Genomic DNA, 57,671 nt, shown 5'->3' with positions numbered 1-57,671 from the left:
CAAATGACCACGAATTTAGGTAGTTAAAGTTAAGATTAATGCCTAGCGATTTACGATCCTCAATGAATAAGAACATAGGATCCGGGGTGATACCGTTAACATCATGTGAGAACACTACGCGTGGAGAAAAATTCACACCACTGAATAGGTTGTTATACTCACCCTTTGCAATAAGGCGATAGCCCCATGCAGAAGCCGATGGGAATGGGTTGGTTTCTGGACCATTTGAAACCGCTTGGTGGATAAGATTGTAATCTCGGCCAGAAAGCCCCTCAATCGTGCCACTTCGGCCAGTACCTGAAACATTCAAACGAAGCTCATCGTACTCTGGCATATCTTTAATAGTAACTGCGCCTACTTCACCAACCACAGCCCAACTATCTGCACCGAGCGATGGGCCGAACAAATGTGTTGCTGTAAACTGTGCTTGAATAGTGTCTCGCAAGATATAACCTTGCGCCACTTCACCAGGACCCACAAAAGCGATATCGTCCCCTTGACTAAGCTGAGATAAACCAGCCAAATCATCACGCAGACCCGCAGCGGCTAACTGCTCAACCATACCTGCGTAAAGTAGTTCAACGTCATCTATCTGTAGTGGCTCATCTTGTCTATATGCCACTTCACCAGCAAATGCGGTTTCACCGATCGCGGTATTAAAACTTAAACCATACAGTTTGATGTCTTCTGGGTAGGTAATTTGCGCTTGAGTAAAGGCATTTAAGTTAGTGACATTGTCTGCGGTAATTTGATTTTGTGCGATGTAAGCTAAATCAGCCATGATCGCTTGCTCTGTAAAGTTAGAAGCTTTACCAGAAATCAGAGGTCTACGGCTGTGGTAATTAATGTAATACAAACCAAATTCAGTGTCGTTTAGCTCTGGAGAGAAAATACCTAAGCGTAAACCGTACTGACCACCATCATCAGGTTCGCTCTTACCGTTATTCCCTTTTCCTTTAAGCGCCACTTTAGTCGGATAAGCCATATACATGGACGCTGCAGCGCTGCCAACTGCTTGTGCTGTTGGTACTACACCTTGAGCAACCAATGCGGCCGTTGCATCAGCATATAAGCTGTTTAATGCATCCGTTAGGTGATACAGATCAATATCAGGGTTTGAGGTAAAACCAAGCTGAACGTTTTGCATATAACCGTTTTCAGATGCAAAATCATTGGTTGAGAAGTAACTACCTGTTGCTGGCAATCTGGTTTCATGCCATTGATACTGATAAAAGCCTTCAAGGTTAACGTTTTCAGACAAACCAATCGACGCCCAAAGCATACCGACAGGGATAAAGGCTTCTTTTACTTCAGAGCCAGGCGCTTTCAAACGGTCAATATCCACTGGGTTGACGTTAATGCCGTGGGAAATAAGCGTACTTTCACCCCAGTTAACGACTTGCTGACCTAAACGCACGGAGAGCGGGTTTTTGCCATCATTGAGGTCAAAATCCGCCCAAACAAATGCATCTAGCAAGCGTAAATCCGAACAGACTTGTTTTCTGGTATCGTCGTCTTCACACGGGTCAACTTTTTTGCCTGAAACAGGGTTGCTATACGCAAAATCCCCATCTTCCATCGCAAAGTCGTAGAAATACATGAAACGAGTGAACAAACCATAGTTATCTTTGGTAATTGCTAAATCATGGGTACCTTTTAACAACTGAGAGAAAGTATCTCCAGAGTCAAAATTTAGGTTACCAGCATCACCATTATTTGAATAGGCACCCTGTTGTGACCAGATCTGTGACGAAGAATAGATGGTATTGCCAGTGGTTGCTTTATAACCATCCCAGTTAAACTGTGGATGATTACTTTTACCGATGAAATCAAAGTTACGATCTTCAACGCGAATGCTTTGACCATAAGAAAAAGTCGAGTCGAAGGTAATTTCGAAATCACCAACCTCAAAACTGGCCGCGTGTACTGACGTGGCGGCAGCTCCCATTACTGCCGCACTAAGACCGAGCATGATTTTGTTTTTCACAAAGAGCGATCTTTTTATCATTATTTCTCCCCCTTTTGGCGGGTCATGTCTAGAGCTTAAGCTCTTAGAGTTATTGTTTTTTGTTGTCTAAACGATAGAAGCGAAACCGCGAAAATACAAATACTGCTCCACTAAATCAACGCTTTTTCGCCTCTAGGGGCGTATTTTACTCTTGGTAAGACGTCCTACCAGATAATTTATAACACGTATTTCAAGCTTATAACAAACTCATTTAACAAAAATAAAATATGTTTTGCAGTTCTACTTCGATTAAGTGACTTTTTCTAACGATAGAAACTTATTGCTATCATCCAAGATGAGACGGAATCTCCCCCTGATCCCAATTGATGAAATAAAGGGGCGAATACGCTCTGCGGGGAAGCGAATACTCTTGCCCCCATCTTCAATCACTTGCACTGAAGTATAGTGCCCGTAGTAGTAACCGAGGCACTTGTCATAACTCAAATCCATGTAAAAGAAGTACTCTTTCATCTACTGCGCTAGCGCCTTCTCTACCTTCTCATATAAGTCGTCGCTTAAGCCTTCTAAGTTAGCCAAACGACTCAACTGTGCCCGCATCAGCTGTTGCCGCGTTTCATCATAACGCTTCCATGACATGAACGGCGTAATCATACGAGACGCATTTTGTGGATTGATACTGTTTAGCTCCACTAATAAGTCTCCCAATAACGCATAGCCCTTACCATCTGTACGATGGAATTGCGCAGGGTTAGTTCTTGCGAAGCTTCCTATCAATGCGCGAACACGGTTAGGATTGCCTTTGTCAAAACAAGGATGCGCATAAAGCGTATTTATATTCGATATCACCTCGTCGTTGGATAAGCTTGCACTTAATGCAAACCATTTGTCCATGACTAGACTATCGTGACGCCATTGACTATCAAATTGACTGAACAAGCTTTCCATCTTTGTGTGCTGCGCGGCGACGGCTGCTTTTAATGATGCCAACTTAGTGGTCATATTGCTTGAAGAAAATTGATTATCTAGCGCGCTGTCAACACTATCGGAATCTGTTTTCGCTAAGTAATAAAGCGCTTTATTTTTAAAGGCTCTGATCGCGACATCCTTTGCTTCTAATGAGCCTGAGTCTTGCAAAGATAAATAAGCGTGTTCAAACACCGATTGCAGTGATTGCGCAATTTGCATTTCAAATGCATCAGAAATTGAAACGAGTTTGTCTACTGGGATAATTTCAAATTGACTGGCTAACGTATCAAACGTTGGTAAAGTCAATAACTCAGCCAGTAGCGCAAGGTCTCCATCTAACGCTTCCACCAATGAGGACAATGCACCGAGGACTTTTGAATCCAGTGCGAAGTCGTCTGACGTAACCGCTCGTTTAACTTCAATCATAAAGATTTGCTGCACTGCTTCCCAACGAGCGTAATCACTACGTGCAAAACGCAATATGTGTAGTAACTCATCAATAGTATAGCTGTACTCCATAAGCACAGGTGCTGAGAAATCTTCTAGTAATACAGGAACTGGTTTACTTACAACTTGCTCAAACTCAAACCGCTGTTCAAATTCAGTAATATCTAACGCTCGTTGTATTTCTCCGTGCTTTGTTAGCAACGGAATGCTTTCACCTTGCTCATCCAAAAGCTCTAGCTTAAAAGGAATATGCAGTGGCGCTTTTACGGGGTCGCAATCAGCATGGCTTTGGCTCACCGTAATCGCATATGTTTGTGCCTGTTTGTCATACTCGGTAGCCACTTTTACTCTTGGCGTGCCGAATTGCTCGTACCATAGTTTAAATTGCGTTAAATCAACACCAGAAGCATCCATCATTGCATTAACGAAATCATCGCACGTCACAGCTTGTCCGTCATGACGCTCAAAGTAGAGCTTCATCCCTTTTTGGAAGTTTGCTTCCCCCAATAAGGTGTGCATCATACGGATCACTTCAGCACCTTTGTTATAAACAGTTACGGTATAGAAGTTATTCATTTCAATAACTTGCTGTGGCCTTATCGGATGTGCCATAGGCCCCGCGTCTTCTGCAAACTGATGCGTACGCATCGCCATTACCGCGTCAATACGGTTTAGGCCTCGAGAACCTAGATCGCTGCTAAACTCCTGATCTCTAAATACGGTTAAGCCTTCTTTTAAACTAAGCTGAAACCAATCACGGCAAGTAACCCGGTTCCCAGTCCAGTTATGGAAGTATTCATGTCCAACTATCGATTCAATGGTGTGAAAGTCTCGGTCTGTCGCAGTCTCTTGGCTTGCCAACACACAGGCACTGTTAAAAACATTCAGACCTTTATTTTCCATTGCCCCCATATTGAAAAAATCAACCGCGACAATCATGTATATATCGAGATCGTATTCCAAATCGAACCTTGACTCATCCCATTCCATGGCCTTTTTTAGTGACGTCATAGCATGGGGAGCTTTATGTAAATTGCCTTTATCGACAAATAACGCCAACTTCACCTCTCTACCCGACTTTGTGCTGTAATTGTCTTCTAATACGTCAAAATCGCCGGCAACCAAGGCAAACAAGTAGCTTGGTTTTTTGTGCGGATCGTGCCATTTTGCAAAATGTCTGCCGTCACTTAAGCTCCCTTCTTCAACTTTATTGCCATTTGATAATAAGTAACGATACTTTGATTCACCGATGATCGTCACCGTATAAGTTGTTAGTACATCAGGTCTATCCATAAAGTAGGTGATTTTTCTAAAACCTTCCGCTTCACATTGCGTACAGTAAGCACCATCAGAGAGATATAAACCTTCAAGTGAGGTGTTTGTTTGCGGCGAAATTTTAGTGACAATTTTGAGCTCAAAGGCCTTTGGCAAGTTAGAAAGAATCAATTCAGAGTCAGATTTTTCAAGACTTTGCCACTCTTCACCATTTACCTGACAAGATGCTAGCTCTAAGTCGACACCATCCAATATTAATTGTGTCGCATTGCCCACCGCAACAAACTGACTTACGGCAGTCACAAATGTATTTCTTGGGCTTAACTCAAAGGTCAAGCAAAGCGTATCAACAGTATGGCTTGGTGCAAGGTAATCTTTAAGAAATTTGGCTTGTGGTTTTTGAGTCATATATAGTCCTTACAAAAACGCCCCAAAAAGGGGCGAGTGATAAAACAAATTTGATATCGCCAATTCTAAGGATAGGCGTTTAATTTCTATTTGACCTGTTGGAAAGGGCCTGTTCAAGATTGCAAATGCGCTATTTTACGCTTGCCCTGCTTTCTCATTTGGCTCTTCAGCGTTTACCGTTGGTGGCGTAATCTTAAGGATCTTGATACCAAGATACGCGTAGATGACCGCCAGCACAGGATTGATCAAGTTAAAAAATGCGTACATGGCATAATCAAACGGATTGATCAGTAGTACACTCTGCATATATGCGCCGCAGGTGTTCCAAGGGATCAGTGGACTGGTGATTGTGCCACCATCTTCCAGCGTACGTGAGAGGTTTACACTCTTCAAACCGCGCTTTTTGTATTCTTCTTTGAACATACGACCGGGGACAACAATCGCGATGTACTGATCCGCGGCAACTAGATTTGTACCAATACAAGTTGCAATAGTCGAGGCAATTAGTGAGCCCGTGCTTTTTGCAATTTTAAGAATGCTGCGTACGAAGACATCAAGTAAGCCAGTTTTTTCCATAATGGCACCAAACATCAATGCCGTCATCACCAGCCAAGTTGTCGTAAGCATTGATGACATGCCACCGCCACTTAGCAAATCGTCCATTTTTGCATCGCCTGTTTGCAACGCAAAACCGTCAAAGAAAGTTGCCCACACCAATTTCACATAGCCCACTAACTCACCTTGGCTAGCGTCAATTTGACTTGCAATAAGGTCTCCTTGGAACAGCACTGCCCATATCGCTCCCATCACCGCGCCGATTGAAATCGCCGGAAAAGCTGGCATCTTCTTGATAGCAAGCCCAAGCAGCACCAGCAAAGGAACTAGCATTAGCAGGTTAATGTTGAAGTTAGTTTGTAGTATCGACACAATTTCATCTATTCGCCCCGCTTCACTTGACGCTTCAGCATTAAAGCCCATGACAATAAATATAATAAGTGCGATTACAAAGCTAGGTACTGTGGTCCAAAGCATATGCTGAATATGATCAAATAAATCACTACCGGCAACTGCAGGCGCTAAGTTTGTGGTTTCAGATAATGGGCTTAACTTATCGCCAAAATAAGCACCTGAAATGACTGCACCCGCGGTTACGACCTGATCTAAGCCAAGCCCAGTCGCTACACCTAGTAGCGCTACACCTATGGTTGCGGCCGTCGTCCATGAGCTGCCTATACTCATCGCCACAATTCCACAAATCAAACAACTCGCGGCATAAAACCAACTTGGATTGATAATTTGTAGTCCGTAATATATCAGTGTTGGGACTGTTCCAGACAGCAACCAAGTACCTATTAGGGCACCTACCATCAATAAAATGATAATAGCACCAAGAGAGATAGTTATCCCCTTTATCATCGCTTCTTCAAGCGTCTTCCACGTAAAACCGTTTTTTAGACCGACAAGCGCCGCAGTGAATGTTGCAAAAAGTAGGGCTATTTGATTTGGACCTGATGATGAACTGTCACCATAGAGGTACACCGCAGCACCGAGCAAAGCGACCAACAAAGTGATCGGAATAAGGGCGTCAATAAATGACGGCTGTTTTTGTTGTTTCAAAAGGAATACTCCTACGCACGACGACTCATGCTTATAATTATTTTATTTGCAGTATACCGTTTTGAGCCGTTTTGAGTAGCTAGGTTGCCAGTGGTCGAGCCACGCACCACTCTCAAAAAGCCTCAAAAGAGTATCAGCTTAGAAAATCTGGCAGATGATAACAAAATTAGTTAAGTAAAAGTAAGTGTAAAAGGCATAATAAAAGGCGCTTGAAGCGCCTTTTATTTATTTTTTAACTTCGTTTTTGGCTACCCGCCCGTATGAAATTAGGTCCTGCGTGATAAGCGCAGCCTCTTCAAGGTAAGGGTCTAATTCTGAAATAACCTCTGGTGCATCGTCCAAATCTTTAACTAGCTCTAAACCGAGACGTTTCAGCCTTTCATTCGTGCGTTTTAATACCAGATCATCGCGGTCTTCACGCTCTTTGATACGCTCAGCTTCAACTAATGAAATCGCCTTATCGTCTTTGCGCGCTTTGTATTCTTCAATATCTTTATAAATATATTCGAATTCTGGCTCTGCTTTTACTCGCTCATCATGCCGCTTACTCAAGTATTGGATAGTTGGCGACAAATTATCGAGGCTCGCATATTTTGCACGAACGATACTATCCCAAGGCAACGCATTATCCTCTTGGCTCTCTCCCCACTCTTCTGGGTTGATTGCCGATGGTAGCAAGATATCAGGGATCACGCCTTTATGCTGTGTACTGCCACCGTCGATACGATAAAACTTCGCAATAGTGTAGGTTACACTTCCCAAAGGATTTTCGAATAAATCGTAATTTTTACCGAGGCCACGATGTTGTTGCACGGTGCCTTTACCAAAGGTTTGCTCACCAATCACTACTGCTCGGCCATAGTCTTGCATCGCAGCAGCAAAAATCTCGGATGCCGATGCACTGTAGCGATCAACTAAAACAGTCAAAGGTCCATCGTAGAAGGTAATGCCATCCCTATCTTGTTGACTTTCGACACGATTGTAAGCGGTATGGATCTGAACAACTGGGCCTTGGTCAAAGAATAAACCGGATAGCTGGGTCGCTTCGTAAAGCGAGCCACCACCATTTTGACGAAGGTCAATGATAACCCCATCTACTTTGGCTTCTTTAAGTTTAGCGATTTCAGTTTTTACATCTTGAGAAAGATTATTGTAGAAACTTGGGATTTCTATCACGCCTATTTTGCTTTGTAGCTCAGAATACTTGGCTTCAAAGACTGAAGACTTAACTGCGCGGTCTTCTAATTTTACTTTGTCACGAACAATTTCAACGACTTTTGGCGTACCGTGACTATCAGTACCTTTAAGGTATTGAAGTCTAACCTTGGTCCCCTTAGGGCCTTTGATGAGATCGACCACATCATCTAAACGCCAGCCGATAACATCTACAAATTCTTTATTATCTTGTGCTACACCGATGATTTTGTCGTCTGGCTTAAGCTTTTCGGTTTTGTCCGCAGGGCCTCCTGGGACTAAACTACGGATCACGGTATAATCTTCATCGTAACTTAATACCGCACCAATACCTTCCAGCTCTAAGTCCATATCCATTTTGAACTGTTCGGCACGGCGTGGCGAAAGATAAGATGTGTGCGCTTCAATGCTGCGTGCAAACGCATTCATGATTACTTGAAATGCATCTTCACTATTCGTTTGGACTAGACGTTTTTGCGCATTTTTGTAGCGCTTGGTAAGGACTTCTTTGATCTCTTCCCAATTTTTCCCAGTCAATTTTAAGCGCAGCGCATCAGATTTAACGCGCTGGCGCCAATATTCGTCAAGTTCGCTTGTCGCGGTTGCGTAATTTTGCTCTTCTCTATCAAAAATAAACTCATCTTTTTTGTCAAAGTTCATTTCTTTGTCGAGTAAGCCAATGGCAAAATCATAGCGCTCAAAGCGACGCTTCATGCTTAGGTTAAACATATCATAAGCAAAACCCAGTTTTCCTGAGATCAATGCATCATCAAATTGCTTACGATACTGTTGAAAACTATCGATATCCGACTGCAAAAGCAAAGACTTGTTAAAGTCGATGGCTTCTACGTAACGATCGAAAATTTTATCCGATAAGCTGTCATCAAAGCTGAAGCGTTTGTAGTGTTGCCGAGTAAATAGGTTAGTCACTCGTTTACTAGCCGTGGTGTGTTGCGCTTCAGGTTTAAGAACTGGCAAGTCCTTAATAGTGACTGTGCTTGTTGAGGCTAAAGTAACACTCGATACGAACGCGGCGACTAGGGAAATGAGTGGTAACTTTTTACTCATATACAACTCCTTACTGAATATATAGGCTATCTGCTTTAGTTTTAACTTGCATTCCTGTTACAAGCTCTACGTGCACTTCATCATTTTTGACTTCAGTGATAGTAGCGTTAACAAGCGCTTGACCAAGTTTAACTTTAACTTTGTTATTAACCTTGACCTGTTCAGCCGGTAAAGGTTCAACTTTACCACTGCGCTTAGGTTTAACTTCAGCAGGTTTATTACTCATTTTAGGGCGTTTTTGGTCTTGACGATCCCTTGAGTGAGGTTTCTTTTTGTAAGATTTTGTTTCGCCATCGCGATTGTTTGGACGCTGCGGCTTTTTACGCTTAGCCATTTTGGCACGGCTCTCGGCCAATGCTTTTTCTGCGTGTTCAACGTGCTCTTGTTCAACCTTTTCAGCCTGATTGCCGTCTAGGTCTACACGAAACTCGTTCTTAGTGACTGCTTCGAGATAACGCCAGTTTGAAGTGTATTTACGAAGCGCTTGACGTACTTGGGTTTTACTGACTTTGTCAGAACCCTCAATACGCTCAGCGATATCTTTGAAAATACCAACCTTTAATGGCTTAATCCCTTCCTTTTGCTTGAAGCAGTTAGGAAATTCTGAAAATAAGAAGTCTAATACTTCATTTGTGTCTTTTAGCTTGTTTGTGGTTTCCATTTTTAAACCTATTAATTACATCTGCTCATCGAGCGACGAGTTTATATAGTTTGTAACCCAGTCAATTAGCTCTTCTATCTCTGCTTCAAGAAGCGCTAAATCACCGCGAAGATGTTCCCAAATACCTTCTATGAGCCTATCTATTGTGTCACAGTCTAAATCTTCGGGAAGTAAATCCCATGCGTGATGAATAAGTTCATTTAAGCGTTCTGCAACAACTTCTTCTTCGCCTTCCCAATCACCAACATCGGCGTAAGAAAACAAATAATCTTGTACCTGAAGCATATCTTTCATTAAAGCGTTTCCTCAAACACTTTAACTAACGCTTCTAATCCGATCTTATCCTGCTCGTCAAATCTTGCCAGACTAGGACTGTCAATGTCTAGCACGGCAATCACTTTATTATCTTTAAAAACAGGGATCACGATTTCTGAATTTGATGCTGCGTCGCAAGCAATATGGCCTGCAAACGCATGAACATCCTCAACCAATTGCGTTTCACAAGTTGCAGCTGCTGTGCCACATACCCCTTTACCAACAGGAATTCGGATGCAGGCTGGGTTGCCTTGGAATGGCCCAAGAACCAACTCTTCAGCGCTATCCATAAGATAAAAGCCTGCCCAGTTGATATCTTCAAGAGTTGTAAATAAAAGCGCACTCAAGTTTGCCATATTGGCAATCACATTGTGTTCACCACTGATTAGCCCTTGAGCTTGTTTAACTAAAGTCTGATAAAAGTCTTGCTTTTGCATTACCATCAAATTCACGAATTGAACGACAAAAGCTAAAGGTACTCTTTCGGAGAAATAATTAAAACCTTTTCGACTGAAAAAGTATTAATTATCTGTAAAACTGAGACTGCTCGGTTAATTATCACTCAGTTTTACGATGACCTGCCCGCAAACCAAACAAGAATAGCCCCGCTGCGAGCATTGACATTAAGGCGTTAACAATAAAACCGACACCCGATTGTGCAGCGAAAAGATAGCTAAATACCGCACCACCAAGTAAGCCCAGTGTTAACAGACCACCATATTGCACCTTGTTGTACCTAAACATAAGGATATATCCGGGAACAACGAATAGGCACATTGCAAGACCAACGATGTATGCGTTAGAAATTGCGCTGAGTACTAAGTTAAAGAACATCTCACTGCGACCGAGTGTAAAGCTGTAGTAAATCCCAAGCACACCACCCACGATTAACGGTGATAATAAAGAGAACCCTACTCCTTTGCCAACTTGTTTCATATTCAACACTCTCTACACTAATTATTCATTCAACACTACTGAGTATTGTGCAAGCAGTGCCTCTGCACTAGCCGACTTTGGTCTAATAAGTATTTGTATCGAGAGTATACTGGTGACCGGAGATTTCTGTTATCAGAAACAAAAAAGCCCTCAAATATGAGGGCTTTAAATGTGGCGGAGAGATAGGGATTTGAACCCTAGATACGCTATTAACGTATGCCGGTTTTCAAGACCGGTGCTTTCAACCACTCAGCCATCTCTCCAAAACCTATGATCCACGCTTAATAGCACGAATCTAAAATAAGTGGCGGAGAGATAGGGATTTGAACCCTAGATACGCTATTAACGTATGCCGGTTTTCAAGACCGGTGCTTTCAACCACTCAGCCATCTCTCCGCAGCGGGGCGAATAATAGAGAATCCCTATGCGCTTGTGAAGCTTTTTTTTCAATTATTTGATCATTTGCGTAAAATTTGGCTCAATCGTCTAAGAACCAGTCAAAATTATGCGTATTTTAGATATTTCAGCGAACTTTTGAAAATATTCAAAGTCTTACGTATTGAGTAAATATTACTGTAGAGACCCAATTAACGACAGATATTGATCCAGAAATCATTGCCCCAACATATAACAATTGATACTCTTATCTTAGTTATTTTTGGGATCAGCATGTTTTATTAAGGAGCTTGAATCATGGCATTCAATCATTCATACAACACTGCAAAACCTGTCATGTCGACAATGGAAACAAACAAAGTGTTGAAAAACACTTACTTCCTGTTGGCAATGACATTAGCGTTTAGTGCAGTAACAGCCGCAATTTCAATGACAATGGCATTACCAGCATTTACCGGTATTGTTTGTTCATTAGTTGCATTTGGTTTGCTTTTTGTTATCGGTAAAAAAGCAAACTCATCTTCTGCTATCGGTCTTGTATTCTTATTTACTGGTATTTTAGGTTTCGGCCTTGGGCCTATGCTTAATCACTATGCTGCACTACCAAATGGTGGCATGTTGATAGCACAAGCACTTGGCACAACAGCGTTAATTTTCTTCGGTTTATCAGCTTATGCACTAACTACGAAAAAAGACTTCTCATTTATGGGTGGCTTTTTAACGGTTGGTTTAATCGTGGTTATTATCTCAAGCCTAGTAAACTTGTTCATTGGATCTAGCATCGCGTTTATGGCAATTAACGCGGCAGTCGTGTTATTAATGTCTGGCTTTATCCTTTATGATACAAGCCGAATTATCAATGGCGGCGAGACAAACTACGTGCTTGCAACTGTGAGCTTGTATTTAAGTATTTATAACTTATTTACCAGTATCCTTGCCCTTTTAGGCGCGTCGGATGACTAACTCAGAATTTCTGATAAAATAAGCCCCATTACGGGGCTTTTTTTATGAGTAAAATTTGAGTCAAATAGCCATATCAGTTCACTTTGGCGTAGCTGCACAGTCAAAGTTAACTTTACTAGAACGGTATGTCGATGCCGCTATTAAAAGTGACCATCAAATCGCGTGTATCTTTCTATACCAAGATGGTGTTTATCACGCCAGTCAAAATATCGTACACGCTTCCGACGAATTGCAAGTCAACGCACTTTGGCAACGCATCAAAGATAAAGGGATCCCCCTGTTGCTGTGTGTCACAGCTGCGGAAAAACGCGGCGTTAGCATCGAAGACGTTAGCCCTTTCACCGTTGCTGGCCTTGCGGAGTTTGCCATGATCTCGAGTAAGTCTGATAAGTGGATGCAGTTTAAATGAGTAAAAACGTGTTAATCATTTCTCAAACCAGTCCATTTGACCAAAATAGTCTGAAAGAAGCGCTGGATGTCGCACTAATCTATGCAGCGATTGATCAACAAGTAAGTTGGCTTTTTACCGGTCCTGCAGTGCTATCGCTCCAGAAAACCCTCAATGCGCCCACACTGGGTTTAAAAGACATGTTTAAGCAATTAAAAACTCTGGAAATTTATGATGTCGAGCGAGTTTATGCCTGCCAGTCAGCTATGGAGGAGTTTAACGTATCGGCACACTCCCTTGCTGTTGATACTGAAATCAAAAGTCAACATGAAATCCTTGCGTTAATCAAACAACATGACTTTGTGGTGACACTATGAGTACGCTACATATTATTTCTAGTATCGAAGCATGCGATCAGCTGCAGTTTGTATCCCATCACGACACTATTTTATTATGTAATGATGGCTGCTTTGGTCAAACGCGTATCTCAGCTGGAGATGCAAATGTGGTGATGCTGCAAACTTGCGCCAGTGCCAGAGGTATTGTCCCAGAAGCCGGAGTAAAGCTTATTTCTGACAAAGATTGGGTTGAGCTGACCATTACGATGAACAATTCAATTACTTGGTAATCATCATGCTAGAATTTAACAACCAAACTATCGAGACAGATAAACAAGGCTATTTGCTAGACCATACTCAATGGACTAAAGATTTAGCACCACTTCTAGCCGCAGAAGAAAATATTGAGCTTTCAGATGCACATTGGGAAGTCATTGAGTTTGTGAGAAATTTTTATCTCGAATACAATACCAGCCCCGCGATCCGCATGCTGGTAAAGGCAATGGCTAAAGCACTAGGCGAGGATAAAGGCAATAGCATCTATTTGTATAAGTTATTTCCAAAAGGCCCAGCCAAACAAGCAACAAAAATAGCGGGGTTGCCAAAACCCGCCAAATGTATTTAACCTGAACTTCGGATAATTAATGCCTTTCTAGCAGCCAGTTTTAGCGCTAACTGCGTTGAATTCACTTCCAATAGCCTGCTATTGGTGCGTAAATTCGCCTTGCCTACAAGGATGTAGGTACCTAGGCGGTAGCAGGACGCGAGAGCGGAGTTATCCCTAAAACTCACTGGCTAGATAAGGAAATAATTTAATTATTTTTAAGAACAATTAGTTAGCTCATTCCTTACCCAAATCTCAGGTTATTTAGGACGGGACAAATCGAACTAAAAAAGGCCTCAAATGAGGCCCTGTATAAAAATATTACTTCGTATACGCTCTTGGCATATCAGAATCTGTCGTATATCTGTCTCTTAGTTTATCGTGGCGTGACTCAGTAGACACTTCCTCACCATTGATCCAGATTTTATCGATTGTGGTGCTGAATTCGAAAGGATCCGCACTCCAAATTACGATGTCTGCACGTTTACCTGCTTCAATCACACCGCCATCAATGCCCAGTGCTCTCGCAGGGTTAGCGGTAACCGCCTTAAGTGCGCCTTCATGACTCATGCCATTTGCTACAGCAATACCTGCATCAAAACGTAGCTGGTAGACGTTATGACTACCGTCACCACCAATTGACAGGATGACATTGACACCTGCTTTCTCAAGCTTACCTGCGTTATCTAGACTTGCATGCATTGAGTCAAAGCTAGCTGGTAGGTTTGATACCGCACTCAAAATAACTGGTACTTTCGCCTCAGCTAATTGCTCAGCGACCACTACCGCATCATCAGCACCCTGAATAATCAGATCTAAACCAAACTTTTCTTTTAGCTTAATCGCTTCAAGAATATCCGACGCTCTTGAAAGCGTCGCAATCACAGGCATATCACCCGCAAGCACTTGAGTTAACACTTGTTCTTCTGAACTCGGTTTTCCCTCGTCTTTTTTGTCTTTCTTAGCAAGCTTTTCTTGCTGTGCTTCAAACTTTTTAACAACGTTATCTAACGCTTTTGCACGAGACCCTTTGCTTTTGGCACCCAGATGAATAATTAACGCTGTTTGCTTGTCGGTCACACTGTTAAATTCACCAGATAAGTCAACAACAAAACCAAGCCCTGCAAACTCACTTTTACCACCCCAAGGTGCAACAAAATTTTGCGTTACACCGCCTTTTCTTGCATAGGCAATTAAGCTACTACGTGGATTAAATGCGGTGCTTGCATCAAAATCTACTCCGGCATCGTCATCGCCTGCATCACGAGAAGCAGCAACAGCACCAACTTCAACTAAACCAAGTTGGTTCATTGAGCCGATAAAACCTGGAGTCACAACCTTACCGCTGGCATCAATCGTTACATCAGCAGTCACGTTATCTGGGTTAATCGCTTTTATTTTACCGTTTTCGATAACTAAGGTCGCACCTTCAAGTACGCCAGCATCTGTCGCGGTATGGATCGTTGCATTAGTAATTGCGGTAACATTGGCAAAAGCAACAGAGTGAGCTAACAGTGCGCTAGTGATCATGGTTAGTTTCATGGTTTTCATCTCATCAACTCCTTACTTTTGACCTAACATAAAATCACTAACCGCTTGATATTTTTCATCGTGACGATCATAGACTTTACCACCATCCACAAAGACCTGCTCTGCACGAGAGTACACGCTAAACGGGTTGGTGTTCCAAATTACTACATCGGCTTGTTTGCCTTGCTCAAGCGATCCTGTTTTATCCTGAATGCCTAACGATTTAGCAGCGTTCGAGGTGATCCATTTAATTGCATGCTGTTCGTTGATGTTAAAGCCAGACTGGTTAGCCGTGTTCATCACTTTTGCGGCTTCATGATTCAAGCGTTGAATTGTGGTATCTGAATCCGAATGAACAATTGCACATGAGTTTTTCACTGCATCGACAATTGCAACGTTTTCCTGAACCATATCATAGGCTTCCATCTTAAAGCCCCACCAATCTGGCCACAGCGCAGCACAGTTACCGTTTTCACCTAACAGATCTGCAATCTTGTATGCTTCAATACCGTGGTGGAAGGTCCCTGCGTGATAACCAAACTCTTTAGACAAGTCGATCATCATTGCCATTTCTTCGGCTTTGTAACAATGGTTATGAATCAAGATTTCACCATCTAGCACACCGCGAAGCGTATCGAACTTGATATCACGTTTTGGTGCATCCGGATTCAAGCCAGCAGCATATTCGGCTTCGTACTGTTCCCAAGCGCGCTTATATTCACCAGCTTCAATCCAAGCTTCACGGTATCCTGCCATGTTACCCATGCGAGTATAAGGGGCAACACCTTTGGAGCCATATACACGCTTTGGATTCTCACCACATGCCATCTTTAATCCATATGGCGCATCTGGGAATTTCATTGCTTGCATTGTTGGTGCTGGCACATTCTTTAAGGTAACACCACGACCACCAAATAGGTTTGCAGAGCCAGGTAAGATTTGTAGCGTGGTGATCCCCCTTCTCTAGCTCGGTTAAAGCCAGGATCTTGCGGCCATACAGAATGCTCAACCCATACTTGTGAAGTATTAGGATTAATCATTTCATTACCATCACTGTGCGATTCTACGCTTGGGCTGGGGTAAGCCCCTAAATGAGAGTGTACATCGATGATGCCAGGTGTTACCCATTTACCTTCAGCATCAATGGTAATATCTGCCGTGACAGATAGGTCTTTACCAACTTGCTTGATTTTACCGTCAACAATAAATACATCACCTTGTTCTATCTTTTCACCGGTTCCGGTCAGAACGGTTGCATTAGTGATTAGGGTTGATTGAGAAGGTACAGGCTTGTAAGTACTTGGGTATGGGTTTTTCTCTATGGTAACTTTTTCTTTTTGTGGGCCATTATCCTGACAGCCCATCAAAGCTGCGGCAATGCCAGCTACGACTATGGAGGGAGCAAATTTATACATTTTTTGTCATCTCTATTGTTTTTTTGTGACTTTAACTCATGCCATCGCACTTTACGCATTTATGAGCTTCAGTCACAAGTAATTACGACGAACGTCCAGATATTATAACGCATGTTGTCATCAGTGAGTAATTTGAAAAGGCTTAGCTGCCATTACAAAATGTAAATTAGCATCTATATTGACACGTTTTGACACACAAGTAGCAGATAAGAGGTAAATGTAAGAATGAGGTGTTAAATTATCGATAATAGTATTTTATAGCAAAAAAAGTTTCAACTATCTGTATCTTCAGAAATAAAATAATCCAATATTTTACATGCAGTTAGAATTCTGGTACACATTTGACATACTCTATTACATTCAGAATTACTTGGTTTACAGCATTACATGAAAACTTTCGCAATACTAATAACGTGTCCTAGAGATAGCCAAGGAGCTAATCATGAAACTGTTAAATTTAGTATGTGCAACCTCGCTTTTAGTAGTAGGAACAGCTTCTGCAGCAGATTTTGTTGCTGCGGATGATAGCAGAGCCACCAAAGTTTGTATGTCGGTTGTCAAAGACAATAGAATCCACCTGTTCCACACCATTAAAGATAATCACCTCAAAAAACGAGTTGTCGAGGAAAAACTACACTGTAATGATATGCCAATCGGTAAATTTGCAGCCACCTATGGATTCAACAAAGCCGCTGATTTCCTCGGTGTAGACAGCAGTACACGGACCAGCATCAAAGACATCGCTCAAGTAGACCAAAAGACTATTTTTGTCTCAGGTTCAAAGTAGTCATGTCGACATGTTTGTAAACAGAAAGCAAGGCGTAGCAATCCCTGACTACGCCTTTTTCTCTGTTCAACTATACGATTGCAGCCAACAACCCAAATAGACCACCGAAAACCCCACCCCACACAACTAACCAACCTAAGTGAGTCTTAATCATGGTTTGTACAATTTCTTTTACCATTTGCGGCGTTAGCTCATTAAGTCGCTCATCTACCGCTTTTTCAATGGTTTGATGTAAATCATCGCCAAGTAGGCCACTACTGAGTGACTCACCAATTGCAGCATCAAACTCTGGCTGTTCACCAAGCTCAACTATTGCTAATCGCATTTTCTCTATAAATGGTTCTCGCAACGGTTGTACAGCTTCAGTCCCACCAAACATCTGTAACATCGCGCCAAATTGAGACGCCTCAATCACACTTAACAAACGGTCGAACGCAGGATTTAAATCGACTTTATTAGCGATAGGTGCCAAGTCAAACTTTGGGTGCTCCTTGCCGAGAAACTTTTCTAGTTTTTCTTTACTAAAGAACTCGCTCAAGATGAGCTCTCGAATCGACGTTTTAAACGACTCGAATTTGAGCGTAATAACCCCTGAACCGTAGAGGAAAGGCACTTTCTCAAATAACATATGTACCGCTAACCAATTCGTCATTGCACCAGATAGTGCAAACAATCCAACCGAAAACAACACATCGTTTTCCAGTGCGAAGCCAGTACCGGTTAGCAGTATCGCCAGTAGATTGGTGATGATATTTTTATTCAATGTACTTCCCTTGGATAAAATGACAGACATGATATTTTATTTTTTTTAGAAAAAGGCCTCAAGTATTTGTGATCTTGAGAATTTCAACCATATTTTAGAGTAAGTGAATATGTTGGATCTAACTTATGTGGAACAAAGTCAACCAACAAATCTCTGAATCTCTCCATGACGCTTTTGAGTTTTCTTCGAAAAAAACCTTAAAAAGTTATGGGTCTAAAAAACTTTATAAGATTGCAGACGATACCCATCAATTTTTGGTCAAAGTAGCTCCTATTCAAGCTTTAGAGCGATTTGAGTGTGAAGCATCTAATCGTGAAAAGCTTATTCGCGACTCTGATTTCCTCGTTGCCGATACAATAACACTGGGTACGAGTGTTGAATTTTGTTTTATTGTACTGGAATGGTTAGAACTAGATCATCGCAATGAAAACTGGCTTGAGTGCGGTCAAAGCCTTGCTAAAATGCACCAACGTCATGAACAGGAAATGTACGGCCTAGAAGAAGACAATTACATTCATGAGCTGCCGCAACCAAATCAATGGCACAAAAAATGGGAAGTTTTTTTTGCTGAGGAAAGAATTGGTTGGCAACTACAACTGCTCGCTGAAAAAGGGATTATCCTCACTGATATCGACACATTTGTGGAGCAACTTAAGCCACTTCTTCCGCACCAAGTTCAACCGTCTCTGGTTCACGGTAATTTTTGGCATGGTAACATTGGCTTTAGCCATCAAAAACCCGTGCTATTTTCCCCTGCTTGCTATTATGGTGATAGAGAAGTTGATATTGCGATGGCTTCGTTATTCGCTCCACTACCAGATGACTTCTATCGTGGTTACGAGTCTATCTATCCACTCGCAGAAAATTCACCTGAGCGTTTAGACATTTATCGCTTATATCCTCTTCTGGTGCAGGCAAACTTGTTTGCTGGCAAGTACATACGGGATGCGGCAGAACAAGTGCAAGCCCTGCTCAAATAACTGCCATATTTTCGTCACAATGCGCTATAGTTAAAAGGTATTTAGTTTGGCCAATTCAGGTGGAGGGCCAATGAAAAACCTATATCAACAACGTATTGAATGTCCGCATTGTGGACATCATATTTTTGTCAATCTTGATACAAGTGAAGGCGATCAGGACTACTACGAAGACTGTGCTGCTTGTTGCAATCCAATACACCTAAATATGCACTTAGACCAACTGCACAATAAGCTTGAGCTTAGGGTTGATAGCGACGACGAACAAGTGTTTTAATCAAAGTAGAAGTATATAGATAACGGGCAGCTCATTTGCGAGCTGCTTATCGAGTTGACACAACCTTAGCTAATGCTTTTGGTACCTGCAGATAGAGGTAAAGGGCGTTACTCGGGCAAGGTACTAGTTGTGCTTCAGTAGAGTTTGCTTCTTCATGTAATTTTCAACGGTATTAATAATCGTATAGGTTTGTTGGTCAACCTCTATATTCACAGTATCTCCCACACGCATCGTACCCAAATTGGTAAGCGCCAGCGTTTCAGGTATTAGGTGTAACCAAAAGCCGGTGTGATCAAGCTCCCCCACTGTCAAACTCGCACCATTTACCGCAATAAAGCCTTTGTACATAACATACTTATGCCACGTTTCTGACAATGCTACATGCATCCTACAGTTGCCTTCGTTGCGATGTATTTCGCTGATATTCGCGCTTGTTTGAATATGCCCTGAAATTATATGACCGCCGAGTTCTGTACCAAATGTCATCGAGCGCTCAAAATTTACCTGTGACCCTCTTTGTACTTCACCTAGATTAGTGAGTCTCAATGTTTCATCAATCACATCAAAGCAAACTTGCCCTACCACATCATTTTCTGGCTGTTCGAAGTGCACCACCGTTAGGCAGCATCCGTTAATTGCTATGCTCGCACCCAAGGTCAGCTTATCGAGGTATTCAGCACCAACAGAAATAACTAATTTTAAAATATTATCGACCTGCTTCGCCGACACCACCGTCGCTTTTGTTTGAACAATTCCTGTAAACATATCTACCCTCTTAATTTATCCTTGAGATTGTAGCGAAATCGCACTAAGAGATGTACTTAATTTGTATTGAATATCCGACTAGATAAAAATAGTTGCGACTGCTAGCCGCAAAATTTTGCTAAAAACAAAGCACTAAAATAAACTAACGTTTTTACGCCTTAAGTAGTATCTCACCATGAATTTTTCAACTTGGGAAGCCAGGCGCTTGCTTCAACTTGCGATCCCCGTTTTTCTCGCTCAAGTTACTTTAGTCTTAATGACCGTCGTTGATACGATGATGGCAGGTCAAGTCAGTGCTGAAGACTTAGCTGCTCTTTCTATTGCTACGGGTGTTTGGAACCCTTTGATTTTTAGTTTACAAGGGATCTTACTTGCACTTACGAGTATTGTTGCGCATTGCCATGGTGCTAATGACCCCGCAGGGATCAAACGATTTTTCCAGCAAAGCTTGTATCTCGCTTTAGCGCTTTTTACCGTCGGTTTGGTTTTAGCGAACTTTACTTCTATTGTTTTTTCAAATATTGGGGCAAGTGAGAATGTTCAGGCCCTCGCTCAAGGCTATATTGATTTTGTGAAATGGGGTCTCTTGGGCTTTTTGATCTTTACGGTATACCGCAATGTCACCGAAGGGGTTGGCCAAACAAAGCCTGCTTTTTACATCAGTATTGTTGGTCTTTGTATCAATGTCGTTGCTAACTATATTTTCATCTATGGTAAATTTGGCGCGCCAGCGCTTGGTAGTGCGGGCTGTGGCCTCGCTACATCCATCGTGCTTTGGTCAATGGCAATTGCACAGTGGGTGTATAGCTTGAACAGTAAACACATAGATGGAAAGGCCCTCATTAGCGGCTTTACCAAACCGAGTTTAACTATGATGAAATATGTTGCAGCACTTGGTTTCCCAATTGCACTGGCTACCTTCTTTGAGGTCACGCTATTTGCGTGCATTCCATTATTTATTGCAGATCTAGGTCCTATTTCCGTATCCGGTCACCAAATTGCAGCCAGCGTCACTACAATGCTGTTTATGATGCCATTAAGTTTGTCGATGGCTATTGCCATCCGGATCGGCAATCTAACTGGACAAGGTGCCTTAGACCAACTTAAGCTTTCGGTGAATACCGCGTTTCTTTTGGCCACCTTAATTGCTCTATTTGTCGCACTCATTACGTATATAGGAAGAGATCAGATTGTTTGGCTCTATACCAACAATACTGAAGTAGCCGCTCTTGCAACCAGCATTATGGTGCTGGCTTGTTTGTATCAATTGCCCGATGCATTACAAGTCTCGGCAAATGGTGTGTTAAGGGGGCTAAAATATACTAAGCCAATATCTTGGGTTACCTTTGTATCATATTGGCTAATTGGGTTTTCATTAGGCTATGTATTAGCAAAGACCGATTTAATAACGCCTGCGATGGGTCCTCAAGGCTTCTGGATTGGTATTATTATTGGCTTGAGTACGGCGGCTGTATTATTGGTGACATGCGTAAACAAACGGGTGAAATTTGAGATTAGTCAAGCGAATAGCTAGTACGCTATTACTTTTTACTTTGGCCGGTTGCAGCAAGCAGCCGACCGATATTGCCGTTGAATATCAACAACGTTTGGCGAGCGCAACAGACATAGAGGTGGTACTCCCAGCGCCACTTTACAATCCGGAGGTACAAAAAGTACCATTGCCGACAAGTGAGCTAACTATTTCTATGTTAGACATCGCGACCGCTGGACACTGCAAAGTCACAAATCTCATCGCTGCGCACAATAATCAATTAGGGAAAGTAAGTTACCCAAGCGAACGCTTGAAATACAACATCTTATTTATTCAACAAGCGCCTCACTGCATTCAGCATCCAAACACGAGCGACGAGCTGAAACAAACATTAACTCAAGCAGTACAGGAAAAGAATCAACAGCTTCCACGCTATTTTCTTCATATGATGACATTTGAAAGAGAGTTGGCAAGTTTGAGTTTGTTAATCGCTGAAGAAGTGCCACTAGAGCTGCCAGCAGCCCACAGCAACATGCTAGAGGCCGTTAACGAGCTTGCAGAGCTGGCAATAAACATGGATACGCCAGAAAATCTCAACCCAACCACACTCACACCCGCTATAAAAGTGCTTTCTCAGCGATTTGTCTCATCTTTGGTGACGAGCGTTCGTAAACAGACTCAGCTGAATAATGCGACTACACGCCAATTACAACAACTTAGGCTAAAAGATGGCATTTGCAAAAGCAGCGGAAATAAAAAGCAGGCACAGATCATAAACAATATCTTCAACAAGTATTATTTATCCATTCTTCAGCCGTATCAGGCAATGCTATCTCTTTCTACGGAAGAGTTGATCGCTGCCTGGCAGCCTATTCACCTATTGTATCAAAATAATAACCTTGCCGATCCGCTCACGCTTCAACAACACTTGGATAACCTTAAAGATTCTGCGAAAGCACATGTAAAATGGTGGCAAAAATTTTACGAGCTGTGTGAAATCCCTCCAGTATGAACAAAAAAAAGGCAAACAATCAAAAAATTACTGAAAGCCGCTTGATCCGTTAGCTGAGTCACTATATATTACAACGCGTTGACAGGCACAGACCTGAAAACAATTAATAAACGAATGTTATTGTACGACCGTAGCTCAGTTGGTTAGAGCACTACCTTGACATGGTAGGGGTCGGTGGTTCGAATCCACTCGGTCGTACCAAATCTTATAATACAACCGTAGCTCAGTTGGTTAGAGCACTACCTTGACATGGTAGGGGTCGGTGGTTCGAATCCACTCGGTTGTACCACTCCTAAATATTCAGTCTTATCTAATAAGAATCCATTCGATTGTACCAACCTTAGATCTAATTCAAATAAAGAAAAGCACTACCTACTCTCTATAACCCGTGCCAAGGGTCGATAATTCGGATCCACTCGGTTGTACCAACCTTAGATCTAATTAAAATAAAGAAAAAGCACTACCTACTCTCTATAACCCGTGCCAAAGCTCGGTAATTCGGATCCACTCGGTTGTACCACTCCTAAATATTCAGTCTTATCTAATAAGAATCCATTCGATTGTACCAACCTTAGATCTAATTCAAATAAAGAAAAGCACTACCTACTCTCTATAACCCGTGCCAAGGGTCGATAATTCGGATCCACTCGGTTGCAACCCTTCAAAAGTTATCTATATCTATCGCTATTTCTTAATCTACCAAGAAAAAAGTTGAGAATTCAAACTTTAGAGCTTTTAATGGAGCCTACTGTGAACTTCTTTGTCATTCCTTGACTCGCTGGAGCTACTAAGCGATAACCCAGTTTCTCGTAAAAGGCTGGCTCGTCTGCAATCATTGAAACATACGAGCCCGGCAAAACATTTGATGCTAAGTAACCATCAATATATTCCATTACTGTACGCCCTAATCCCTGCCCTTGATAAAGCGGATTGACGGCAACATCGACAATTTCAAAATTGCAACCTCCGTCTCCAACCACCCGGCCCATTGCCACAAGTTGTTCGTTATGTCGAATTGCAACCCCATATAATGAGTTAGGTAGTCCCCTTGTGGCTGCTTCTAGAGATTTTGCAGATAATCCAGCGGCTATTCGCAAATCACAATATTCCTCTGGGCAAGGTACTTTCTCTTCAATTTTGAACGTCAAAATAATCACTCCTCTAATCACTAAGAGTGATAGCATAACAACTGTATAAATAAACAGTCAACTAACTCTAACTATCACCTTACCGAGGTTCTGGTTGTGTTCGAGAATATCGTGGGCTTGCTCAATTTCATCCCAATATAACTCCTTATATATTGGTATCTTCATTGTCTGATCCGGCAGGTCCGAGCCAAACTCATTCAGAAAATCTTTCACTAATTCCGTTTTATAGTCCAATGAGCGGTTTCTCAACGTACTTCCGTGCAAGTTAAACCTTTTCGCGAGTAACTTGGCAAAGTCTAGTTCTGTATATCTTCCGCCTAGCATAGCGAGCATCACACAGTGACAATCCATTGCTGCAACTCTTAGGTTCGCTCTGAGGTATTCACCACCGACTGGATCAAGAATGACATTTGCTTTCAAACCAAGCTTTTTCATTTCTTCAGCAAAATCACAGTCTAAATAATTAATAGTGTAATCCGCCCCCAGAGCCTTTGCGTACTTGGCCTTTTCCTTGCTACTTTGGGTCGTAATGACCGTTGCACCTAGCCTTTTTGCAATCCTTATGGCAGCACTGCCAACACCCGAAGCTCCGCCATGGCACAGTAAAATCCCATTGGAATTTAGCTGCCCAGTTCGCACAATCGCATCATAGGCCGTAAGATATACTTCTGCTAAGCCTGCCGCATAACTCAATGACAAGCCTTTGGTTAACGGCATGAGTAATTCACTTTGTGCAACCACGTACTCAGCATAGCCGCCTCCAGAGGTTAAACAGAACACTTGATCACCAAGTAAATATTCAAACTCAGGAGACGCCACTTGAACTATCGTTCCAGACACTTCCAGACCCAATATCTCACTATCGCCTTCAGGCGCAGGGTATTTCCCTTGCTTTTGCAAAATGTCTGCTCTATTAACCCCAAACGCATGCACTTTGATTAGCACTTGCTTTGCACTCAATGTTGGTGTTTCGGTGTACTGGATTTGAAGCTGAGAAGATGCGTGACTGATATAACGCATCTTCTTTGGGATCACTGAACTTTTTTCCATACTTCCTTCTCGACGAACTTACCATCTTCATACAGTTCATGATGCCATAAATTACCATCAATCTTGTAGCTGAATGACATCGTTCGACCAAGTAAGGAAGTAACATTTCCATATTCATAGGTTTCGATAAATCTATCTCCCTCTATTTTGTAACTCCCTCCACCAGCGTATTTAAACTTTCCTTCACTTTGCGTAATGTAGCTGTGGTGAGCCTCCGTAATTAACTTTATCGACGTCAAGCTAGGCGCTTGCGCTGATACAATGCCATCTGTGGTGGCATATTTTCCCTCAACAAATTCCCAAGTACCTAAAAGTGGGTTTGCCAAAGCAATTGGACTCAATAACAATAAACTAAGTGCGGTGACTTTCATCTTATTTCCCTTTAACGTTGTTTTATTCAGTTTTACACAATCACCCAACCAGGTCAGTTGAGATAATCTCAACATCAAGAATGAAATAATGCGTTCTCAGGTCTATTTACAAAGTAACCATTGTAGAGAAAATAATGAAATTATTAATGTTTATACTGTTGTTTGGCTTAATTGCATCCACTCAGGCAACCGAAATTGAAATCGAATATAAGAGCTGGATCAGTGGCAGTGATAGACAACATGTGGAAACTTGGCTAAAACACGGTGTTAAAGCAACAGAGCGTTCCTTGGGAATATTACAACAAGATACACTTCCATTTATCATTGAACCGAGCTTATTCGCATCTGAGCCTGTGCCATGGGCCACGGTTCAACGTGGCAAACCCGACGCTGTTCTACTCCAAATCAAACGATTTACCTCAAGCCGAGTGTTGATTAAAGATTGGACCTTGTACCATGAAATTGCTCACCTTTATCACCCGTTGCTTGACCACTCAGATTTCTGGCTTGCAGAGGGGCTTGCTACCTATTTACAAAATGTCATTATGCTAGAGAACGATATTTTTAATGTTGCAGAGTTTCGTACAAGATTAATCTCAGGGCTCAGCCGAGGCGCAAAAAATACGCGAATGAATAAAGGAGCACTTAAAACAGTGAGCGAACAAATGTGGTCATTAAACGCACAACAAAGAGTCTATTGGAGTGGGGTTGCATTCTTTATAGAAGCAGAAATTGCACTGCAGGATACGGGCAATAAGAACACAATCAGAGAGCTTATCTCCTCATTTCAGCAGTGTTGTAAAGGCAGTGTAATATCGGGAGACCGTAACAGTGGACGTTTATTTATTGCGAGTCTAGATAAACTATCCAAAACCACCATATTTTCCAATCTATATGCCAACTATAAACAGCGGAAGGACTTCCCTGACCTAAGTAAGGCTCAAATCTACAGTCTGCAGCCATTAAGATAAGGTGTTGTATAAAATCCTTTCATTATCATGCCTATCCGCTATAAATATTAACAAGGCGTAGAATCCTAAGCTTGTTTGGTTTGCTGCTTTTCTGACTCAATAGCGGTTGTCATCGCACCAAGTAACTCAGTTAGCTGCACTTCAACACACTCTAGTTGTTTATTCTTCAGCTTAACATCCAACTCGTTTGCAATTTTATGAATATCAATACAATCAAACATCGCAGCAGTACCTTTAATCGCATGAACTGTTCTTGCTAACGCATCGTAGTCCTGATACTTAGCTTGATTCTTTATCTGAATGATTTGCTCATGCAGCCCAGAAATATACTGTTGTTTTAACTGATAAAATTCGGCTTCAGGAAGATCAACTTCCTCGTCGACTTGGATATCCAAATAATAGGCTACCTTTTGACTGAACACGACTCTATCAATAGGTTTTGCAAGATGATCACTAAATCCAAGTTTTAAGTAACGCTCAATTTCATGCTGCATGGTGTTGGCAGTTAATGCAATCACAGGCGTGCTACACCCTGTTGCCTGAATAAAGCTAAACGCCTGCTCACCATCCATTACAGGCATTTGGATATCCATTAATATCAAATCGAAATCACCATCTAGTACCGCCTGTACCGCTAGCTGACCATTTTCAACCGCCGTCACAGATAAACCCATACGCTCTAAAATACGCTTAATAAGCTTACTATTGTCTGTGTTATCTTCAGCTAATAACACCTCACCTTTAAGCTCTTGATTTATTTCATCAGGTATTGTGCCTTGTTCACGAACATCACCAATTTGAGCGAGACTTTGCACCCACTTTGTTTTCTCGGTGGTATATAGGCCAACAGTAAGAGTAAAGGCAGTACCTGAGCCTACCTCACTTTCTACCGAAATATCACCATCTAACTTTCTCGCTAAGCTTTTGGAGATATTTAGTCCAAGCCCTGTCCCACCATATTTCCTTGATGTGGAAGAGTCAGCTTGATAAAACGCGCTAAATAATTCTTTTTGCTCGTCCGCTGTCATTCCTATCCCGGTATCTCGCACTGTAATCATGAGACGCTCGTTTTGACACGCCACATCAATCGAGATTTTACCAACCGTCGTGAACTTCATTGCGTTAGATGTGAGATTTAGTAATATCTGTCGCAAACGAGTGGGATCAATAACCACAAAATCAGGCAGCGGAAAATGATAATTCAGCGCAAACTCCAGTCCTTTATCTCTAATTTGCTTACCCAATAATGAATCGACATGCGCAATCGCTTGAAAAAGGTTTGACTCCACCAACTCAACTTCTAGTTTATTGGCCTCAATTTTAGACATATCCAGAATATCATTAATTAGCCCAAGTACATGACGCGAGTTTTGCAAAATAACGGAGATAGCGTGATTACGCTCATGTGGCTTAATATCTCCGAGCATAATGCCATCGGCATAGCCAATAATTGACGTCATTGGTGTTCTTATTTCATGACTCATGTTTGCCAAAAATCGACTTTTTGCCTCACTAGCATCTCTAAGTTCTGAGGCCACCTGCTCTAACTCATAGGTCCGCTTTAACACCTTTGCTTCAAGGTTTTTATTGAGTTCTATATTTTCTTCACTGGTAATTCTAAACTTGTCCGCAACTGCGAAGGCCAGCAGTAATGCATCAAGCGCAGTACCTATTAGACCGTAAAGATATAAGTTACTCGACGATTCAGGCAGCAAACTTAAGTTCGTTAAATTACCCACCATATTGGGGATCGCCATTGCAATATATGCCATTACAAAATAGCGAGCGGGCTTAAATCCTTCAGTCCAACGCGTAATACCAACAAATAGTCCGAAGCAAAGCGCTAACCCCGTTACTAAAGTCGCCCAAATAAAACCAAAGCCAGGGAAAAGAATACAAAACGGTAGTCCAAGCGCAGCTATCACACCAAGCCAAATAGAAATCGACACATAGTTTGGATGAACGTCCTTGAGTTTTAGAAGATGGATATAAAATAACGCGTTAGTTAATGGCGCAAGCGCAAAACCTAACCAATGTAAGTTTGCAGAGTAAAACCCAAATAACTCGTCGGGAATATGAAAAAAATGGCTCCACGCAAATACCCACACACAAGTGAATAATGCGTAATAAAAATGAGTGATATCTTTAGAGCCGATGTAGATTAATAAGTTATACAGCCCCAAAACAATGCCGACACCAAAACAAAGCGTCATAATAAGATTTTCATAGACCACTTCCTGCTGAAAGTCTCTAAGAGGCTCAATGGTCAACTTTACCGGGGTGTAAAAGAAATCACTCTCGAAGAGAGTAACGATATAATAATCTTGACTAGGCTCTAACGTGACTTGATTGCCATAATGAAATGCAAATTCATTTTCGACCTTACCCCCAGAGAAAACTCGCAAGACTGTTTCCGGTGTATATATCCTCGACTCAACTTTGCTTAATACCGTATTGTATGGATAAAGCACAAATTCATTTAAGGGTGTTTCATTTCTGACTTTAGTAACCAAGAAATAACGACCAGAAAACAGCGCTCTGTTTTTTAGTGGTTCATGAATAGATTCCCACGTACTCAATTCAGCCCAGTTTTGAGGAAATCTTGTACTAGAATTTGCCTCATAAGCCTTTCCAACATGGTGTAAATTTTGATATTGCCAAGGCTGCGTCAATTTCAACACAGCCTGATCTGCATAGGCAAAACTAGAAACCAGAATTATGCTGAAAATGATCAGGAGTAAACGCATTCTAGCCTGTTACCTCAGTAAAGTTACCTGTGATTCGGTATTGTATCTGCAAGTTTTCAACCCCAAGTCAGGTGACTTATGCGTATAGTGATTAAGCAAAATCAAAATCGATATGTTACATCCATGCCTACTCTTCTTCCCTCACCTTTAAAGTCTTCTAACATTCCCAAAAAACTACTCAGGTCAAATTTAAGGTGGCTATACTCTTTATCTAGAAGATTTTTACCCCAAATACCTAACTGCCAGTCTCTATACTCCAGCTGTAGATTAGCATTCCAAAGCATATAACTGGGTTGCTTAGCATACGGAGATTCGTTTTGGTCAAAGTAATATTCGCTTTGATAATCAAATGCTATTCTACTTTTTATACTAACTTCATCCCAATTAAATGCATAATTTATTTGCCCAGAGATATTCCATTCGGATGTAAACGGTAAACGATTGTCGGTCAATACAACGCCTACTGGATCGATAAACTCCTCAAAGTTAGCTTCAGGTATATACCCTACATCTAAGCCTATCTGAGTTTGCTCCGATAGATACCAAGTATTTTCTATCTCAGCACCATAGATTTTGGACTTACCTACGTTTTCAAGTAACTGATAAGGCGGCGCTCCAGGTACTTCTGAAGCCTGATTCATAAATACCTGTTGATCTTTATAATCATAGTAAAAAGCAGCCAAGTTTGTACGAAGTTTAAGGTCATTAAATAACAGCTTAGCGCCTACTTCATGAGCGATTAGTTCTTCAGGGCCATAACTTGCCTGTATCGCGGCATCCTTCGAAATAAGGAAGCCACCGTTATAGCCGCTGCTTTTTACACCATTAGATAAACTATAATAAACACTTTTATCCGATTTAACTTTATGGATAACCGACAATTTTCCAGACAAATTACTATCGGACTCTTTTCCCTCAATGTCGTAGGCAGGAACTAAAATGCCAGCGAGATTACCTCCAAAAGGCACGTTTAAATAGGAAAAAGAGTCATACTTCACATCTTCATCGCTATATCTTACTCCTACGAGTACATCTGTATGCTCACTAACTTCATATTCATATTGACCAAATAAGGCCATTGATTTTACTTTAATATCATTATCATAGAAAAAGGTCGCCGCACTTGCACCATTAGGGGTTCCCCTAAAATCACGTAATAAGTCATTAAAATTATTTTGATAAATACGCTCTTCTAGTTGAAATAAACCTACCGTTAGAAAGCCGGTCTCCATACTTTGCTCAAACCTAAGCTCATTCACCAGCTTTTCATTTTTAAGCCCTAACTCACCTTCACATAATGAAAATGGACTTCCATCACAATTAAATCCATGTATCCTATCTAAGCGATTGAAAGCCCCAAGATAAATAAGTTGAGACCGGTCATCCAGTGCATACGCGACCTCTGTTGTAACGCCTTTGCTTATACTGTGATGTTTTTGATAATTATTGACCCGTACAGCCCAAAAATCGTCACTGCCAATATTAAAGCCAAGCGCATCAACGCAGTTGCTAGTGCCCGCTTGGGCTGGAGAACATAATGAACCATCCAAAGGGTTTGAGAATAATCCGATATTCCCGACCGGCTGAACCAGTCCATTCCAATGACCATAATCTAATTTCACAAAAATACTGAACTTATCAAACTCGCCAAAATAACTTAGTCGAACATCATTTTGCTCCATATACGCCTCAGGAGCGTCAGGCTGTAAGTTATACGTTGTGTACTCATAGTTATTGTGGCTAGCTGCAAGTCGCACCGCGCTATTTTGATCTAGGCTATAATTGAGCGTTGCACGAGCTCTTGATAAAGAGTCAGAACCGACCCCTACACTGACAGAAGCAAAATCACCATCTGTTGGGCGCGCCGTGCGCACTAAAATTGCCCCCCCAGTGGTATTTCTACCAAAAAGTGTACCTTGTGGACCTTTCAACACTTCAACTTGTTCAACATCAAACAAGTTAATGATTTGATTATTCGCAGACCCAACAGATATACCATCTAAATACACCCCAACCGGAGAAGTGTTAGCCGTGTTATAATCGACAAGTCCGACACCTCGAATGCTGACCGCTGGGGGCGTACCCTCAGCTGCATTTTGACTGATTTTTACATTCGCAACTAAACTACCTAGTTCGGTCGTATCTTTCAGCGCGGCGTCAGTGATGACTTGTCCGGATATGGGTTTAACAGCGATAGCAACATCATTGATAGATTGCTTTCTTTTTTGGGCGTATACCTCAATGACTTCGATTTCTTCTTCGACTTGTGCTGATGCTTCCATCGAGACTGCTAAGAGTAATGTTAGTGTTATCGTATTTAACAGCACATTTGGATGTGGCATAGTTTGAATCCCGAGCTATATCATGCAATTGCACTATCAGTATAGCTGAATTAAAAAGACCCCCAAACAAATGAACCCGATTACCTTTTTAAGGTTCAAGTTATCGTTCATAATACATACAAATTATACCAAGGTGGGATCTGAGCCCTGCAAATTGCAGGGCGTAGAATATAGGTTAAGCTAATACAGTTGTACAACTAACGGTTCAAAAATCAAGCGTTCGTTTAGCGCCTAAAGTGTAATAACTCGGTTATTTAAACGGCTCAAACCCTGATTCTCCACTAATGTTTTGAGGATATCCGGTGATGGCTCTACTCGTTTGCATGCCAGCCATCACAGCAGCTTCAACACAACCTGCATTGACACCGGTTTTAATCCAATCTCCAGTAATGTAGAGGTTATTGAATATGCAGCCGTCCGTAGGCAGTCGAAATTGACTGCTATCAACAACACTTAAGACATAACGCTCACTGGGGTCGACATTCACCCTCCAATACTGAGTGTTGAACCTAACTTCACCTTCGTTATTATCAACATCAAACAATACGTTCCAGTCGAAGTCGTTACCATGATAAGCCTCTGGCCACAGTGGCTGCATCTGTAATCTAAGTTTTTGCAATGCGTTTTCTTTTACCTGAGCTTTCATGCGCTCAGGAAACTCATGATCGCTCGGAGGTGGATAATCTGCGCAGGTAAAAGCACTACAAAAGTAGGCAATGTTATTTGGCTGTGTATTTGGCCAATCTTCAACCTCAATTAAATTAGACATCGCGGCCCAAGTGTCAAAAGGTTGAGAAAATGCGCTTAATATTGGTGGCTCATTACTACCAGAAGGATCGTGAAAACCCAGTTCACTGTCAGTTTTAGTAAGCCACAACTGTAATGCTTGAGTCGCAACAGTTTTGACCTTTTCAGCTTGCAACTTTAAGCCGTTATCTTTAGCCAATAATTGCTGACAAAGTGGCTCAAGACTTGCCACTGAGATCCCAAAAATCACTAAATCGAAATCAGTACCTTTATTTAGTGTTTTTCTCGGTAACCTCTGTCCAAATGCTTGTTGGTAAACCGCCTCCCAATTAGACCAGTAAGACTCTAGGTTAATCTCATGTTCTTTAAGTAGTGCCACTTGCTGCGGGTCAATTTGTTGCCACAGTGGCGAGCTTGGCCAACATGGCAAGTCTTTGACTAATTCCAGAGGCTCGTAACTTTGCGTCTCTTTTAGTTTAACCTGTTGAATTAATTGAATGCTATCAACATAATGACCATCATCATCCTGTGTACAGTGTAACGATTCAACCTGATGAAAAAACGCAAACTGAACGCCTCGATGTTTGAGCAGCTCATAAATAGGAGAGAAAATAATATCTCCCATTCCCGCTTGCATTTTCCACATCACACCACCGCGATAACACAGCATAATCCTAAGCATGGCCAAAGCCGCAACTCCAGCTTCAACATTCGGCTTTTTAAAATCACCGTTCTCATAGCCAAAAACGAGATCATAAAAGCCGCGGACTGGTGCAGACTCCACAGACAGCAATTCATTTGCGCCATTGCGCTTGAGCCACTGTTTAAAATCGTATTGATCAAGATAACCAAACCCTCGTGAATAGACTTTGTCTCGGAGCATGCCAATGGTCATCGCAACACCTAAATCTATGCATATATATAGACGTCTAATGACAGGGTTGTCATCAATTAAGTCATTTACTTCAGACTGCAACCAGCGCCTAATTTTTCGAACCATATACCAAACAACTAAGTGATCTTTCTTATTTTCTAAACGATGATCAGCTTCACGTACCGTTAGAAAATTACTAAGTTGCGTTATTAACAGCTTTGGTGTGGATACGACCTCTTGGGCTTGATTTTCTGCGTCATCAAATAGAGCTCTAGCTTTTTCTTCTACACTATCAAAAAAGCTTTTAACTTCCTGTCCCAAGTGAGCAAGCAGCGTTTTGTCTCTTTCTTTTTTAGTTTTGAGTTGTGTGGATTTGTGGGTTTTCTCAACTTCGCATTCCAAATCATCAACCCACTTGTGTAGCCAAGCCGCAAGTAATTTTAAAATCTGCCAAAAATGTAAATCGAGTGTGCCATCTGCTGGATTACCTGGGATCTCAGGGAAATCTACTGACCAAGTTTGCCATTGCTGATCAATATATTCTTGCAACACCACCAAACTATGTGGTTTTAGCGCTTGTTGCCAAGTGTGAATGGGGATATCACTTGAGCGCTCAAGCTTATTATAAACGGTCTCTATTGCCCTAAAAGAATTGACATAGGCACCAAACCAAACGTGAAGACCGTGCTCCTCAATACGTTCGCCGTATTCAGCATTACGACCACTCGCCCCTTTGCCTCCCAAGCGCCAACCTTGCTGATAAACGGTAATATCATAGCGCTCTTGCCAATCGTCTTGTTCAGTCATGTATACCGCAGCAGTCATTGCCGAAACACCGCCGCCAAGTATTGCTACTTTTTGTTTACTCATAAACCTTCCTTTTTCTAACGTGTTGACGAGCAACACCTAAAGCCACATAGGAAGACAACTAAACATGCAAATATCGCTTTAGTAAAAAATCGTGTTTTTTATGCCACCAGTACACTAACGATGGAGGTTAGCCATACTCTGAGCACTGGAAACAATTTCTTCCACTCCTGCCTGATCGAAGTCCATTTTCACAAAGTAAGGTAGTTTGACCTCGCTTTTGCCTAATGGAATGCCAAACATTTTATCGAGTGGAAACGCATCCATTCGTTGTAGATTCAAGCTTAAATCATCTTTGATAAAGCCTATTTTGTGGATTTTCTTCACCTCTGAAGGGGAATGTACTACCGCCGAGTATACAGACTTCTCGGCATGACCATCTGGGAACTGCTTAAATAATACTTGATCCATTTGCGGGTGGGTAAACCCCGATAAGAACTGCTTAAGAAATCGGCTATCGACGTTTAAATCAGACACTGAATCTTTGAAAAGCTCAGCAATTTCTTCACCCACTTCCAACACTTCTTTTAACCACGACTCCCCGTCATCCTCAGGTTCAATGGATAACAATTCATGCCATGCCATTTTGACGTTGGGATCAAATTCCTTAAAGGTCTCCAGAGAGAGGGAAAAGTTCAGTGGGTCGCCAAAGTTACCAGGCATTTCGTAGCGACATAAATATTTGTTGTAGCCCCATATTTCTCGACCATTTATCAGCGCGTTAATGTTATTGACCGAGATAAATGCTGGATACCAATATAGATGTTCTGCCTTTAACGTTTCGAGATTGACTTGCAGAATTGGCAACCAGATGATGACATCGGTTTCTTGCATATATCCATAGTTACTAAATGGCGGCACTTTTGACGCGATATTTTCAATATCTGTAAATGTCAATAAGCACCAATCGGTTAGGGCCCTGAATACAAATTCACTACTAGAAACCGAATTAAGCGTTTTATCAACATAGGTTTGGATTGTTGATTTTTTTCCTTTGACAAAAAAGCCATACATTTGTGCATTTAGCATTCTGCATGGAGGTTTGGCGATCGGATTACTATAAAAATGTTGATAATCAGGCAACTCGGGATACATCTTTCACTCCTTAAAGTATGATAAGTTAGTGTTTAGTGTAGTTCGCTCAAGCCGCTTTTGCGTATGTTGTTACGAAAACTCCGCTTCTTGTTGCACAACCTCAAAATAGTTACGCGCTTCTCGCTGGCAAAAATACTGATAATGCGAGTATGCGTACTCGTCATAGTTACCCGAAAGCTTGTTCATAAAACCGTGTAAATACCGCGTTCGGATACAATTCAACCCTTTTTTATCTTTTAACTGCTCAATGACGGGCTCAACGTCAAAATGAGATTCAACTTGAGCAAAGAAGATAGACACATCGCAGCTGGGCTTAATATTTAGATGGTTACGTATTTGGCTGGGATAAAATGCAATAAGTTGCTCGACAGAGTGAGATGCACCTTGTTCAGACAATGCAACCCACGCAGCAGCTCCGCCTGCACTAAAGCCAATAATAAGTTTTGGTTTGTATTCAGAAATCGCTGCTGATATTTTATCAGCATATAAACGATGACCACACTGAGCCAAAAACAGCTCATAACAATCCGACTCTGAGACACTATTTGGTTCTTCTATAAATGGTGAAAGCACCTGCACGTCACTTCCAAGCGATTTAGCAAAACGATCAATATGATCCGTATGACCGAAAATATCGGTAACTATTAATATAGCCATAGGTTTTCCTTATTAATAATTTATCGTTATTGGCTTTTATGACTTTCCTTGCCATGTGGCCTTATCTACTTATATTTGGATTAACGCACTGCAATCAAACTCTATATTCAATCGCTTAACTGAGCTTTGCTAGCATGCTTTTACCCAAAACTAAAACTTCTTTTAAAGCTAGCATACCGCCAACCTCTGTAAACATTAAATACAAATTAAATAAACATTAATTTAATCATCAACATCGCAAACAATGCTAAGCTTATTGTAAGTTCAGCAAGAGTGACCCAATTTGATCAAAATCATCTTACTCCTCTTCATTGCCTTTCAATCCAGTTTTGTATTTGCAAAACAAATAACTTGGATTGCGATAGATTTCGCGCCTTATTATATCCTTGCTGACGATTTGGAAGGGCAAGGACGAGACGAGTTATTGATAAAACTCATTCAACAACAGATGCCCGATTACACTTTTAATTATAAAGTATTCCCCGCATCTAGGGCCATACATGAGCTCTCTAATTTCAACAACCAATATTGTATGATCTCCCTCTATAAAACAGTCGAGCGGCAAAGACATATCGCTTTTAGTGAAGAGTATTCCACTATCGGATTATCAACCTCTGCCGCACTAAGGAAAGATGTTGCACAGTCACTTGGCATTACCAACAGCGCAATTGATTTGGAAAAACTCGTAACTGAGCACGGACTAACTGTAGGTGTCGCGGCAAATCGATCGTTTGGCCATGAAATTGATGCGTTATTGGCGAGTTTGCCTTCCAAGCAAGTGCTCATAAGACCAGGAAGAGATACGTTAGAGAGTTTGACTATCATGCTACTTAAAAAAAGAGTCGATGTGATACTTGGATACCCAAGCGAACACCACTACCACAAATTGCATGTTGATAAGCAAGATGAATTGACACAAGTTAGATTGAGTATTGCCTCGCAGATAACAGCTGGATATGCGGGCTGTAATAACAATGCGATTGGTAAGGAACAGATAGCTGCAATTAGCGAAGCGTTAAAACAAGCCCATAAAAACGAACAGTTTAGACTGGCTATGTCTCGTTGGTTACCAGAGCAGTTTCAGCCACAGCTAGCTAGTATCTTTAAAAACTAACTTTCTAAAACTAATATTGCATTTGAAAAGTGGACTTCTCCTAGAGTGTAAAGCGCAGCACCACGTATGTAGTAACACGTGGTGCTAGTAGAGATTACTTACGAATACCTTCTAAGTGCAAACCAATGGTAACGTGTGTTGATGCCGGGCCTAGATCATAGTCGATGTCATAATCAGCAAGTTTTAACTGAGTTTCACCTTCAAAGCCAACTCGGTATCCACCCCATGGATCTTTACCTTCACCCACTTTTTTAACATCAAACTCGATATGCTTTGTTACCCCATTGAGTGTGAAGCTTCCTTTCACCTTCGCATTTGTATCATCGCTAAAAGTAATCGAGTTACTCTTAAAAGTCGCCTTTGGGTTTGCTTTTACGTTTAAAAAATCATTACCGCGCAAATGCTTATCACGCTCTGCATGGTTCGAATCAACAGAAGCAGTATCGATCACTACATTGATTTTTGACGCACTTGGGTTTTTTGCATCATAGCTGAAGTCGCCTTCGAAGCTATTAAATCGACCATGCAACCAGCTGTATCCTAAATGTTTAATTTTAAAGTTTACAAAGGCATGTGCACCTTTAGTATCAATTACATAATCCGCGGCATTTACTCCGGCCGATAAGGTCATAGCTGCCATGCTTAATGCAATGATTGTTTTTTTCATGTTTTAATCCTCAACTTTTGTAGCGTTTGGTACCTTGAGCATTCGAACTAAGGTACGATCTTTATTAATAAAGTGGTGTTTTAGCGCTCCCACAATGTGCAGCGCCACTAATCCAATGAGCCCCCAAGCAATATATAAATGCACAGTGCCTGCAATATCACTTTGTTCATCAAACAGCTCCCCAATACCTGGAACAGAAAACCAGTTGAACACCTCTATTGCTCTACCATCTGAGGTAGAAATTAAGTAACCTGTGACAAACAGCCCAAACAAACCTAAATACAAAACGACGTGAACGACATGTGCTATTGTGTTTTGCAATTTGTCCATGGGAGTGGCTTCGCTTTCGGGTTTCACGCTAGGGTTGGCAACCTTCCAAATCAGTCTAAGTACTATCAAAGCTGCTAGCAGTATTCCTATGCTTTTGTGAATATGTAAGCCATCACGGTAGAAAGGATCGTAATAACTGAGTTCGACCATGTACAATCCAAGGCCAAACATGCCAAATACCACAAGCGCACTGAGCCAGTGAAAGATGATGGCTAACAAACCATAGTGTTGTGATGTATTTTTAAACATAATATTCAGCTAATAAAACTCATTCTCAATAAGAGTAAGCTTATACGCTAAAAGTTCAGAGAGAAAGCCATAAATTTAGCGTCAGATTGTGCATATATGCACACAAAAAAGGCGCTTCATAATACAAGCGCCTTGAGTCGGGGGGAGTGTAAACTAATTTTTATAGAAGTAGCTGTCCTTCGTTATGCTAATATTGGCATCTTGTTGCGACTCTATAGTGAATTGGATTGGAGTGCGCTTACCTTTAAGCTCATAGCCATCAGCGGTCACTGTTACTGGGATTAACGCCATGTCGCCGCCAGCGATATGCGTTGTGATTGGAGCTGTAAGTTTCGCATCTGGCAGTCCCTTTAAGCTCACGGTGTAAGTTAAATCGTGCTGTGTTTTGTTTATTACACTTAAGGTGTATGGGTTCTCGACTAACCCCTCATAATTAACACGATAAAGCGCATTACGGTCGCGAATGACAGAAGCTTCTATTGGTGTTCGATTGAATGCCCAAATCACCATAGTGACTACTATCAATACGGTAATAGCACCATAGCCTACTATTTTTAACCTAAACGGATTGGATTTTTTACCCGCTTGCTGATGCTCACTTTGATACTTAATCAAATCTGGCTGATAGCCGAATTTATTCATCGTTTCGTTGCACGCATCAATACATAAACCACAGTTAATGCATTCGTATTGCAAGCCATTACGAATATCAATACCAGCGGGGCACACTTCAACACATAAATTACAGTCTACACAGTCGCCGAGCCCCAGCTGTTTTGGGTCTTCTTTGCGTTTACGACGACCCCTATTTTCACCACGTTCGCTATCATAAGTGACGACTAACGTATCTTTGTCAAACATCACCGATTGGAAACGAGAATATGGACATGCCACAGTACACATTTTCTCTCGTAGAAAGCCCGCGTTTCCATAGGTACAAAGTGCGAACAAAAATACCCAGAAGGAAGTAAGGCCAGTCCACTCAAGCGTAAACATGTCTAGATACAGCTCTTTTGCAGGTATAAAATAGGCCATAAATGAAGTGGCAGTAAACACCGAAATTATCAACCAAATAGCGTGTTTGGCCGTTTTCTTCGCGACTTTTTTGCTATCCCAGTTTGATTTGTCCAACTTTATTCTTTGGTTGCGAGTCCCCTCCACTCGGTGCTCAACCCAAGTGAACATCAGCATCCAAATTGTTTGTGGGCAAGTATAACCACACCACACGCGACCCAGCCAAGTCGTGACAAAGAATAAAGCAAAGGCACCCACCATGAAAATCCAGGCTAAAATCATAAAGTCTTGAGGGAGAAAGGTGGCACCAAATATCCTAAATTGCTGCTTACCAAAATCAAGCAAGATGGCCTGCTGCTCGTTGTACGGGATCCAAGGAATGAGAACGAAAGTTAACATTAAAAACCAGCCAAGGTTTCTTCTTATTTTTTGGAAAAAACCTTTTTGCTCTCTGACGTAAATAGGCCCTTCTTGTTTATAGGGCTTAATGATCATGTCTTCTTCTTTGATATCAAACTTCATGTTATTTGCTACATTGGTAATACACGAGTTTGATATTGCAACTTTCAGACCAATCTGAAAGTTTATAACATTTTGATTTTTATTGTATTTATTTTTATTATATTTTAAACATCGCGAAATATCACGAGTGGGCGCGAAATATCACGAAAGCTTAGCAATTTTTAGTTTTTTCATTTTCGACCTTAGCGTACTTTCGGGTAGCCCTAACTTATCAGCCGCCCCGTTGCTGCCAGCGATCTTCCAGTTACTTATTTCTAGCACTCTTAATATGTGCTCAGCTTCCGCCTGCGCTAAAGTCAGTTCACCGTTTTCAGATTTATGCTGCTCAGTAACGTTAAGTGCTTGAGATAAATCAATTAAACGACCTTTAGATAATATCGCTTCGCGCTCCAACACGTTTTGGAGTTCTCGAATATTGCCTGGCCAATCATAACGCTGTAACGCATGAATAGCCTTTTTAGAGATTCCGCGTAGTTGCTTGCCCAGCTTTTTGTTGAGCTGCACGATGAGATTGTTGGCCAATGCGGGTATATCCTCTATACGCTCCCTTAGTGCAGGCACTCGAATAGGAAAAACGTTTAAACGATAATATAAATCCATTCTAAACTCCCCACCCTCGACCATTTGCCATAAATCTCTGTTGGTCGCTGCGACTATACGTATATCTACTTGAATCGACTTACTTCCCCTACACGCTCAAACTCTCGCTCTTGTAATACACGTAATAACTTGCTTTGCGCTTCTAGCGGTAACTCACCAATTTCATCTAAAAATATGGTCCCTTTATCCGCCAACTCAAAACGTCCTTTACGTCTTTCATTCGCTCCAGTAAATGCACCTTTTTCATGTCCAAACAATTCAGATTCAATCAAGGTTGGTGAAAAAGCAGCGCAATTTACTTTAACGAAAGGTTGCGATGAGCGCTCACTAAGGCGGTGCAGATTTCTGGCAACAAGCTCTTTACCCGTGCCATTTTCCCCTAAAACCAATACCGTACTGTCGGTCTGACTAACCAGCTCTAGCTGCGCCAACATGGCCTGAAATATTGCGCTACTACCCACCAAACCCGAGTCTTGCCAATTTTCATTTAATGTCTCTAGCAGATAGGCATTTTCATCTTTAAGTTGCTCAGTCAGTACTTGAACTTTATTCAGCGCCTCTCTTAGTGCATTTTCAGTTTTGTGCTGTTGCGACACATCGCGAAATATCGCGACTGCACCAATAATTTGCTGATCTTTAAAGATTGGGGTTGAGGTATATTCCACAGGAAAGCAACTTCCATCTTTACGCCAGAACACCTCATTGGTTACCTGTCGTGTTTTACCATCAAACATCGTTTTGTAGATGTTACATTCATCAGCAGGATAATCACTCCCATCTGCATGACTATGATGATGGTACTGATGTATTTTTTCCCCCAAAAGCTCATCACTTTGCCACCCAGTCATACGCTCTGCGGCCGGGTTTACAAAAACAGCGTTACCAGAAAGGTCAAAACCATAGATCCCCTCTCCAACCGCATTCAATAATAATTTAGGGTCCGCCAAAAAGTGTTTGATAATAGACATAGCAATCCTCGCGATATTTCGCGAGGATTATATAACCATAGTCTTTTATTGTCAGCCATGAGTTTTGCTTAATAATCACCATCGTCACAACAAATATGCATTTTTCACTCATGAAAGTGTAAAATGAGAGAAAGCTTATAACTTGAGTAACTGCGTGGACAAATCAACTTATATTCCCAGCGCGTTTCTGGACGACATAAAAACCTACTTACCAGACCACCTTAACATCGAAGACTTTATAGATAAGTGCCAGTCTCCTTTACGCCGAGCAGTCAGAGTCAATACTCTAAAAATGTCCATCACGGAATTCTTAGCCTACTGCGAAAAAAGTGATTGGCAGGCAGAGCCAATCCCTTGGTGTGAGGAAGGGTTTTGGATATCAAGAAATGAGCAAGAAGATGCTAATCTTGCTATCGGCAACACAGATATCCATTTAAGTGGCTGCATCTATGTCCAAGAAGCTAGTTCCATGTTGCCGCCCACGGCACTGAAATCGACTATCAGCAGTGATGATATTAATTTGGATATGGCGTCAGCACCGGGTTCGAAAACTTCGCAACTCGCGGCTTATATGGATGGACGTGGCGTACTAATCGCTAATGAGCTATCGTCATCTCGACTCAAAGCGCTTGCAGCAAATATGAAACGTATGGGCATACGAAATGTTGCGTTGTCTCACTTTGACGGCTGTATCTTTGGCGATTATATGCATGAATGTTTTGATAACATCTTGCTTGATGCGCCATGCTCTGGAGAAGGCACTGTTAGAAAGGACCCAAATGCCCTTAAAAACTGGTCAATTGAGTCTAATGTTGAAATTGCACAAGTGCAGAAGCAACTGATAGACAGCGCATTTCAAGCCTTAAAGCCAGGTGGCACCTTAGTGTATTCAACTTGCACATTAACACCGTTGGAAAATCAGCAAGTATGCCAACACCTCATTGATAATTATCCTCAAGCAGTAGCAGTCGAAAACCTGTCGACCTTATTTGAGGGTGCTGAAAAAGCAACAACGTCCGAAGGATACTTGCATGTGTGGCCTCAGCTATATGATAGCGAAGGGTTTTTCATTGCTCGATTTAAGAAGTTACACTCTGTTGCCGTTAAAAATCCAAAGCAGAAAAAAGGCGCTTTCCCTTTTGAGGAACTAGACAAGAAAACCACTCAACTATTGTTATCCGTACTAAAAAAACAGTTTGGTATTACCCAACTTGACGGTAAGTTGATGCAGCGCGATAAAGAGGTGTGGTTATTTCCTGACAACTTTGAAGCAATCCAAGATAAGATCAAATATTCTCGCATAGGGATTTTAATCGGTACTACCCATAAAAACGGGGTAAGATTAGAGCATGAGTTTGCCACTACTTTCGGTCACTTAGCGTCTAAAAACACTTTAGCACTAACAAAAGAGCAAGCAAAAGATTACTTTAATGGCAAAGATATACGCCTAGATGAAGTTACCAAACTAACGGGAGAGGTGATCCTCACTCTATGTGGCAGTGCCATCGGGTTAGGAAAATGGCAAAAGAATAAAGTTAAAAACAGTTTGCCTCGGGATTTAATTAAAGACGACCTGTTGATAACTTGGGTATAACCTGAATATACCCTTTTGATATTTTTAAGACCAATTATGAATATAAAGAACAACTCTTTGTTTTATATAAACTTAATAAATCATTCATTTATTTGTAAAAAGAATGAAAGGTTAACTAAACTTAACAGTACTTTCTACTTCTCCCTACAGTCTTAGAAGGTGTTTTTAGTTAGCGCACGGCTCAATCTTGAGCCTTTCCCTAGGCCCAGAACTTAGCAGGTAAGTTTCTGGGCGTTTTTTTATCAGTTAACCAGAGGCTAGTTAGGTCAACATTTCGAGTTCTGTGATGATCTGCATCGCTGCTTCATTACTGTCACCGCACACATCTTCCATGGCCTTAAATTGCAAACACACTTGTGGGCGCTCTGGCTGGTTAAACAGTTTACACAGATTATTTTCATCTAGTTGAATACACCGCTCCCCCGCAGGTTTACCATTTGGCATACCGGGAATGGGTGTTGAAATACTTGGTGCTATACAACAAGCGCCACAACCAAGCCTACAATCCATTCTGTTTCTCGCAATTTTGACAATAAGTGGTGCATTTTATCGAAAAATCGACTACACGTAAAAGCATCAATCGCTTTTAAGAATGTAACGATAAATTTAGGTACGCAAAGCTTTGTTACATATTCAGTCTGGATTTAAACACCTCGACATAACTATTCGCGTATTCTTAAGCTTATCGATGATCTAGAGCCGTTAATCTGGGTCATCAAGAATCATTCAACAGGAAGGATTTTAACGTGGCTAGTAAAAAACAAATAATTCTACCAATTGCCGTTCTTGCGGTGGGAATTGCAGCGGCTGTTGCCATGTCTGCAATGAAACAACCTCCAGAAGAGAAGAAAGAAGAAATAGTACATCCTCTCGTACAGGTTCAACCTATTCATATTGACCAAATTAGGCTGAACGTATCGTCATACGGTATCGTGATGCCAAAATACAGTACTGAGCTTGTTGCTCAGGTCAGCGGTCAAGTCATTTCATTGTCTGACAAGTTTGTCAAAGGTGGCTTTGTCAAAGAAGGTGACGTGCTTGCTCGCATCGACCCGAATGACTATGAAGCGTCGCTGATTGAAGCCGAAGCGGCTTTAGCACAAGCCAGCTCAGCGCTAGAAATAGAACAAGCTCAGGTGCAAGTAGCAAAAGCAGAATGGCAAAGGATTAAAGCAAATGCTAACGAAAAAATACCTTCCGAACTCTATTTGAGAAAACCTCAGCTCGCTGAAAAGTTAGCAAGCTTTAAAGCTGCGCAGGCAGCGGTGAAAAGAGCGAACCGAAATTTAGAGCGTACTTATATCAAAGCGCCTTACGATGCGATTATAGAGTCTCGTACCGTAAGCCTTGGTAGTGTAGTCAATCCCGGTAATGGCTTTGGAAAACTCAATGCGACATCTGTTGCAGAAGTACGCCTCCCTGTTGCCGATAACGATTTGAAATACTTACCTCAACAAGGTGTTGGCACCGATGTCGTGATCACAGCTGAAGTCGCTGGTCAACCGATGAGTTGGAAAGGTGAAATAGTCCGCAGTGAAGGCGTTATCGATAACAAAAGTCGTATGACCTACCTAGTTGCTCAAGTCGAACAGCCTTATCACAACAACGTAAAACCACTACGTTTTGGCGCTTATATCAATGCTGATATTCAAGGTTTGTTAGTGCAAAATGCCACTATGCTTCCTCATCACTTAGTGAAAGAAGGTCGCGTTGCAACATTGGATGATGATAACAAGCTGAGTTACAAAAAGGTCAATATTATTAGAGAGTACAATGGCATGGTCGTCGTTGATAACGGCGTTGAGTCAGGCCAACAGATCATTACTTCAGCGCTGGACTATCCGTCTGAAGGGATGCAACTACGTACAGACGATACTCCTTCGCAAAGCGCAAACACCCAATTGGCGCTCAAAGAGGAGTAAGGTTTATGCATAGTCAAAGCACAGAAAAAGGCTTAATTGCTTGGTTTGCACGTAACCCAGTCGCAGCAAACTTATTGATGATATTTATTATTGTGGGCGGCTTGCTTACCGCGTTTTCGATCCGCAAGCAAATGTTTCCGCAATATATAAGTAACTGGATAAGTGTTCAAGCAGTGTATCCGGGCGCGGCACCTCAAGAAGTCGAGGAAGGGATCACGATTAAGATCGAGGAATCCATGGAAGGTCTAGAAGGGATCAAGCGCTTGATCACCTACTCTAACCGCGGTTACTCGCAAACTTGGATAGAAGTAGACGAGCAGTACAACACTAAAGAAGTACTCGACGAAATAAAAATGCAAGTAGACTCCGTCTCAACTTTCCCATCAGGGATGGAGCGTCCTATTGTACGTCACGAAAAAGAGAACCAAGAAGTGATGTGGTTGTCACTCAATGGCGACTTGAGTCCCCATGATCTTAAAGAGCTTGGTAATCGCATTCATGAAGAAATGCTGTCGTTACCTGGCGTTAACCTTGTACGCTTTGATGGTGGCCTGAACTACGAAATCTCTATTGAGATAAGCCCGGATAAAATGCGCGAATACGGCCTAAGTTTTAGAGCAATTTCGGATGCAGTAAAGAGCTTCTCAGCGAACATGTCTGCTGGCCAAATTCGCTCCGAAAATGGCTATATTTCAATGCGAGTTGAAAACCAAGCCTATCGCGGTGACGAGTTTAGAAAACTCCCCTTACTAACACTACCAGACGGCGCACAGGTTAGCCTAGGCGATGTCGCCACCATTAACGATGGCTTTGAAGAAGGACTGCAATACTCTAAATACAATGGTAAGAACTCACTGGTGTATGAAGTTAGCGCGTCAAAAGACCAAGACATCACCAAAGTTGCAGATATCATTAAGAACTATCTTGAGGCAAAGAAAGGCTCACTGCCACAAGGCGTAGAACTTGAACCCTTTATTGACTTGACCTATTACCTCAATGGCCGCCTTAACATGATGCTAGAAAATATGGCGTTAGGTGGGGTATTAGTTATGCTAATGCTTGCTCTATTTTTACGTGTGCGTTTAGCATTTTGGGTAATGATGGGGTTGCCAGTTAGCTTCTTAGGTGCATTTTTAATGATGCCAATGGGTTATTTAGACGTAACGATTAACTTAGCCTCACTCTTTGCCTTTATTTTGGTGTTGGGGATTGTCGTTGATGACGCGATAGTCGTCGGTGAATCCGCCCATGCTGAAATAGAAAAACATGGTCATAGCCTCGATAATGTCGTCCGTGGTGTAAAACGTGTTGCTATCCCAGCCACTTTTGGTGTGCTTACTACTGTTGCTGCTTTCTTGCCGCAAACATTAGCAACTGGCCCAACTGCAGCATTTTCTAAAGCAATTGGTGGCGTAATAATTCTTTGCTTACTATTCTCTTTGGTTGAATCTAAGCTGGTTTTACCTGCGCATTTAGCAGCGATGAAAGACAAACCAAGCAACCCTAAAAATCCGTTCCACCGCCTCAGAGAAAAAATGGATAACGGCCTTCAATCTTTCATTGAAAACACGTACCGCCCATTCATTGTCCGCTGTATTCACTACCGCTATACCGTTATTGTTGGCTTTTTAACCATTTTAATTGTTAGCGCCGGGATGTTTGCTGGTGGCTTAGTGAAGTTTGTTGCTAATCCAAAAATCCCACATGATTTTCCACGTATCTCGATTGATATGAACTTATCTTCGTCAGAAAACGCGACGCTTGAGTCAATTCAAAAAATTGAGCAAATGGTACTGAATGTCGACAAAGAAATTGAGGCTGAGTTTGGCAAGAAAATGATCCGTGATTACATGGTGAATATGAACGGCCGCACAAGCGCAAATATTATGGTGATCTTGGTTGAACCAGATGCACGTCCAATCGATACCTTTGCACTCAGCGCCCGCTGGCGTGATGCAATGCCTGCACTGCCTGGTGTTAAATCGCTAAACATTCAAGATAGCATTATGAATGGTGGCCGTGATGACGGAGACATTAGCTTTAGGTTAGAAGGTAAACACAAAGAAGAGCTTCGTGAAGTCGCACAGAAACTAAAAGACAAGCTAGCAACTATTGAAGGTGTTGGTGATATCAATGACTCTATGCAATCAGCAACCGATGAAGTGCAGCTTGAGCTTAAACCATTAGCGTACAGCCTTGGACTCACGTTGGCGGATGTTGCATCCCAAGTAAACTTCAGTTATTACGGCCTTGAAGCACAGCGTATTTTACGTGATGGTGAAGAGATCAAAGTAATGATCCGTTATCCTAAAGAACACCGTGATGCCATTAGTGACATTCAGGACGTGCGTATCTTAACGCCTCAAGGTGCAGAAGTGCCGTTGGTAGAAGTGGCTGACGTGAAATTGGTAGACGGTGTTAACCGAATTCGCCGAGAAAACGCCAAACGCACTATTAATGTTTGGGCATCAGTTGATACAGAAATCGCACAACCTTTTGAGATAGCAAAGCAAGTTCGTGACGAATATCTTCCTAGTCTATTAAAGAATTATCCTAGCGTTCAAAGTGCAGTGGCAGGTCGCGTACAAGAAGAAATGGAGAGTGTTGCTGAGCAAATTCGTGACTTTGCCCTATCATTAATGATTATTTTCGCACTACTGGCAATTCCTCTACGTTCTTATTCTCAGCCTGTCATCATCATGTCTGTGATCCCATTTGGTGTGGTCGGCGCGGTATTCGGTCATATGGTATTGGGAATGACAATGAGTAGCTTGTCTTTCTTTGGTATTATTGCCGTAGCAGGGGTTGTGGTGAACGACTCTTTGGTTATGGTTGATTTTGTCAATAAAGCACGCGAAGAAGGTATCGATTTAAAAGCCGCAGCCGTCGAGGCCGGATGTAAACGCTTTAGAGCAATCTTGCTCACTTCGTTGACCACCTTTATCGGACTTGTACCAATCATTATGGAAACGAGCCTACAAGCTAGAATTGTTATTCCAATGGCGGTTTCGCTTGCGTTTGGTGTGTTGTTTGCCACGGTGATCACCCTAGTACTTATCCCTTGTCAATATGTGGCACTTGAAGATGTTAAACGCGTTGGCCGCAAATGGTTTAAAGGTAAAAGCTCGGCTGATAGCCAACAAACGACACCGGAGCTAAATTCTAATACTCCCTAAGTAACAAATTACTAGCCCACAAAAAAGCTCGGAAATTTCCGAGCTTTTTTATTTTTTAATACAGATGTTACTGACTGTAATGCGCAAAAAAGCGCTTTACTCTATCCATTGCAGGCTGTAAATCATCTTTATGTGGTAAAAACACTAATCTAAAATGATCCGCACTAGGCCAGTTAAAAGCGCGTCCGTGGACAAGTAGAATTTTTTCTTCTTTGAGCAAGTCCAGCACCATACGCTCATCATTCTTAATATTAAACCGCTTCACGTCGACTTTTGGAAACGCATAAAGCGCGCCCTTTGGCTTTACACAGCTTATCCCTTCGATATCATTTAAGCCTTTAAACGCAATATCACGCTGCTCATACAAACGCCCACCCGGTTCAATGAGTTGGTCGATGGATTGTATGCCTCCGAGCGCTTGTTGAATGGCAAACTGTGCAGGAACATTGGCGCATAATCGCATAGACGCGAGCATTTCTAAGCCTGTGATCAAGTCCCGCATCACTGAATGCTTACCACTGATCACCATCCAGCCCATGCGGATCCCGGCCGCACGATAGGTTTTTGCTAAGCCGTTGAAAGTGATAACTGGGATATCATCACAAAGACTCGCAATTGAAAAATGCTCTGCATCATCATATAAAATCTTTTCGTAGATCTCATCACTCAGTATTAATAGTTTGTGTTCTCTGGCAACGTCAATTAATGCCTCAAGCAATGCTTTATCATATACAGCACCGGTCGGATTATTTGGGTTGATCAGCACCAATGCCTTTGTACGACTCGTGATTTTACGCTTGATATCTTCGATATCTGGAAACCAGTCTTGCTCTTCATCACAAAGATAATGCACTGGATTACCGCCTGATAATTTAACAGCGGCAGTCCATAACGGATAATCCGGTGCGGGGATCAACACTTCGTCACCATCATTGAGTAAGGCTTGTGCGGTCATTTGAATCAATTCACTGACGCCATTGCCAATGAAGATGTTATCAACACTAATATTGGGAAAGCTTTTTTGTTGATAATATTGATACACGGCAACTCGGGCAGAATATAATCCTTTTGAGTCGCAATAGCCCTGTGCAGAATATAAATTTTTTATGATGTCTCGGTGCATATCTTCTGGCATATCAAAGCCAAATGCCGCCGGATTACCAATATTTAATTTGAGGACTTTCATGCCCTCGTCTTCCATTTTTCTTGCTTGATCCAATACCGGACCACGAATATCGTAACTCACCCCGTTGAGCTTATTACTTTTTGTTATTTGTAGCATCTATAACCCCCTCATTTTGCTCAAGCATATATCACAATGCCGTCTAAATTCTATGCTTGTGATAACTTTTTATGCTTCAAAAAAGCAACTTACAAAATGAAGTGATTAGGGTGGGATAAATAAGCGCAATATTAGGTTTCAGAAAATAAAAAAGGCCGTATAAACGACCTTATTTCCGCTCTTTGGCTTATGCTGGATTTAAGACTGTGTACTCACCCACTGCTGCAGTTTCGCTTTTGAACCTGCAACTTGTGCTGCCAGCTTCTCAATAGAATCATCAACAATATCCTGCTCCCCTTGAATAAGGGCATGCTCTATCATCTTTGCTAAATCGCTCAAACTAGCGGCCCCAAACTGAGCAGCGTTAGATTTCAAACTGTGAGCATGACGAATGGCAGCTTCTTGATCCTGATTCAAATTCAGCATCAACTCCGATTCTAACCGCTCGAATTCAGAACAACAAAAATGAACCGTATCTTCGAATTGCTCGCCCAGCAACATTTGCATGTTTTCTAGGGCACCTTCATCTATTACGATGCTCATAATTTTCCTTAAATTTAATATTCTATTACTTATGCTAGCCAAATCTGGTTTCTTGTGCAAAGTAAATGCGGGCAAGATATGATAAAATATGACTTATATTAAGAAACACCTCATCAAACATGAAACGTAATACCTGTCCAGTCTGTCAGTTTCCCACAAAAACTTGCGTATGCTCCTATATTGGTAACGTGATACCAAATGCGACTCAAGTTATTATCATGCAGCACCCAAGCGAAGTAAAAGTCGCCAAGAATACCGCAAAGCTCCTCGCCTTGCAGTTAGACAGTTTTGCGCTGTATGTTGGAGAAAATACCACTGACTTTGAAGAGTTGATTAACTTCTGCAACGGAAACCATGTTGCACTACTTTACCCAAACAGCCACGCTAAGACCTTAACTACAGAACATAATCGCGCTCAAAATCTTGATGCCATCATCTTATTGGATGGTACTTGGAAGAAAGCCACTAAGCTTTATAAGCTCAATCCGTGGCTAAGCCAGTTACCCAGTTTTCAGTTCGATTCGGTAAATGCGAGTGAATATACTATTCGTAAATCTAAACATGAATACAGTTTATCAACACTTGAAGCGGCAGCTCAATTTCTCGAGATTGTAGATCAATGCGAAACTGCGGATCTCTATAAACTTCAAGCAGGCATGGTGAAAGAACAGATGACGCGAATGCCTGATGATGTTAAGGCTCGGTATTAAAGGAAGAAAATGCCAAGCTCGAGACTACTGCGCGGATACACTCGCCGAGGACCCAATTATCGATTCGGCGATCAAGTTGATTTCAGTGAAATTAAACAGACCTTTGGCTTTAAAACCATGACCATTGGTCATTGGGTTACGCCCGAAGAAACCCGTTTATCCGCCAACTTCATTTATGATGCCCTCGCAGATCTAGCCCAAATATTACAGGTACCACCAGAAGTCATTGGCCTTCGGGGAACACTTAATTTTGCTTTTGGTACAGGCGGTCAACAAGGTATTCAAGCGCATTACGCGGCAAATACGAGAACACTCGCGTTAGCAAAAAATGCCGGCGGTGGCGCACTTGCCCACGAATGGTGGCATGCATTTGATCACTATATTTGCCAGCATTTAATAACACAGCCAAAAAAGCCTTTTGCATCGTCAGCTTGGTTACTTTCTACTGAAACCGTATTACACCCTCTGAACAATGCTTTAGCAACGTTTTTTGCGCATACCTTTTTAGATGAACAACATCAAAAACCAAATCGGTATTTTCATACCGCCAAGATTGCTGATAGCGCAAACAAACAAATATATTACGCCCTGCCCGAGGAGCTAACAGCTCGGATGTTCGAGGCCATTATTGCCTATCACAGCGATATATCAAATTCATTTTTGGCCGCGGGAATTAAAGGTTCAGAACAAGAAAAACTGGGGATTTACCCAAAGCATGAACATAGAAAACGATGCGCTGAGCCCATTTTTCACTACTTCAGCGAACTAGGAAAGATTTTATATCACCAGCATAGGTGACTTTACTTAGCCAACTCTTAAATTCCGTGAACGGCAACGGACGTGAAATAAAATAGCCCTGTGCAAAGTCGCAGCCATAGGCCTGCAAACGAATGTAGCTATTGATATCCTCAACCCCTTCTGCCACCACCCTTGATCCTAAACTGTGCGCCATATCACACGTCGCTTTACAAATTGTTTGGTTGCTCTTAGATGTCTCAATATCCATCACAAAACTTTTATCAATTTTAAGTTCATCAAATCCAAGTTTACTCAAATATGCAAGTGAGGAATATCCAGTACCAAAATCGTCTATCGCCACCTTTACGCCGATTGAACGATAATCATCTAACACCCCTTTGAGCTCTGCTTCTTTTCCTATCGTTACAGATTCCGTGATCTCTATCATTATTTGAGAAGGTGCGAGTGATAATTCATTGATAAGCGTAATAAGCTGTACCGACAACTCTCTTCTACTCAAGTCACGACCAGATACGTTGATTGAAATAACGTGCTCAGGCAATAACTTGGTTATCTCAGCTTGATAATGAAGCGCATGCTCAATCACCCATTCGGTGATCTCATAAATTTGCCCTGAAGACTCCGCAATCGGAATAAATTCGTCAGGTGGTATGTAACCAAGTTCAGGGTGAAGCCAGCGCAGTAGCACTTCCGAGCCAAATACCCTGCCAGTCCTGAGGTCTACCTGCGGCTGAAAGAATAAACTGAACTGTTCATGTTCTATCGCACTTTTAAGAAATGAGGTGAGCTTTAATTGTCGCTCAGTCGAAATAGAGCTTTCAACATCAAATAGATGCCAACGTTGACCATTGTGTGACTTAGTATTAAGAGCCTGCAGCGCGCGCTGGATAAGCTTCTCAGTGGATTTTGCATGCATTGGATAATTCGCTACCCCAACCTCTAGACTATCGACAATCTGCGTGTCTTTATAGCCAACCCCTTCTTCGAATACAGCTGATAAAATACATACATATTGCTCAACTTGACTGACCTCTATTTTACCATCAAGCACGATGGCAAACACTTGGTCTTCTAGGCGGTAAATAGGTGTGTTTCGTTTATTTGCAACGGCAGCGCTACCATAAGTATTGATTTGCTCAGAGACCTCTTTGAATAACTTATTGATGTGCTGATTTGCAAAGGTTAAGCCAAAACTCAGCCTTATTGATGGCAGGATCAGTGGTTTAAAAAGCAACAATGTATGCGCTTTATTTTGCTCCTCAAGCTTAGCGAGCGAACCAAACAGGGCGAATTTATTGGGAAGTGCAGTCTCTTTATCAAACTCAGCGTAATGAATATACATACGCCGCTTTTCCGCATCATGCCAAACCACAAACAGTAGTAAGAGCATTAAATGTAGGCTGATCAACACATGGTTTACGATTGATATTTGCTCACTTGGTTGTATTAATTGACTCCCAGCAAAACCAATTAATACCGCCACCATAGGAGACCAAATTGCGCAGCAAAAATAGACTTCCTTACGGCTGTCTTTATCTTGACTTACCAAAATCATCGTACTTAATACAATCGCACCAATAACCATTATGGACTGAAGTGCAAACGGTAAATCCACTTTAGCAAACGCCACAATGACACCACTTAGTAAGTAGATATATGCGGTCGTCTTGATGGTTAGCTTTATCTTTCTATCAAGCCTATTTTTAGTAAGGAAATGATGAAAAAACAAAAGGCTGAAGCCGAGTGCAAAACACACAAAGCTGCCACTGTAATGTAAAAAATGAATGCTATTTTGGTAGCTGAAAAAGATATCAGCGAGTCCTTTATGGGTGACGTAAAGGCAGGCTAATGACAGTAAATAGCCACCAACCGAAAGCAGGCTTGCGCGTTTCGAAATAATACCGGTACTGAGCATGAAAATACTCAATAAAAACATTACCCCCAGAAACAATCCAGTTAAAAATAGATGAGCATTGGTATCTTCTATATAAACTTCATAAGGATCAATACTCACTCTGGACAAGGAAACATAGGGTGATTGAACTTTAACAACGATCGGCTCAATATGGCTATTTGCATCAATTACCAAATGGGGGGAAAAATGGGATAACGATGTATGATTATTACCTGCAGGGATTTGAGTTAATTTTCCAATAGGGTCCGTGGTAAAAAACTCAACACTGCCCATGGATGGACGTGCGACTGTTAGCACTTGGACTGACAGATCATCGCGAACGAGGTTTGTGATTCGAAGCCAAACCGCAACACCCTTTGGAATAATTACCGTTTCTTGCGATACATTAAACTGGGCCTCGGAAAAGTCACCATAGCCTACTGAAATTAAAGGTCTTGCTTCTATAGTTTCTGCGGCCAGCTGCGTTTCAGCAGTAGCCAACATCGCAAAGATGCAACACACAATTATCGTAAACATCAGTGTGGCATACCTAGCAGCGCTAAGCCACATACCCATTCTCCTTGAGTCACTTTGACGGTGATTTATCAGCCTATTCGTTATGCAAAGAACCAAGCGTTAACGTTCAAGAAAAACACCAACCTGAAAACATTGGCTATGAGCTTCTCTTTGCAAATCAGAAGGCAACGCCATTCGCGCACTAATACCTATTTCACTTTGTCTACTGCAGTCATTCGCATGACGCTTTCGCCGACAACATAAAAAACGCATTACAATAAGTATGGTTTGGATCAAAGCAAATGCAAAAATATTATTGAATTTAAATCGTTATGGTTATTTGATGGGGGATCAAAAATGTAAAGATGGCATGCCGTTATAGGGGGTTAAATATTTAATTATAAGATTGGAACAACAACTTGTTCTCCAGCCGCTGTTATTCCAAAACTAAGCGTCAGATTTGTTTGTAATAGGCCAACTATTTACACACAAATCCTCTCGCCTACCTATTCAATTAACTGTCGTCACTAATACGCGAAGCAACCGCACTATTTTGATCCTTATATTTGGCGTCTTTACGCTCGTTATAAGGGAATTGCGCAGCACTTGTCATCGTTTCAAAGCTCATCGCACCTATTTTCATGTTTGGCCTAAGTGCCAAAGGCAACTTACCTGAGTTATAGAACTCTAATACGATGTTTCCAGACCAACCGGGATCAATACGATGCGCAGTAACATGAACCATTAAACCTAGCCTTGCCAGCGACGAGCGGCCATCTAACCAACCAACAAGGTCGGCAGGTAGGGTTACCTTTTCATACGTCATTGCCAGCGCAAGCTCACCAGGGTGTAAGAAAAACGCTTGGCCATCTTCTAACACAATTTCGTCACTCATGATGGATTCCATCGCGGCATTGATCTGATCTTTAGGACCACTGAGATCAACGTAAGGCGCGGCATGGTCCTGAAACACTCTAAACTTGTTACCCAGTCTTAAATCCACGGTAACGCCTGAAATCATATCTGGCTTAGGTGTAGGTTCGATGATTATGCGTTGTTGTTCAATCGCTTCTCGAATATGGGTATCCGATAATCTCATTCTTAGTCTTCCGTCATCACAATCTCAACACCCGATGTTGAGTCTGATTGGTAATATAACATACTGGCAACCAGTTGGGCACAATCAACATAGTGATCTGCTATACCATAATTGTCAGTCTTGCTTTCTGAGTTAGGCTCACGGACTGTGGCAATGATATCTTCGCCCTGCTCCGTTGCTGTTCTGATCTGTTCGTTAAGCGGTACTTCCGCAAGCAAAGGCACACCATAGCGACTCGCCAACGTGGTGCCACCAGAGTGACCAAAAATATGGTTGCGGCTACCACATTGCTCACAATTGAAGTAACTCATATTTTCGACCAAACCTAAAATGGGGAGCTGCACTTTTTCAAACATCGCGATGCCCTTCTGGGCATCTGCAAGCGCCAAGGTCTGCGGTGTGGTGACAATCACCGCACCACTGGCTGGCACTTTTTGCGTCATGGTAAGTTGGATATCTCCTGTGCCAGGTGGCATATCAACAATCAGATAATCCAGCTCGCCCCAATCCGTTTCATTTAACAATTGAGTAATCGCTTGAGAAGCCATTGGTCCTCGCCAAACAGTGGCGTCCTCTGCTGGGACCAAAAAGCCGATAGACATGGCTTTAATACCCGACTTTTCAATTGGTAGTAAGGTTTTATCATCTTTCGCCTGAGGTTTTTCATCCTCAAGAGCCAGTAAACTAGGTAGCGAAGGGCCATAAATATCAGCATCTAGCACACCGACTTTCGCGCCTTGAGCACGTAGCGCATACGCCAAATTAATCGCAGTGGTAGACTTACCCACCCCGCCCTTACCCGAGGCAACAAGAATAATATGTTTAATGGCTTTAAATTTTGGTCTGCCGACTACGACGACTTTCGATGTCACCTCAATTGGCTTACCTAAGTGTTGCTGCAGATAACTGGCAATTTCTTGATCACATTGAATAGCAAATGGAAAATTAATTTGTACTTGAATTTGCGCCTTTGATTCTTGTGTTTTGATCACCCAATTGGCATCAATTCCCACTGGTAATGCGGCACTACGATAGCCATTTAAAAGCTCAATGATTGCCTGTTTGGTGTTTTTTCCCTTGGCAAACCATTTTTCCAGTCCAAACATACAAATTAAACTCCTCTGGATGATGAAAATAGCCACGGAATTATGTAACATTCAACTCATTAAAACCAGTCAATTCGCGGTTCATGGTCTGAACGAAGGTGAGTCACTAAGCACACTTGTCCATTCAAGTGTTAACTCGGTGAATAATCAACCAATTCAACACCATCAATTAGAAAGATCGCGCTAAATTCATGGAATCGTTATGACGAAGAGAAAAATTCTCATTACCAGTGCATTACCATACGCAAATGGCCCCACTCACTTAGGCCACTTGCTGGAATATATTCAAACCGATATTTGGGCTCGCTTCCAAAAGTTACAAGGCCATGAAGCCTATTATGTATGTGCAGACGATGCGCACGGCACGCCAATCATGCTAAATGCACAGAAGCAAGGTATCACACCTGAAGAAATGGTTAAGCAGGTGAGTATTGAGCGTCAGCGTGACTTTGCAGACTTCAATATCGAGTTTGATAACTATCACAGCACACATAGTGACGAAAACCGTGAACTAAGCGAGCTTATCTACACTCGTTTAGACGAAAAAGGCTATATCAAAAAGCGTACAATTTCACAGTTATTTGATCCAGAGAAAGGCATTTTCCTACCAGATCGTTTTGTTACTGGTACTTGCCCGACTTGTAAGTCTGAAGATCAAAATGGCGATAGCTGTGATGCCTGCGGTGCAACCTACAGCCCAACAGAGTTGATTGAGCCAAAATCTGTGATGTCTGGTGCGACACCTATCTTGAAAGATTCAGAGCATTACTTCTTTGACTTACCAGCATTCGAAGACATGCTAAAAACATGGCTACGCTCAGGTAGTCTGCAATCTGAAATGGCGAACAAGCTAGACGAATGGTTTGCAGACGGCTTGCAGCAGTGGGATATCAGCCGTGACGCCCCCTATTTTGGTTTTGAAATCCCAGGCGCGCCAGGCAAATATTTCTATGTTTGGTTGGATGCACCAATCGGTTACATGGCAAGCTTCAAAAACCTTTGCGAGAAACAAGGCCTAAACTTTGACGAGTTTTGGGGTGAAGGCTCTGACGCCGAGCTTTATCACTTTATCGGTAAAGACATCATCTACTTCCACAGCCTATTTTGGCCTGCAATGCTTGATGGCGCTAATTTCCGTAAACCAAATAACGTATTCGCTCACGGTTTTGTCACCGTAAATGGCGCTAAGATGTCTAAGTCAAAAGGCACTTTTGTAAAGGCTCGTACCTACCTTGAACACTTAGATCCTGAATATCTACGTTATTACTACGCGGCTAAACTAAACAGTGGCGTTACGGATTTAGACCTCAACCTAGAAGATTTTGCGGCACGCGTAAACTCAGACTTAGTGGGCAAAGTGGTAAACATCGCGAGTCGCTGCGCGGGCTTTATCACTAAGAAATTTGACGGCAAGCTAAGCGGCTCTGTTATGGACGAAGCACTATTAACTAGCTTTGTTGCTGCAAAGGGTTCAATCGCGACACATTTTGAAAACCGCGAATACAGCCGCGCAGTACGTGAGATCATGACCCTTGCTGACAAAGCAAACCAGTTTATTGATGCCGAAGCACCTTGGGTGCTTGCAAAGAATGAAGAGACGCTTGAGCGTGCACATCAAGTGTGCTCTATGGGTCTTAACCTATTCCGTGTATTACTGACTTATTTAAAGCCTATCCTTCCAGGTATGGCGAAAAATGTAGAAGCTTTCTTAAACACTGAGCTAAGTTGGGAAAGCGTTGACAACGCCCTTGTTAATCATGAAATCAATAAGTTTAAGGCACTAATGCAGCGTGTTGAACTTGATAAAGTGAATGCGATGATCGAGTCTTCGAAAGAAAGTCTTGAAAAGAAAGTGGGTGGTCAATCTTTAGCAGCAGATCCGAATAGCCCGCTTGCCAAAGAGCCAATCGCTGCGGAAATCGAATTCGATGATTTTGCCAAAGTTGATCTGCGTGTCGCAAAAATTGCCAACGCAGAGCATGTTGAAGGTGCAGATAAACTGCTTAAACTTACGCTTGATTTAGGTGGTGAAACGCGCCAGGTGTTTGCTGGCATTAAGTCGGCTTATTCACCTGAAGATCTTATCGGCAAGTTAACAGTAATGGTTGCAAACCTAAAACCTCGCAAGATGCGTTTTGGTATGTCAGAAGGCATGGTGCTGGCTGCAGGCCCTG

Annotated in this window: 47 protein-coding genes, 4 tRNA genes and 2 pseudogenes (2 of these 53 cut by a window edge); 20 read left to right on the top strand and 33 right to left on the bottom strand. The window is 41.9% G+C overall.

What is annotated here, in order from left to right:
- From GSF13_RS13950 to GSF13_RS13900, 11 genes are all read right to left on the bottom strand, one after another.
- On the bottom strand, nucleotides 1-2,008 hold the 5' portion of the coding sequence (locus GSF13_RS13950; protein WP_010604629.1) for a DUF1302 domain-containing protein. Its footprint begins 92 nt before the window's first position; the window shows 2,008 of its 2,100 coding nt (coding positions 1-2,008); its start codon is at nucleotides 2,006-2,008; its stop codon lies beyond the left edge, outside the window.
- 249 nt (nucleotides 2,009-2,257) lie between these two features.
- Entirely contained in the window at nucleotides 2,258-2,479 is a 222-nt protein-coding gene (locus GSF13_RS13945) for a DUF2835 domain-containing protein (protein WP_010604628.1), read from the bottom strand.
- Nucleotides 2,480-5,065 (bottom strand): aminopeptidase N, encoded by a 2,586-nt coding sequence (pepN, locus tag GSF13_RS13940; protein WP_211868827.1) that lies wholly within the window; start codon nucleotides 5,063-5,065, stop codon nucleotides 2,480-2,482. It lies immediately after the preceding gene.
- Between the two features lie 135 nt (nucleotides 5,066-5,200).
- Nucleotides 5,201-6,682 (bottom strand): Na+/H+ antiporter NhaC, encoded by a 1,482-nt coding sequence (gene nhaC, locus GSF13_RS13935; RefSeq protein ID WP_010371552.1) that lies wholly within the window; start codon nucleotides 6,680-6,682, stop codon nucleotides 5,201-5,203.
- 225 nt (nucleotides 6,683-6,907) lie between these two features.
- A complete protein-coding gene (gene prc / locus GSF13_RS13930; RefSeq protein ID WP_211868825.1) occupies nucleotides 6,908-8,944 on the bottom strand; it encodes a carboxy terminal-processing peptidase in 2,037 nt (678 codons plus the stop codon).
- 10 nt (nucleotides 8,945-8,954) lie between these two features.
- Nucleotides 8,955-9,605 carry an RNA chaperone ProQ gene (gene proQ / locus GSF13_RS13925; protein WP_010604625.1) on the bottom strand — a complete coding sequence of 217 codons (651 nt, stop codon included), beginning with the start codon at nucleotides 9,603-9,605 and terminating at the stop codon, nucleotides 8,955-8,957.
- A 15-nt stretch (nucleotides 9,606-9,620) separates the two neighbouring features.
- Entirely contained in the window at nucleotides 9,621-9,899 is a 279-nt protein-coding gene (locus tag GSF13_RS13920; protein ID WP_211868823.1) for a hypothetical protein, read from the bottom strand.
- Nucleotides 9,899-10,357, bottom strand: a complete 459-nt coding sequence (locus GSF13_RS13915) for a GAF domain-containing protein (RefSeq protein ID WP_010604624.1) — start codon at nucleotides 10,355-10,357, stop codon at nucleotides 9,899-9,901. Before GSF13_RS13915 ends, GSF13_RS13920 begins: the two co-directional genes overlap by 1 nt.
- Nucleotides 10,358-10,478: 121 nt before the next feature.
- A complete protein-coding gene (locus GSF13_RS13910; protein WP_211868821.1) occupies nucleotides 10,479-10,856 on the bottom strand; it encodes a hypothetical protein in 378 nt (125 codons plus the stop codon).
- A 172-nt stretch (nucleotides 10,857-11,028) separates the two neighbouring features.
- A tRNA-Ser gene (locus GSF13_RS13905) sits at nucleotides 11,029-11,119 on the bottom strand.
- A gap of 42 nt (nucleotides 11,120-11,161) precedes the next feature.
- Nucleotides 11,162-11,252: transfer RNA gene (locus GSF13_RS13900), tRNA-Ser, on the bottom strand.
- Nucleotides 11,253-11,549: 297 nt separating this feature from the next.
- Between GSF13_RS13900 and GSF13_RS13895 the strand changes: the two genes are divergently transcribed.
- From GSF13_RS13895 to GSF13_RS13875, 5 genes are read left to right on the top strand one after another with little or no spacing between them, the layout of a single operon-like run.
- The gene (locus GSF13_RS13895) at nucleotides 11,550-12,215 is read left to right on the top strand and encodes a Bax inhibitor-1/YccA family protein (protein ID WP_010604622.1); all 666 of its coding nucleotides are present in this window, start codon (nucleotides 11,550-11,552) and stop codon (nucleotides 12,213-12,215) included.
- A gap of 55 nt (nucleotides 12,216-12,270) precedes the next feature.
- On the top strand, nucleotides 12,271-12,624 hold the full coding sequence (gene tusD, locus GSF13_RS13890; RefSeq protein WP_010604621.1) for a sulfurtransferase complex subunit TusD: 354 nt from the start codon (nucleotides 12,271-12,273) through the stop codon (nucleotides 12,622-12,624).
- Nucleotides 12,621-12,980: a DsrE family protein gene (locus tag GSF13_RS13885; protein ID WP_211868819.1), complete on the top strand. Its 360-nt coding sequence runs from the start codon at nucleotides 12,621-12,623 to the stop codon at nucleotides 12,978-12,980. The genes tusD and GSF13_RS13885 overlap by 4 nt, the downstream gene beginning before the upstream one ends.
- A complete protein-coding gene (locus tag GSF13_RS13880; RefSeq protein WP_174168962.1) occupies nucleotides 12,977-13,231 on the top strand; it encodes a DsrH/TusB family sulfur metabolism protein in 255 nt (84 codons plus the stop codon). Before GSF13_RS13885 ends, GSF13_RS13880 begins: the two co-directional genes overlap by 4 nt.
- Nucleotides 13,232-13,236: 5 nt before the next feature.
- Complete coding sequence (locus tag GSF13_RS13875; RefSeq protein ID WP_045989037.1) at nucleotides 13,237-13,566, top strand: TusE/DsrC/DsvC family sulfur relay protein; 330 nt, start codon at nucleotides 13,237-13,239, stop codon at nucleotides 13,564-13,566.
- A gap of 300 nt (nucleotides 13,567-13,866) precedes the next feature.
- On the opposite strand, the gene GSF13_RS13870 is transcribed toward GSF13_RS13875, so the two are convergent.
- Nucleotides 13,867-15,096, bottom strand: coding sequence for an amidohydrolase family protein (locus tag GSF13_RS13870; RefSeq protein WP_206472835.1), 1,230 nt, complete (start codon nucleotides 15,094-15,096; stop codon nucleotides 13,867-13,869).
- A gap of 12 nt (nucleotides 15,097-15,108) precedes the next feature.
- Nucleotides 15,109-16,490, bottom strand: a pseudogene (locus tag GSF13_RS13865) (amidohydrolase).
- Between the two features lie 442 nt (nucleotides 16,491-16,932).
- Between GSF13_RS13865 and GSF13_RS13860 the strand changes: the two are divergent.
- Entirely contained in the window at nucleotides 16,933-17,277 is a 345-nt protein-coding gene (locus GSF13_RS13860) for a DUF3718 domain-containing protein (RefSeq protein ID WP_010604615.1), read from the top strand.
- A gap of 70 nt (nucleotides 17,278-17,347) precedes the next feature.
- Here the strand turns inward: GSF13_RS13860 and GSF13_RS13855 are convergent, their stop codons facing one another.
- Nucleotides 17,348-18,040, bottom strand: coding sequence for a DUF445 domain-containing protein (locus GSF13_RS13855; RefSeq protein WP_174168964.1), 693 nt, complete (start codon nucleotides 18,038-18,040; stop codon nucleotides 17,348-17,350).
- 125 nt (nucleotides 18,041-18,165) lie between these two features.
- Here GSF13_RS13855 and GSF13_RS13850 point away from each other — a divergent pair, with 125 nt between their 5' ends.
- Both GSF13_RS13850 and GSF13_RS13845 read left to right on the top strand, forming a co-directional pair.
- Nucleotides 18,166-19,020, top strand: a complete 855-nt coding sequence (locus tag GSF13_RS13850) for a fructosamine kinase family protein (protein WP_010604613.1) — start codon at nucleotides 18,166-18,168, stop codon at nucleotides 19,018-19,020.
- A 70-nt stretch (nucleotides 19,021-19,090) separates the two neighbouring features.
- Nucleotides 19,091-19,294 carry a CPXCG motif-containing cysteine-rich protein gene (locus GSF13_RS13845; protein WP_010604612.1) on the top strand — a complete coding sequence of 68 codons (204 nt, stop codon included), beginning with the start codon at nucleotides 19,091-19,093 and terminating at the stop codon, nucleotides 19,292-19,294.
- A gap of 123 nt (nucleotides 19,295-19,417) precedes the next feature.
- Here the strand turns inward: GSF13_RS13845 and GSF13_RS13840 are convergent, their stop codons facing one another.
- Entirely contained in the window at nucleotides 19,418-20,059 is a 642-nt protein-coding gene (locus tag GSF13_RS13840; protein WP_010604611.1) for a riboflavin synthase, read from the bottom strand.
- Between the two features lie 175 nt (nucleotides 20,060-20,234).
- Between GSF13_RS13840 and GSF13_RS13835 the strand changes: the two genes are divergently transcribed.
- From GSF13_RS13835 to GSF13_RS13820, 4 genes are all read left to right on the top strand, one after another.
- Entirely contained in the window at nucleotides 20,235-21,593 is a 1,359-nt protein-coding gene (locus tag GSF13_RS13835) for an MATE family efflux transporter (protein ID WP_102056702.1), read from the top strand.
- Nucleotides 21,568-22,563, top strand: coding sequence for a DUF3080 family protein (locus tag GSF13_RS13830; RefSeq protein ID WP_211868817.1), 996 nt, complete (start codon nucleotides 21,568-21,570; stop codon nucleotides 22,561-22,563). Before GSF13_RS13835 ends, GSF13_RS13830 begins: the two co-directional genes overlap by 26 nt.
- 124 nt (nucleotides 22,564-22,687) lie before the next feature.
- Nucleotides 22,688-22,764, top strand: a tRNA-Val gene (locus GSF13_RS13825).
- Between the two features lie 11 nt (nucleotides 22,765-22,775).
- A tRNA-Val gene (locus GSF13_RS13820) sits at nucleotides 22,776-22,852 on the top strand.
- Nucleotides 22,853-23,282: 430 nt separating this feature from the next.
- On the opposite strand, the gene GSF13_RS13815 is transcribed toward GSF13_RS13820, so the two are convergent.
- The 3 genes from GSF13_RS13815 to GSF13_RS13805 are packed head-to-tail and all read right to left on the bottom strand — an operon-like array spanning nucleotide 23,283 to nucleotide 25,132.
- Nucleotides 23,283-23,711 (bottom strand): GNAT family N-acetyltransferase, encoded by a 429-nt coding sequence (locus GSF13_RS13815; protein ID WP_102056700.1) that lies wholly within the window; start codon nucleotides 23,709-23,711, stop codon nucleotides 23,283-23,285.
- Nucleotides 23,712-23,768: 57 nt separating this feature from the next.
- Nucleotides 23,769-24,761, bottom strand: coding sequence for an NAD(P)H-quinone oxidoreductase (locus tag GSF13_RS13810; protein WP_206472824.1), 993 nt, complete (start codon nucleotides 24,759-24,761; stop codon nucleotides 23,769-23,771).
- Entirely contained in the window at nucleotides 24,743-25,132 is a 390-nt protein-coding gene (locus tag GSF13_RS13805; protein ID WP_010604606.1) for a hypothetical protein, read from the bottom strand. The genes GSF13_RS13810 and GSF13_RS13805 overlap by 19 nt, the downstream gene beginning before the upstream one ends.
- 134 nt (nucleotides 25,133-25,266) lie before the next feature.
- On the opposite strand from GSF13_RS13805, the gene GSF13_RS13800 reads away from it, so the two are divergent.
- Nucleotides 25,267-26,103: a hypothetical protein gene (locus GSF13_RS13800; protein ID WP_211868815.1), complete on the top strand. Its 837-nt coding sequence runs from the start codon at nucleotides 25,267-25,269 to the stop codon at nucleotides 26,101-26,103.
- A gap of 65 nt (nucleotides 26,104-26,168) precedes the next feature.
- Here the strand turns inward: GSF13_RS13800 and GSF13_RS13795 are convergent, their stop codons facing one another.
- The 5 genes from GSF13_RS13795 to GSF13_RS13775 form a co-directional block, all read right to left on the bottom strand.
- Nucleotides 26,169-28,850: an ATP-binding protein gene (locus GSF13_RS13795; protein WP_211868812.1), complete on the bottom strand. Its 2,682-nt coding sequence runs from the start codon at nucleotides 28,848-28,850 to the stop codon at nucleotides 26,169-26,171.
- Nucleotides 28,851-28,951: 101 nt separating this feature from the next.
- The gene (locus tag GSF13_RS13790) at nucleotides 28,952-31,192 is read right to left on the bottom strand and encodes a TonB-dependent receptor (RefSeq protein ID WP_211868804.1); all 2,241 of its coding nucleotides are present in this window, start codon (nucleotides 31,190-31,192) and stop codon (nucleotides 28,952-28,954) included.
- 250 nt (nucleotides 31,193-31,442) lie between these two features.
- Nucleotides 31,443-33,683 (bottom strand): NAD(P)-binding protein, encoded by a 2,241-nt coding sequence (locus tag GSF13_RS13785; RefSeq protein WP_029215758.1) that lies wholly within the window; start codon nucleotides 33,681-33,683, stop codon nucleotides 31,443-31,445.
- A 114-nt stretch (nucleotides 33,684-33,797) separates the two neighbouring features.
- Nucleotides 33,798-34,775 (bottom strand): acetoacetate decarboxylase, encoded by a 978-nt coding sequence (locus GSF13_RS13780; protein ID WP_211868803.1) that lies wholly within the window; start codon nucleotides 34,773-34,775, stop codon nucleotides 33,798-33,800.
- Between the two features lie 69 nt (nucleotides 34,776-34,844).
- A complete protein-coding gene (locus GSF13_RS13775; protein ID WP_102056692.1) occupies nucleotides 34,845-35,432 on the bottom strand; it encodes a dienelactone hydrolase family protein in 588 nt (195 codons plus the stop codon).
- A 283-nt stretch (nucleotides 35,433-35,715) separates the two neighbouring features.
- Between GSF13_RS13775 and GSF13_RS13770 the strand changes: the two genes are divergently transcribed.
- Entirely contained in the window at nucleotides 35,716-36,546 is an 831-nt protein-coding gene (locus tag GSF13_RS13770; protein WP_174168973.1) for a transporter substrate-binding domain-containing protein, read from the top strand.
- A gap of 94 nt (nucleotides 36,547-36,640) precedes the next feature.
- On the opposite strand, the gene GSF13_RS13765 is transcribed toward GSF13_RS13770, so the two are convergent.
- From GSF13_RS13765 to GSF13_RS13750, 4 genes and pseudogenes are all read right to left on the bottom strand, one after another.
- The gene (locus tag GSF13_RS13765; protein WP_211868801.1) at nucleotides 36,641-37,213 is read right to left on the bottom strand and encodes a YceI family protein; all 573 of its coding nucleotides are present in this window, start codon (nucleotides 37,211-37,213) and stop codon (nucleotides 36,641-36,643) included.
- A gap of 3 nt (nucleotides 37,214-37,216) precedes the next feature.
- Nucleotides 37,217-37,792 (bottom strand): cytochrome b, encoded by a 576-nt coding sequence (locus GSF13_RS13760; RefSeq protein WP_211868799.1) that lies wholly within the window; start codon nucleotides 37,790-37,792, stop codon nucleotides 37,217-37,219.
- Nucleotides 37,793-37,945: 153 nt separating this feature from the next.
- A complete protein-coding gene (ccoG, locus tag GSF13_RS13755) occupies nucleotides 37,946-39,328 on the bottom strand; it encodes a cytochrome c oxidase accessory protein CcoG (RefSeq protein ID WP_010371615.1) in 1,383 nt (460 codons plus the stop codon).
- A 141-nt stretch (nucleotides 39,329-39,469) separates the two neighbouring features.
- Nucleotides 39,470-40,896 (bottom strand): annotated as a pseudogene (locus GSF13_RS13750) (sigma 54-interacting transcriptional regulator).
- Between the two features lie 154 nt (nucleotides 40,897-41,050).
- Here GSF13_RS13750 and rsmF point away from each other — a divergent pair.
- On the top strand, nucleotides 41,051-42,490 hold the full coding sequence (rsmF, locus tag GSF13_RS13745; RefSeq protein WP_211868797.1) for a 16S rRNA (cytosine(1407)-C(5))-methyltransferase RsmF: 1,440 nt from the start codon (nucleotides 41,051-41,053) through the stop codon (nucleotides 42,488-42,490).
- A 261-nt stretch (nucleotides 42,491-42,751) separates the two neighbouring features.
- Here the strand turns inward: rsmF and GSF13_RS13740 are convergent, their stop codons facing one another.
- The gene (locus GSF13_RS13740) at nucleotides 42,752-43,000 is read right to left on the bottom strand and encodes a YkgJ family cysteine cluster protein (RefSeq protein WP_010371625.1); all 249 of its coding nucleotides are present in this window, start codon (nucleotides 42,998-43,000) and stop codon (nucleotides 42,752-42,754) included.
- A 236-nt stretch (nucleotides 43,001-43,236) separates the two neighbouring features.
- Here GSF13_RS13740 and GSF13_RS13735 point away from each other — a divergent pair, with 236 nt between their 5' ends.
- Both GSF13_RS13735 and GSF13_RS13730 read left to right on the top strand, forming a co-directional pair.
- Nucleotides 43,237-44,412: an efflux RND transporter periplasmic adaptor subunit gene (locus tag GSF13_RS13735; protein ID WP_211868795.1), complete on the top strand. Its 1,176-nt coding sequence runs from the start codon at nucleotides 43,237-43,239 to the stop codon at nucleotides 44,410-44,412.
- Between the two features lie 5 nt (nucleotides 44,413-44,417).
- On the top strand, nucleotides 44,418-47,588 hold the full coding sequence (locus tag GSF13_RS13730; protein ID WP_211868793.1) for an efflux RND transporter permease subunit: 3,171 nt from the start codon (nucleotides 44,418-44,420) through the stop codon (nucleotides 47,586-47,588).
- A 67-nt stretch (nucleotides 47,589-47,655) separates the two neighbouring features.
- On the opposite strand, the gene GSF13_RS13725 is transcribed toward GSF13_RS13730, so the two are convergent.
- Nucleotides 47,656-48,870 (bottom strand): pyridoxal phosphate-dependent aminotransferase, encoded by a 1,215-nt coding sequence (locus tag GSF13_RS13725; RefSeq protein ID WP_039495683.1) that lies wholly within the window; start codon nucleotides 48,868-48,870, stop codon nucleotides 47,656-47,658.
- A 198-nt stretch (nucleotides 48,871-49,068) separates the two neighbouring features.
- Nucleotides 49,069-49,413 (bottom strand): Hpt domain-containing protein, encoded by a 345-nt coding sequence (locus GSF13_RS13720; protein ID WP_102056684.1) that lies wholly within the window; start codon nucleotides 49,411-49,413, stop codon nucleotides 49,069-49,071.
- Nucleotides 49,414-49,532: 119 nt separating this feature from the next.
- Between GSF13_RS13720 and GSF13_RS13715 the strand changes: the two genes are divergently transcribed.
- The gene (locus GSF13_RS13715; protein WP_174168981.1) at nucleotides 49,533-50,123 is read left to right on the top strand and encodes a tRNA-uridine aminocarboxypropyltransferase; all 591 of its coding nucleotides are present in this window, start codon (nucleotides 49,533-49,535) and stop codon (nucleotides 50,121-50,123) included.
- Nucleotides 50,124-50,132: 9 nt separating this feature from the next.
- Nucleotides 50,133-50,921, top strand: coding sequence for a CLCA_X family protein (locus GSF13_RS13710; RefSeq protein ID WP_206472806.1), 789 nt, complete (start codon nucleotides 50,133-50,135; stop codon nucleotides 50,919-50,921).
- Here GSF13_RS13710 and GSF13_RS13705 read toward each other — a convergent pair.
- From GSF13_RS13705 to apbC, 3 genes are all read right to left on the bottom strand, one after another.
- Nucleotides 50,881-53,346, bottom strand: a complete 2,466-nt coding sequence (locus GSF13_RS13705; protein ID WP_174168983.1) for an EAL domain-containing protein — start codon at nucleotides 53,344-53,346, stop codon at nucleotides 50,881-50,883. The two genes, GSF13_RS13710 and GSF13_RS13705, sit on opposite strands and share 41 nt — an antisense overlap.
- 460 nt (nucleotides 53,347-53,806) lie before the next feature.
- The gene (dcd, locus tag GSF13_RS13700) at nucleotides 53,807-54,391 is read right to left on the bottom strand and encodes a dCTP deaminase (RefSeq protein WP_010371648.1); all 585 of its coding nucleotides are present in this window, start codon (nucleotides 54,389-54,391) and stop codon (nucleotides 53,807-53,809) included.
- Nucleotides 54,392-54,393: 2 nt separating this feature from the next.
- Nucleotides 54,394-55,497 carry an iron-sulfur cluster carrier protein ApbC gene (gene apbC / locus GSF13_RS13695; RefSeq protein WP_211868791.1) on the bottom strand — a complete coding sequence of 368 codons (1,104 nt, stop codon included), beginning with the start codon at nucleotides 55,495-55,497 and terminating at the stop codon, nucleotides 54,394-54,396.
- A gap of 202 nt (nucleotides 55,498-55,699) precedes the next feature.
- On the opposite strand from apbC, the gene metG reads away from it, so the two are divergent.
- A protein-coding gene (gene metG, locus GSF13_RS13690; RefSeq protein ID WP_211868789.1) for a methionine--tRNA ligase crosses the window boundary here: on the top strand, nucleotides 55,700-57,671 show its 5' portion. Its footprint extends 65 nt past the window's final position; the window shows 1,972 of its 2,037 coding nt (coding positions 1-1,972); it begins with the start codon at nucleotides 55,700-55,702; the stop codon falls past the right edge of the window.

Origin of the sequence: Pseudoalteromonas sp. M8 (genome assembly GCF_018141365.1) — a bacterium.
Taxonomy (GTDB): Bacteria; Pseudomonadota; Gammaproteobacteria; order Enterobacterales; family Alteromonadaceae; genus Pseudoalteromonas.
The sequence above is the reverse complement of the archived record's forward strand: the minus strand, read 5'-3'. Positions and strand labels throughout refer to the sequence as shown.

Bases quoted from the DNA above. Each gene is read 5' to 3' on its own strand.
- prc (WP_211868825.1), bottom strand. From the start codon at position 8,944: ATGAGTAAAAAGTTACCACTCATTTCCCTAGTCGCCGCGTTCGTATCG.
- GSF13_RS13850 (WP_010604613.1), top strand. From the start codon at position 18,166: ATGTGGAACAAAGTCAACCAACAAATCTCTGAATCTCTCCATGACGCT.
- pepN (WP_211868827.1), bottom strand. From the start codon at position 5,065: ATGACTCAAAAACCACAAGCCAAATTTCTTAAAGATTACCTTGCACCA.
- GSF13_RS13870 (WP_206472835.1), bottom strand. From the start codon at position 15,096: ATGAAAACCATGAAACTAACCATGATCACTAGCGCACTGTTAGCTCAC.
- GSF13_RS13785 (WP_029215758.1), bottom strand. From the start codon at position 33,683: ATGAGTAAACAAAAAGTAGCAATACTTGGCGGCGGTGTTTCGGCAATG.
- GSF13_RS13840 (WP_010604611.1), bottom strand. From the start codon at position 20,059: ATGTTTACAGGAATTGTTCAAACAAAAGCGACGGTGGTGTCGGCGAAG.
- GSF13_RS13730 (WP_211868793.1), top strand. From the start codon at position 44,418: ATGCATAGTCAAAGCACAGAAAAAGGCTTAATTGCTTGGTTTGCACGT.
- GSF13_RS13880 (WP_174168962.1), top strand. From the start codon at position 12,977: ATGAGTACGCTACATATTATTTCTAGTATCGAAGCATGCGATCAGCTG.
- GSF13_RS13810 (WP_206472824.1), bottom strand. From the start codon at position 24,761: ATGGAAAAAAGTTCAGTGATCCCAAAGAAGATGCGTTATATCAGTCAC.
- GSF13_RS13885 (WP_211868819.1), top strand. From the start codon at position 12,621: ATGAGTAAAAACGTGTTAATCATTTCTCAAACCAGTCCATTTGACCAA.
- GSF13_RS13765 (WP_211868801.1), bottom strand. From the start codon at position 37,213: ATGAAAAAAACAATCATTGCATTAAGCATGGCAGCTATGACCTTATCG.
- GSF13_RS13800 (WP_211868815.1), top strand. From the start codon at position 25,267: ATGAAATTATTAATGTTTATACTGTTGTTTGGCTTAATTGCATCCACT.
- GSF13_RS13720 (WP_102056684.1), bottom strand. From the start codon at position 49,413: ATGAGCATCGTAATAGATGAAGGTGCCCTAGAAAACATGCAAATGTTG.
- GSF13_RS13775 (WP_102056692.1), bottom strand. From the start codon at position 35,432: ATGGCTATATTAATAGTTACCGATATTTTCGGTCATACGGATCATATT.
- GSF13_RS13790 (WP_211868804.1), bottom strand. From the start codon at position 31,192: ATGCCACATCCAAATGTGCTGTTAAATACGATAACACTAACATTACTC.
- ccoG (WP_010371615.1), bottom strand. From the start codon at position 39,328: ATGAAGTTTGATATCAAAGAAGAAGACATGATCATTAAGCCCTATAAA.
- apbC (WP_211868791.1), bottom strand. From the start codon at position 55,497: ATGTTTGGACTGGAAAAATGGTTTGCCAAGGGAAAAAACACCAAACAG.
- GSF13_RS13945 (WP_010604628.1), bottom strand. From the start codon at position 2,479: ATGAAAGAGTACTTCTTTTACATGGATTTGAGTTATGACAAGTGCCTC.
- GSF13_RS13895 (WP_010604622.1), top strand. From the start codon at position 11,550: ATGGCATTCAATCATTCATACAACACTGCAAAACCTGTCATGTCGACA.
- GSF13_RS13845 (WP_010604612.1), top strand. From the start codon at position 19,091: ATGAAAAACCTATATCAACAACGTATTGAATGTCCGCATTGTGGACAT.
- GSF13_RS13805 (WP_010604606.1), bottom strand. From the start codon at position 25,132: ATGAAAGTCACCGCACTTAGTTTATTGTTATTGAGTCCAATTGCTTTG.
- GSF13_RS13725 (WP_039495683.1), bottom strand. From the start codon at position 48,870: ATGCTACAAATAACAAAAAGTAATAAGCTCAACGGGGTGAGTTACGAT.
- dcd (WP_010371648.1), bottom strand. From the start codon at position 54,391: ATGAGATTATCGGATACCCATATTCGAGAAGCGATTGAACAACAACGC.
- GSF13_RS13860 (WP_010604615.1), top strand. From the start codon at position 16,933: ATGAAACTGTTAAATTTAGTATGTGCAACCTCGCTTTTAGTAGTAGGA.
- GSF13_RS13910 (WP_211868821.1), bottom strand. From the start codon at position 10,856: ATGAAACAAGTTGGCAAAGGAGTAGGGTTCTCTTTATTATCACCGTTA.
- GSF13_RS13705 (WP_174168983.1), bottom strand. From the start codon at position 53,346: ATGTGGCTTAGCGCTGCTAGGTATGCCACACTGATGTTTACGATAATT.
- GSF13_RS13740 (WP_010371625.1), bottom strand. From the start codon at position 43,000: ATGGATTGTAGGCTTGGTTGTGGCGCTTGTTGTATAGCACCAAGTATT.
- GSF13_RS13795 (WP_211868812.1), bottom strand. From the start codon at position 28,850: ATGCGTTTACTCCTGATCATTTTCAGCATAATTCTGGTTTCTAGTTTT.
- GSF13_RS13875 (WP_045989037.1), top strand. From the start codon at position 13,237: ATGCTAGAATTTAACAACCAAACTATCGAGACAGATAAACAAGGCTAT.
- GSF13_RS13915 (WP_010604624.1), bottom strand. From the start codon at position 10,357: ATGCAAAAGCAAGACTTTTATCAGACTTTAGTTAAACAAGCTCAAGGG.
- GSF13_RS13710 (WP_206472806.1), top strand. From the start codon at position 50,133: ATGCCAAGCTCGAGACTACTGCGCGGATACACTCGCCGAGGACCCAAT.
- GSF13_RS13920 (WP_211868823.1), bottom strand. From the start codon at position 9,899: ATGAAAGATATGCTTCAGGTACAAGATTATTTGTTTTCTTACGCCGAT.
- GSF13_RS13835 (WP_102056702.1), top strand. From the start codon at position 20,235: ATGAATTTTTCAACTTGGGAAGCCAGGCGCTTGCTTCAACTTGCGATC.
- proQ (WP_010604625.1), bottom strand. From the start codon at position 9,605: ATGGAAACCACAAACAAGCTAAAAGACACAAATGAAGTATTAGACTTC.
- GSF13_RS13715 (WP_174168981.1), top strand. From the start codon at position 49,533: ATGAAACGTAATACCTGTCCAGTCTGTCAGTTTCCCACAAAAACTTGC.
- GSF13_RS13760 (WP_211868799.1), bottom strand. From the start codon at position 37,792: ATGTTTAAAAATACATCACAACACTATGGTTTGTTAGCCATCATCTTT.
- GSF13_RS13780 (WP_211868803.1), bottom strand. From the start codon at position 34,775: ATGTATCCCGAGTTGCCTGATTATCAACATTTTTATAGTAATCCGATC.